42 protein-coding genes and 1 other annotated feature (1 of these 43 cut by a window edge) are annotated in these 45,719 nt (G+C 48.9%); of the genes, 39 read left to right on the forward strand and 3 right to left on the reverse strand.

Annotated elements, in window-relative coordinates:
• The 31 genes from SOI44_RS01055 to SOI44_RS01200 form a co-directional block, all read left to right on the forward strand.
• Window positions 1–223 carry the 3' end of a hypothetical protein gene (locus SOI44_RS01055; protein ID WP_331347399.1) on the forward strand. Its footprint begins 1,328 nt before the window's first position, so only the last 223 of its 1,551 coding nucleotides appear in the window; the start codon falls outside the window, past its left edge; its stop codon occupies window positions 221–223.
• A 389-nt stretch (window positions 224–612) separates the two neighbouring features.
• Window positions 613–936 (forward strand): hypothetical protein, encoded by a 324-nt coding sequence (locus SOI44_RS01060; protein WP_331347400.1) that lies wholly within the window; start codon window positions 613–615, stop codon window positions 934–936.
• A 330-nt stretch (window positions 937–1,266) separates the two neighbouring features.
• Complete coding sequence (locus tag SOI44_RS01065) at window positions 1,267–2,247, forward strand: PfkB family carbohydrate kinase (protein ID WP_331347401.1); 981 nt, start codon at window positions 1,267–1,269, stop codon at window positions 2,245–2,247.
• Window positions 2,248–2,249: 2 nt separating this feature from the next.
• Complete coding sequence (locus SOI44_RS01070; RefSeq protein WP_331347402.1) at window positions 2,250–4,100, forward strand: PTS beta-glucoside transporter subunit IIBCA; 1,851 nt, start codon at window positions 2,250–2,252, stop codon at window positions 4,098–4,100.
• Between the two features lie 199 nt (window positions 4,101–4,299).
• Window positions 4,300–5,640 (forward strand): ATP-binding protein, encoded by a 1,341-nt coding sequence (locus SOI44_RS01075; protein WP_331347403.1) that lies wholly within the window; start codon window positions 4,300–4,302, stop codon window positions 5,638–5,640.
• A gap of 99 nt (window positions 5,641–5,739) precedes the next feature.
• The gene (gene mutS, locus SOI44_RS01080; protein ID WP_331347404.1) at window positions 5,740–8,274 is read left to right on the forward strand and encodes a DNA mismatch repair protein MutS; all 2,535 of its coding nucleotides are present in this window, start codon (window positions 5,740–5,742) and stop codon (window positions 8,272–8,274) included.
• Window positions 8,264–11,119: an excinuclease ABC subunit UvrA gene (gene uvrA / locus SOI44_RS01085; protein WP_331347405.1), complete on the forward strand. Its 2,856-nt coding sequence runs from the start codon at window positions 8,264–8,266 to the stop codon at window positions 11,117–11,119. The genes mutS and uvrA overlap by 11 nt, the downstream gene beginning before the upstream one ends.
• A gap of 102 nt (window positions 11,120–11,221) precedes the next feature.
• Window positions 11,222–11,440 carry a hypothetical protein gene (locus tag SOI44_RS01090; RefSeq protein ID WP_331347406.1) on the forward strand — a complete coding sequence of 73 codons (219 nt, stop codon included), beginning with the start codon at window positions 11,222–11,224 and terminating at the stop codon, window positions 11,438–11,440.
• A gap of 53 nt (window positions 11,441–11,493) precedes the next feature.
• Window positions 11,494–12,444: an HPr(Ser) kinase/phosphatase gene (hprK, locus tag SOI44_RS01095; protein ID WP_331347407.1), complete on the forward strand. Its 951-nt coding sequence runs from the start codon at window positions 11,494–11,496 to the stop codon at window positions 12,442–12,444.
• Between the two features lie 3 nt (window positions 12,445–12,447).
• On the forward strand, window positions 12,448–13,764 hold the full coding sequence (locus SOI44_RS01100) for a prolipoprotein diacylglyceryl transferase family protein (RefSeq protein WP_331347408.1): 1,317 nt from the start codon (window positions 12,448–12,450) through the stop codon (window positions 13,762–13,764).
• 96 nt (window positions 13,765–13,860) lie between these two features.
• Window positions 13,861–14,142: a hypothetical protein gene (locus SOI44_RS01105; protein WP_331347409.1), complete on the forward strand. Its 282-nt coding sequence runs from the start codon at window positions 13,861–13,863 to the stop codon at window positions 14,140–14,142.
• 96 nt (window positions 14,143–14,238) lie between these two features.
• The gene (rapZ, locus tag SOI44_RS01110) at window positions 14,239–15,117 is read left to right on the forward strand and encodes an RNase adapter RapZ (RefSeq protein ID WP_331347410.1); all 879 of its coding nucleotides are present in this window, start codon (window positions 14,239–14,241) and stop codon (window positions 15,115–15,117) included.
• Window positions 15,110–16,057, forward strand: coding sequence for a gluconeogenesis factor YvcK family protein (locus SOI44_RS01115; protein WP_331347438.1), 948 nt, complete (start codon window positions 15,110–15,112; stop codon window positions 16,055–16,057). The genes rapZ and SOI44_RS01115 overlap by 8 nt, the downstream gene beginning before the upstream one ends.
• Window positions 16,057–16,995 (forward strand): DNA-binding protein WhiA, encoded by a 939-nt coding sequence (gene whiA / locus SOI44_RS01120; protein ID WP_331347411.1) that lies wholly within the window; start codon window positions 16,057–16,059, stop codon window positions 16,993–16,995. The genes SOI44_RS01115 and whiA overlap by 1 nt, the downstream gene beginning before the upstream one ends.
• The gene (locus SOI44_RS01125; protein ID WP_331347412.1) at window positions 16,992–17,174 is read left to right on the forward strand and encodes a hypothetical protein; all 183 of its coding nucleotides are present in this window, start codon (window positions 16,992–16,994) and stop codon (window positions 17,172–17,174) included. The genes whiA and SOI44_RS01125 overlap by 4 nt, the downstream gene beginning before the upstream one ends.
• Complete coding sequence (locus tag SOI44_RS01130) at window positions 17,171–18,085, forward strand: GNAT family N-acetyltransferase (RefSeq protein WP_331347413.1); 915 nt, start codon at window positions 17,171–17,173, stop codon at window positions 18,083–18,085. Before SOI44_RS01125 ends, SOI44_RS01130 begins: the two co-directional genes overlap by 4 nt.
• Window positions 18,086–18,166: 81 nt before the next feature.
• Window positions 18,167–19,186: a type I glyceraldehyde-3-phosphate dehydrogenase gene (gene gap / locus SOI44_RS01135; protein WP_108774527.1), complete on the forward strand. Its 1,020-nt coding sequence runs from the start codon at window positions 18,167–18,169 to the stop codon at window positions 19,184–19,186.
• 123 nt (window positions 19,187–19,309) lie between these two features.
• The gene (locus tag SOI44_RS01140; protein WP_331347414.1) at window positions 19,310–21,490 is read left to right on the forward strand and encodes a fibronectin type III domain-containing protein; all 2,181 of its coding nucleotides are present in this window, start codon (window positions 19,310–19,312) and stop codon (window positions 21,488–21,490) included.
• Window positions 21,491–21,493: 3 nt separating this feature from the next.
• Entirely contained in the window at window positions 21,494–21,724 is a 231-nt protein-coding gene (locus SOI44_RS01145; protein WP_331347415.1) for a DUF4339 domain-containing protein, read from the forward strand.
• Between the two features lie 235 nt (window positions 21,725–21,959).
• Window positions 21,960–23,303, forward strand: a complete 1,344-nt coding sequence (gene cysS, locus SOI44_RS01150; RefSeq protein WP_442914574.1) for a cysteine--tRNA ligase — start codon at window positions 21,960–21,962, stop codon at window positions 23,301–23,303.
• Entirely contained in the window at window positions 23,303–23,689 is a 387-nt protein-coding gene (locus tag SOI44_RS01155) for a Mini-ribonuclease 3 (RefSeq protein ID WP_331347416.1), read from the forward strand. Before cysS ends, SOI44_RS01155 begins: the two co-directional genes overlap by 1 nt.
• Window positions 23,686–24,399: a 23S rRNA (guanosine(2251)-2'-O)-methyltransferase RlmB gene (gene rlmB / locus SOI44_RS01160; RefSeq protein ID WP_331347417.1), complete on the forward strand. Its 714-nt coding sequence runs from the start codon at window positions 23,686–23,688 to the stop codon at window positions 24,397–24,399. The genes SOI44_RS01155 and rlmB overlap by 4 nt, the downstream gene beginning before the upstream one ends.
• A 116-nt stretch (window positions 24,400–24,515) precedes the next feature.
• The gene (locus SOI44_RS01165) at window positions 24,516–25,100 is read left to right on the forward strand and encodes a hypothetical protein (RefSeq protein ID WP_331347418.1); all 585 of its coding nucleotides are present in this window, start codon (window positions 24,516–24,518) and stop codon (window positions 25,098–25,100) included.
• Between the two features lie 62 nt (window positions 25,101–25,162).
• Window positions 25,163–25,318: a 50S ribosomal protein L33 gene (gene rpmG / locus SOI44_RS01170; RefSeq protein WP_331347419.1), complete on the forward strand. Its 156-nt coding sequence runs from the start codon at window positions 25,163–25,165 to the stop codon at window positions 25,316–25,318.
• Between the two features lie 10 nt (window positions 25,319–25,328).
• On the forward strand, window positions 25,329–25,619 hold the full coding sequence (locus tag SOI44_RS01175) for a preprotein translocase subunit SecE (protein ID WP_331347420.1): 291 nt from the start codon (window positions 25,329–25,331) through the stop codon (window positions 25,617–25,619).
• Window positions 25,620–25,621: 2 nt separating this feature from the next.
• Window positions 25,622–26,215, forward strand: coding sequence for a transcription termination/antitermination protein NusG (gene nusG / locus SOI44_RS01180; protein ID WP_331347421.1), 594 nt, complete (start codon window positions 25,622–25,624; stop codon window positions 26,213–26,215).
• Window positions 26,216–26,381: 166 nt separating this feature from the next.
• Entirely contained in the window at window positions 26,382–26,804 is a 423-nt protein-coding gene (gene rplK, locus SOI44_RS01185) for a 50S ribosomal protein L11 (RefSeq protein ID WP_108774518.1), read from the forward strand.
• A 5-nt stretch (window positions 26,805–26,809) separates the two neighbouring features.
• Window positions 26,810–27,487 (forward strand): 50S ribosomal protein L1, encoded by a 678-nt coding sequence (gene rplA / locus SOI44_RS01190; RefSeq protein WP_331347422.1) that lies wholly within the window; start codon window positions 26,810–26,812, stop codon window positions 27,485–27,487.
• Between the two features lie 88 nt (window positions 27,488–27,575).
• Window positions 27,576–28,649, forward strand: a complete 1,074-nt coding sequence (locus SOI44_RS01195) for a M24 family metallopeptidase (RefSeq protein WP_331347423.1) — start codon at window positions 27,576–27,578, stop codon at window positions 28,647–28,649.
• A gap of 174 nt (window positions 28,650–28,823) precedes the next feature.
• Window positions 28,824–29,096, forward strand: coding sequence for a type II toxin-antitoxin system RelB/DinJ family antitoxin (locus SOI44_RS10390; RefSeq protein WP_442914575.1), 273 nt, complete (start codon window positions 28,824–28,826; stop codon window positions 29,094–29,096).
• Entirely contained in the window at window positions 29,097–29,375 is a 279-nt protein-coding gene (locus tag SOI44_RS01200; RefSeq protein ID WP_331347424.1) for a type II toxin-antitoxin system YafQ family toxin, read from the forward strand.
• Window positions 29,376–29,416: 41 nt separating this feature from the next.
• On the opposite strand, the gene pepI is transcribed toward SOI44_RS01200, so the two are convergent.
• Both pepI and SOI44_RS01210 read right to left on the reverse strand, forming a co-directional pair.
• On the reverse strand, window positions 29,417–30,328 hold the full coding sequence (gene pepI / locus SOI44_RS01205) for a proline iminopeptidase (protein ID WP_331347425.1): 912 nt from the start codon (window positions 30,326–30,328) through the stop codon (window positions 29,417–29,419).
• The gene (locus SOI44_RS01210; RefSeq protein ID WP_331347426.1) at window positions 30,321–30,995 is read right to left on the reverse strand and encodes a TetR family transcriptional regulator; all 675 of its coding nucleotides are present in this window, start codon (window positions 30,993–30,995) and stop codon (window positions 30,321–30,323) included. Before SOI44_RS01210 ends, pepI begins: the two co-directional genes overlap by 8 nt.
• 105 nt (window positions 30,996–31,100) lie before the next feature.
• Between SOI44_RS01210 and SOI44_RS01215 the strand changes: the two genes are divergently transcribed.
• The 8 genes from SOI44_RS01215 (at window position 31,101) to glmS (ending at window position 44,505) form a co-directional block, all read left to right on the forward strand.
• Window positions 31,101–31,979, forward strand: a complete 879-nt coding sequence (locus SOI44_RS01215) for an NAD(P)-dependent oxidoreductase (RefSeq protein ID WP_331347427.1) — start codon at window positions 31,101–31,103, stop codon at window positions 31,977–31,979.
• A 5-nt stretch (window positions 31,980–31,984) separates the two neighbouring features.
• The gene (locus SOI44_RS01220) at window positions 31,985–32,602 is read left to right on the forward strand and encodes a flavodoxin family protein (protein WP_331347428.1); all 618 of its coding nucleotides are present in this window, start codon (window positions 31,985–31,987) and stop codon (window positions 32,600–32,602) included.
• 75 nt (window positions 32,603–32,677) lie between these two features.
• Window positions 32,678–32,792 (forward strand) — a sequence feature (ribosomal protein L10 leader region).
• A gap of 30 nt (window positions 32,793–32,822) precedes the next feature.
• Window positions 32,823–33,371: a 50S ribosomal protein L10 gene (gene rplJ / locus SOI44_RS01225; protein ID WP_331347429.1), complete on the forward strand. Its 549-nt coding sequence runs from the start codon at window positions 32,823–32,825 to the stop codon at window positions 33,369–33,371.
• 21 nt (window positions 33,372–33,392) lie between these two features.
• Window positions 33,393–33,767: a 50S ribosomal protein L7/L12 gene (rplL, locus tag SOI44_RS01230; RefSeq protein WP_331347430.1), complete on the forward strand. Its 375-nt coding sequence runs from the start codon at window positions 33,393–33,395 to the stop codon at window positions 33,765–33,767.
• Window positions 33,768–33,823: 56 nt separating this feature from the next.
• The gene (locus SOI44_RS01235) at window positions 33,824–34,417 is read left to right on the forward strand and encodes a class I SAM-dependent methyltransferase (RefSeq protein ID WP_331347431.1); all 594 of its coding nucleotides are present in this window, start codon (window positions 33,824–33,826) and stop codon (window positions 34,415–34,417) included.
• A 110-nt stretch (window positions 34,418–34,527) separates the two neighbouring features.
• Window positions 34,528–38,709, forward strand: coding sequence for a DNA-directed RNA polymerase subunit beta (gene rpoB, locus SOI44_RS01240; protein WP_331347432.1), 4,182 nt, complete (start codon window positions 34,528–34,530; stop codon window positions 38,707–38,709).
• Window positions 38,709–42,530 carry a DNA-directed RNA polymerase subunit beta' gene (gene rpoC, locus SOI44_RS01245; protein WP_331347433.1) on the forward strand — a complete coding sequence of 1,274 codons (3,822 nt, stop codon included), beginning with the start codon at window positions 38,709–38,711 and terminating at the stop codon, window positions 42,528–42,530. Before rpoB ends, rpoC begins: the two co-directional genes overlap by 1 nt.
• A 133-nt stretch (window positions 42,531–42,663) precedes the next feature.
• Window positions 42,664–44,505, forward strand: coding sequence for a glutamine--fructose-6-phosphate transaminase (isomerizing) (gene glmS / locus SOI44_RS01250; RefSeq protein ID WP_331347434.1), 1,842 nt, complete (start codon window positions 42,664–42,666; stop codon window positions 44,503–44,505).
• Between the two features lie 112 nt (window positions 44,506–44,617).
• Here the strand turns inward: glmS and SOI44_RS01255 are convergent, their stop codons facing one another.
• On the reverse strand, window positions 44,618–45,214 hold the full coding sequence (locus SOI44_RS01255) for a hypothetical protein (RefSeq protein ID WP_331347435.1): 597 nt from the start codon (window positions 45,212–45,214) through the stop codon (window positions 44,618–44,620).
• Window positions 45,215–45,719 lie beyond the last annotated feature (505 nt).

Genomic DNA, 45,719 nt, shown 5'->3' on the forward strand with positions numbered 1-45,719 from the left:
CGGCGGCCTGTCCAACATCTCCAGGGTGGAAAGCTCCTATGATACCTTGTATATCAGCATCTATGACCACAGCATCATTGATACAGAAAGACTGATCCGACTGGGTGGTGTCAGAGTGCTGGAAACACCGGATGGTGTAGCAGTGACATGTGGTCCGATCAGTACGATGGTGGCCAAAGGCATCAGGGATGGAATCCGCAGCGGTGTCAGAGACACAATATAAATAAGAACTAAGTCAAAATAAGACGATCTTCGGATGGGGCGGAACACCAGCCCGCCCATGGAGATCGTTTTTGTTTGTTCTCACATGGGACATATGTGCTGAAAATTTCCAAAATGTTGATGCAGCATACATTATGGAATTCCAGAATGTTGATCTGAAATACATTTTCGAATATGACCGCATCAGCTATTGCTGGTATTGTGCTTTTATAGCAGCAGACAATATAAATAAATTTAAATAAAATTAAATAAAAAATCATATGCAGAAGGAATACAACCATGGAAAATCCATTCACTCTCATTTTTGGCAAAAAGCCGTAGGAATATATTGACAGAGCAGGAAAATCTGATTATTCAGACTTTTGATTCTTAGCGATTGGAGTGAGAGACATGGTGGTCGGAGTTTTAGTTCTAGTGATTGCGTGCATCCTTCTGTATGACATTCATACAGGCCTGTTCATGGCAGAAAAGCACAAAGAAGAAACAGCAGAGGAGAAAAAGGAAAGAATACTGAGAATCAAGGTAGTGGCATTTGACAGTGTATCCGTTGTGTTTGTGTTGTACCTTGTTTACAACATTGTTGCAGGTCTCTTGTTTCCTGCCCAGGCTGCAGAATATCAGGTATCTGTATCCAATGCCGGCCTCCTGATGTGCCTGGCCTGCGGGGTGTATGCCTTGCTGTGGTATCGTCAGAGAAGAAAAGGGTCCTTTTGATTTCGGAAGTAAAACAGCAGTTTCTTCCTTGATTGGAAAGACTGCTGTTTTGATTTGGTTCATATTTTTCTGCTGCCTGGCTGACAGTGTCATTGAGATCTCAGTTGCCTGCATTGCCCAGCAGAATCCAACGGGCAGATATCGTTTTTATGTGGTTATCTGATGATTGGTGAAGTGCGGTTCATTGCCTTAAGATGTTTTGTAATTGTGCTGCACCTTGGCCTTGCGTTTTGTGGTTCATCAAATATTGTCATTCAGCCATTCCAGATATAGCGGAGAGGCTCTTTTTATGCTAGTGTTGATCTGCATAAGTGTATAGGAGTTACAGACATGAGTGAGGAAAAGAAAGCTTTTGATGTGGCTGCACTGGGAGAGCTTCTGATCGATTTTACGCAGAATGGTAAATCTGAGCAGGGCAATCCTCTTCTGGAGGCGAATCCTGGCGGTGCACCATGCAATGTTTTGAGTATGCTGTCCCGTCTTCATCGCAAAACTGTCTTCATTGGCAAAGTGGGCATGGATGGCTTTGGTCAGATGCTTGCCCGCCGGATTGTAGAACAGGGGATTTCTGATCTGGGCCTTCGCTATGATGACAAGGTTCATACAACCCTGGCTCTGGTATTGAAGCTGCCCAATGGTGACCGTGACTTTGCGTTCTATCGCAATCCAGGTGCTGATGTGGATCTGCAGGCAGATGAGATTGATGAAAATCTCATTGCCAGTTCCCGTCTGTTCCACTTTGGATCGCTGTCACTGACCGATGAGCCGGCCCGCAGTGCAACAAGACTGGCAGTGCGCTTTGCCAAGGCCCATCATCTTCTGATTTCCTTTGATCCAAACCTGCGTGAACCTCTGTGGGATACATTGGATGATGCAAAGAAACAGATTGACTGGGGTATGCAGCAGGCTGATATCCTGAAGATCTCAGATAACGAGATTCAGTGGTTCACCGGCTATGATAACTTTGACCAGGGTGTTGCTTATCTGCAGAAGAAATATCCGAATCTGAAACTGATTTCCCTTTCGAAAGGAAAGAATGGCAGCAGTGCCTATGCCAATGGTGTGCGTGCAGATGCGCCTGCCTTCCTGCAGAAAGGTACGATTGAAACAACCGGTGCCGGTGATACGTTCTGTGCATGCGTATTGGATACCGTATTGACAGAAGGCATTGACGGTCTGGATGAAGAGAAGCTTCATGCGATGCTGGTGCGTGCCAACGCAGCGGCATCCATTGTAACGACGCGAAAAGGGGCTTTGCGTGTCATGCCAAGTGAAAAAGAAATCAATGCATTGATAAAGGGGGAGAACTGAAAATGGCATTGGATTACAGAAAGTGTGCAGAGGAGATCTTTTCCCATCTGGGTGGAAAAGACAACATCGCCAGTGCAGCACACTGCGCAACAAGACTGCGTCTGGCAATCGTCGACAACAGCAAGGTAGATGTCAAGGCAATTGAAAACACAGAGGGTGTACAGGGTGTCTTCAATTCCAATGGACAGCTGCAGATCATCATCGGTACCGGTACAGTAAACAAAGTCTATGATGAGTTTATTGCCGTATCTGGTGTATCCGCTGGTTCCAAGGAGGATGTCAAGGCCGCAGCCGCAGCCAACATGCCCTGGTGGAAACGTCTGATCAAGACACTGGGTGATGTCTTCGTACCGATTCTGCCGGCCATCGTCGCTGCTGGTCTGATGATGGGTCTGGTCGAGGCTCTCGGCCATGCCATTCCGAACTTCGCTTCCACTGACTGGTATGGCTTCCTGGATATGGCAGCCAATACCGCCTTCACCTTCCTGCCGGTACTGGTAGCCATCAGTTCTGCCAAGGTATTTGGCGGCAACGTCTATCTGGGTGCTGTCATTGGTCTGATGATGGTCCATCCAAGCCTGACCAACGGCTGGAATGCCGCTGATGGCTACAAGGTATGGTACCTGTTTGGACATGCTCTCAAGATCGGTGGATATACACTTGGCCAGGTCAACCAGTTAGGCTACCAGGGCCATGTCATTCCGATTGTCATTTCCGTCTTCGTCATGAGCAATCTCGAGAAGTGGCTGCACAAGCATGTTCCGGAAATGATCGATTTGTTCGTCACGCCGCTGACCACGGTTATTGTCACTGCTCTGGCAACCTTCATGGTCATCGGACCGATCTTCTCTGCTCTGGAAACACTTGTTCTTAATGGTGCTACATGGCTGGTTGCCAACCCGATTGGCGCTGCCGTCATGGGTGCTGTGTATCCTGTTACCGTTGTCATGGGTCTTCACCATATGTACAACACCATCGAGCTTGGCATGCTTGCCCAAGGGCATTTGAACACCTGGATGCCGATTGCTTCGGCTGCCAACTTTGCCCAGTTCGGTGCCTGCCTTGCCGTTGGTCTTAAGACAAGAGACAGACATACCAAGGCGCTGGCTGTACCGGCTTCCATGTCTGCATCTCTTGGTATCACCGAACCGGCTATCTTCGGTGTCAACCTGCGTTTCTTCAAGCCGTTTGTCGCTGCTATGATCGGCGGTGCTGCCGGTTCTCTGGTCGGTGCGATCACAGGTCTTGGCGCAACGGCCAATGGTGTTACCGGCCTGCCAGGCTATCTGATTGCGTCCAACCCGCTGACCTATACAATCCTGCTGGCTGTATCCTTCGCGGTTGCCTTCGGCATTACGTTTGTTACCTTCCGTGATAACAAGGAAGTTGAAGAAGAAGGCGGCGAGGAGCCGGAGATGGAGACAAAGGATGTCTTCACAACCGAAAAGGGCAATGTTGCGCAGCCGGTTGCCGGCAAGGTCATTCCTGCTTCTGAAATTGCAGATCCGATGTTTGCCCAGGAAACCATGGGCCCGTCTGTTGGTATTGAGCCGACTGGCAGCACGGTTGTGGCACCGTTTGATGGCAAAGTCACAATGCTGTTCCCGACCAAGCATGCGGTTGGCGTCACATCCAAGGATGGCATTGAAGTACTGATCCACATCGGTATTGATACCGTTGCGATGAATGGTGATGGCTTTGAGGCCTTTGTCAAACAGGATGATGAAATCACCAAGGGACAGAAGCTCATCCACTTTGACAGAAAGAAGATCAAGGATGCCGGCCATCCGGATACGGTCATTGTAGTCGTTACCAATGGCGCCCAGTTCAAGGATCTCAAGAAAGCTGCATAAATACAGAGCACAAATCACAAAAACAAAGAACTTTCTGATGGAGAATCATGTGATTTCCCATACAGGAAGTTCTTTTTCGCTCTAAAAATATGGTATATATATGCGATATTCGCTCTAAAAATATTGACAAGTGTTATAATATTCGCTCTAAAAATATTCTGAATGTTATAATGACATCAGAAAGATACAGGATTAGAGTATGTATTTAACACGTAAAATTGATCAGTTCCTGAAGGATTGGAAAGCAGATCCACAACATAAGCCTTTGATTGTCAAAGGGGCAAGACAGACGGGGAAAAGATGGGCAATCCGTCATTTTGCCAGGGAAAATTATGAGAGTTTCATTGAGATTAACTTTGTCAGAGAATCCAGTTATAAGGTCATCACGGAAGAGGGATATAGTGCCGACAGTATTATTAAGGTCATTTCCCGTATTGATCCGTTTAAACGGTTTATTCCAGGCAAGACTTTGATCTTTTTTGATGAGTTGCAGGATTTTCCGGATATTGCGACATCTTTGAAATTCTTCAATGAAGATAAACGTTTTGATGTAATATGCAGCGGATCGATGCTTGGCATCAATTATCACAAGATTGAGAGTAATTCTGTTGGCAATAAGACAGATTATGAAATGAAATCCATGGACTTTGAAGAGTTCCTGTGGGCAAAGGGATATAGGCAGGACTTTGTGAATGAACTGCTTGATCATTTAGAGAATCATATACCTTTTGCCAATGGGCTTCATGAGCACTATTTGTCTTTGTTCCTGGATTATTGCGTACTGGGAGGTATGCCGGCTGTTGTCAGTGAATATATTGAAAGAGGAACTTTTGAAAAGACCCTGACAACACAGAGACAGATTCTTCTGGATTACGAAGAAGATATCCGCAAGTATGCAAGCGGGCTGGAGCAGACAAGGATCATGAACGTATTCCGCTCTGTGCCTTCACAGCTTGCCAAGGAAAACAAGAAATTTCAGATCAGCAAGGTTGCAAAGGGCGCGACACTTGAAGATTATGACGGTGTTTTTGACTGGCTGAAAGATGCCGGTGCTGTCAATATCTGTTACTGCATGCGTTTTCCAGAGCTGCCAATCAAAGGAAATATTGACCGCAGTAAATTCAAAGTCTATTTTGCGGATACAGGACTGCTCGTCGCAGAACTGGATGATGAAGCGCAGCAGGATCTGCGGGTGAACCGCAATCTTGGCGTATATAAAGGGGCTTTGTATGAGAACATCGTAGCAGAGTGCCTGGCAAAACAGGGGTATGAACTTTGTTACTATAAGCGGCAGGACGGTACGCTGGAAGAAGATTTCTTTGTACGTGACATGTCCTCATTGATTCCGGTAGAAGTAAAAGCCAGAAAAGGACATTCAAAATCACTGCGCACTCTCATCGATAATATTGATAAGTATCCTGATGTACATTATGGATTAAAAATCACATCTGGGAATATTGGGGCGGCGGATAATATCGTCACTGTTCCATATTATTGTGCGTTTCTGTTGAAACAGGCGATGCCGCATCTGTTCAAATAACATTTTTACATGTTCAATCTTTTTGCAGGGCAGCATTCATCCTGCTTTTTGAACTTGCCGCAGATGCTATAATAGCGGGGCAAATTATGGGGAGGCACTATGGCAGAAAAGTATTCACCAATGATTGAGCAGTATCTGAAGGTCAAGGAGCAGTATCCGGATACGATTGTGTTCTACCGCATTGGTGATTTTTATGAAATGTTTTTTGATGATGCCCAGCTTGCCTCCAAAGAGCTGGATCTTGTATTGACAGGCAAGAATGCCGGCGTGCCGGAGCGGATTCCGATGTGCGGGGTTCCCCACCATGCCGTCTCTTCTTATGTGCAGCGGCTTGTGTCACGTGGGTATAAGGTTGCCATTGTCGAACAGATGGAAGATCCTAAAAAAGCCGTAGGCTTAGTCAAGCGTGATGTGATCCGCATCATCACCCCTGGCACGATCATGGATGAGATCACTGATGACAAGAGCTCGGTCTATCTGGGTGCCATTTGTGACTATGGCTATGGCTACAGCTTTGCTGTGGTGGAAGCCAGCACCGGCGAAAACTTTGTGGAAGATGTGGCACACAAAGATACCGTGCTTGTACAGACGGTCATGAAAAACAACATCCGTGAGGTTGTTGTCAAAGAAGGTTTCCCACAGAGATTGATCAAGTCACTGCGGCAGATGCAGGTCGTCATCTCCTATTGTGAAGAAGATGCCATCAAGAGTGAATATGAGCCTTTATGTGAGAATCTGAAAAAAGACTATGAGCGCTCTGCCTATGGCCTGATGCTCAATTATCTCGAACAGACCCAGAAACATATGCTCTCCCATCTGGAGACATGCCAGATTGAGAATGAAGATGACTTCCTGGATATGGACTATGATACCCAGCGCAATCTGGAACTGACAGAATCCCTGCATCCCAATGGCAAGAACATCACCCTGTGGTCCTTCCTCGACAAGTGCAAAAGTGCGATGGGATCCCGTCTGCTGCGCCGCTGGATTGAAAAACCGCTGGTGGATCAAAGACGCATCAATGCCCGCTATGACTGTGTACAGTATCTGTGTGACAACTTCATGGCCAGACAGAACCTGCGGGATGCTTTGGATGGGGTATATGACCTGTCCCGTCTGATTGCCCGCTGTGCGATGATGTCTGCCAATCCGATTGATCTTGTGCGGCTGACCAAGACCCTGGCGGCGGTCCCATCCGTACTTGCCTGCATCCAGGATGATGCCTTTGGCAGACTGAAAGATGTGGATCCATTAACATCTCTCTATGATCAGCTCAAGGATGCCTTTGTGGAAAATCCACCTGCCATCCTAAGCAATGGCGGTGTGTTTAAAGACGGCTATAATACCAGCCTGGATGAAGCACGGCAGATGGCACGTTCGGGCCAGGACTTCATTGCCAACATGGAAGCCCAGGAGAAAGAGCGTACTGGCATCAAGACGCTGAAGATCGGCTACAACAAGATCTTCGGCTATTATATTGAGATATCCAAGGCTGCGGCTGCCCAGGTAAAGCCGGAATGGGGCTATGTACGCAAACAGACATTAACAGGCTGTGAGCGTTTTATCTCACCGGTACTAAAAGAAAAGGAAGACATGATCCTGCATGCTCAGGAGAATGCGGTTAATCTGGAGAAAGAGCTGTTTAACAATCTTCTGCAATTAATCCAGGGCTATCTGCCCCGTCTGCAGAAACTGGCTTCGGTACTGAGTGAGATTGATGTGCTGCAGGCACTGGCGGAAAGCACATCATCCTATGGCTATGTACGACCGGTCTTTGATGATGACGAGCTCGATATTGTCAGCGGCCGCCATCCGATCCTGGATGAGCTGATGAAGGATCCCCGCTATATAGCGAATTCCGTGCACATGGATGCCAAAGAGAGTATTCTTCTCATTACCGGTCCGAACATGGGAGGTAAATCCACCTATATGCGCCAGACTGCTTTACTTGTGGTCATGGCCCAGATGGGCTGCTATGTGCCTGCTAAATCATGTAAGATGCCGGTGTTTGACAAAATCTTTACCCGCATCGGGGCATCGGATGATATCCTTTCCGGCCAGTCTACATTTATGGTGGAGATGAGTGAAGCCAACCGGGCCCTGCAGAATGCCACACCGCGTTCATTGATTCTGTTTGATGAGATCGGCCGTGGTACCAGTACGTATGATGGTATGGCATTAGCCCAGGCAATGATTGAATATATCGCGGCCTGCGTGCATGCCAAGACGATGTTTTCGACCCACTATCACGAGTTGACGACACTTGTAGACTCAATCGGCTGTGTGCGCAATATGCATGTGGCTGTCAAGGAAGACAATGACAAGGTGACATTCCTGTACCGGATGAAGGATGGGCCGGCCGGCCACTCCTATGGTATCAATGTCGCCCGTCTTGCCGGTCTGCCTGACAGTGTGCTGGAGCGTGCCAAAGATTTGCAGAAACAGCTGGAGAGCAAGAAGCGGGTTGTCCAGCAGAGCTATCAGCTCATTGAAATGAAGAAGGAAGATACAGAAGCAGAAACGATCATTGCCCAGCTGAAAGAAGCCGATGTGGACAATATGAGTCCGCGGCAGGCATGGGTGATGTTATCCGATCTTGTACAGGAGGCGAAGAAGGATTCCAATGGCAAATGATAAGTTGATTATCCGGGGAGCTAAGGAGAACAACCTGAAGAATATTTCCCTGGAAATTCCAAAGAACAAACTGGTCGTTATGACCGGACTTTCCGGCTCCGGCAAGACATCTCTTGCTTTTGATACGATTTATGCCGAAGGACAGAGAAGATATGTAGAGTCATTGTCTGCTTATGCCAGACAGTTTCTCGGTGGTGTGGAAAAGCCGAATGTGGAGATGATTGAAGGACTGTCTCCGGCCATTTCCATTGACCAGAAGACAACCTCCAACAACCCGCGTTCTACCGTTGGTACCGTCACTGAGATTTATGACTATCTGCGTCTGTTATATGCAAGATGCGGTGTACCTTACTGTCCGCATCATCATATTCCGATCACCGGTCAGACGATTACGGAAATGGTGGATGCCGTCATGGCGCTGCCTGAGCGCACCCGGCTGACCATCATGGCACCGATCGTCAAGGAAAAGAAGGGCACCTTCAAGGATACCTTTGCCAAGCTGCTGAAGGATGGCTATGTGCGTGTGCGGGTGGATGGTGAAATCCGCATGCTGGAAGAAGATATTGAGCTGGAAAAGAACAAGCGCCACCGCATTGATGTCATTGTGGACCGCATCATCAAGAATGATGATTCCAAGAGCCGGATTCATGACTCTATTGAAACAGCTCTGTCTTTGGCAGATGGTATGGCAACCGTATTAGCAGGTGATAAGGAAATGCTGTTTTCCAGCAACTATGCCTGCAAGATCTGCGGCTTTTCCGTACCGCATCTGGAGCCAAGACTGTTCTCCTTCAATGCGCCATTAGGTGCCTGCCCGGTATGCCATGGCCTTGGCATCACCGAGGAAGTCGACATCAGTAATCTGATGCCGGATATGTCTCTTTCCATCCGCAAGGGCGGCATCCGCTACTATAAGAATCTGGTCGATACGGACAACATTGAGTGGCAGACATTCTGTGTGCTGTGCAAAGCCTATGATATTGATCTGGATGCACCGCTGTCCTCTTTGAGTGACTATCAGATGCAGCGCATCCTGCATGGCTCTGACAAACCGATCCAGTATCGTATTACCTCCTCCGGGGGCAATACATATTCCCGCAATGACTACATTGAGGGTGTCAAGGATCTGATTGAAAGAAGATATGTCGAGACAACCTCTTCCTGGAACAAGGACTACTATCATTCCTACATGGCAGAAACACCATGCCGGCTGTGCCATGGCGACCGTCTCAATGAACAGGCTTTAAGTGTCATGGTCGGCGACAAGAATATCGCTGACTTTACCAAGATGAGTGTCAAGCAGGCTCTTGTCTGGCTGGACGATTTGAAACTGGATGAAGAAAAGGCCAAGATTGCCGATCTTGTCATCAAAGAGATCCGCAGCCGCCTGCAGTTTCTTTCCAATGTCGGTCTGGACTATCTGACTCTGGACAGACTGGCTGGAACACTGAGCGGCGGCGAGAGCCAGCGTATCCGTCTGGCCACCCAGATCGGCTCTCAGCTTTCCGGCGTATTATATGTCATGGATGAGCCGAGCATCGGCCTGCACCAGAGAGACAATGCCAAGCTCATTGCGACCATGAAGAGCATGCGTGATCTTGGCAACAGTCTGATTGTCGTTGAACATGATGAAGAGACGATGATGGCTTCTGACTGGATCGTGGATATCGGTCCGGGGGCAGGCATCCATGGCGGTCAGGTCATGGCCAACGGCACACCAGAACAGGTCATGAACACACCTGGTTCCATTACCGGTGACTACCTGGCTGGCAGAAAGATCATTCCGCTGCCTAAAGAAAGAAGAAAGGGCAATGGCAAGTTCATCGAACTGCGCGGTGTACAGGAACATAACCTGAAGAAGATCAATGTGAAGTTCCCGCTTGGTGAGCTTGTGCTGGTCACGGGTGTTTCCGGTTCGGGCAAGAGTACGCTGGTCAATGATGTGCTGATGCAGGCAGTGCTGCAGAGTCTGGGCAGACAGAAAGTACATCCGGGCAAGTTCAAGTCCATCAAGGGACTGGAGAATATCGACAAGCTTGTGCAGATTGACCAGGCACCGATCGGCAGAACGCCGCGTTCCAATCCGGCTACTTATACCGGTGTGTTCGATGATATCCGTGATGTGTTTGCCCATACACCGGAGGCCAGATTAAGAGGTTATGACAAGGGACGCTTCTCCTTCAATACCAAGGGAGGCCGCTGTGAGGCCTGCCAGGGTGATGGCGTCAAGGTCATCCGCATGAACTTCCTGCCGGATGTCTATGTGCCATGTGAAGTATGCCATGGCAAGCGTTATAACGAAGAAACCCTGCAGTGTACCTACAAGGGCAAAAATATCTATGATGTCCTGGAGATGTCCGTAGAGGAAGCTCTGCAGTTCTTTGGCAATCATCCCAAGATCAAACGCAAGCTGCAGACACTGTATGATGTGGGTCTTGGCTATATCAAGCTTGGCCAGGCCAGTACAACCCTTTCCGGTGGTGAGGCACAGCGTGTCAAGCTGGCCACAGAGCTGCAGAAAGTCGCAACCGGCAGAACTGTCTATATTCTTGATGAGCCGACCACCGGTCTGCATACCGATGATGTCAAACGTCTGATTGCGGTGCTGGAAAGAATCGTCGATGGCGGAGATACGGTCATTGTCATTGAGCATAATCTGGATGTCATCAAGTGTGCTGACTGGATCATTGATCTTGGCCCGGAAGGCGGCGATGGCGGCGGCCAGGTTGTCTGCACGGGTACCCCAGAGCAGGTTGCGGCCTGCAAAGAAAGCTGGACAGGACAGTATCTGATCAAGGCACTGAAGTGGACAAAAGAGCATGAAAATGGTGAAAAGGCTGCGTGAAGGCGCAGTTTTTTCATGTGATGAAAGGATGAAACTGTCAGCAAATTTCTTGCAATCTGTTTTCAGACGTATTAGTATACCCGCCATGAAAGGAGGAATTGCATGATACGGTTTTTCCAACAGGAGAAAAATGAATTGGGCTATTTTGCCAGACAGACCTGGCAGGTGATGCAGGGCCGCTATGCCCTGACAAAGATCCGTTCCCTGCAGTATGAAGTGATTATTTCACCGGAGAAAGTCACGATTATTGATGACAATGGTGAGAAGTCATCCATGGGTACGGTGCAGTTTAAAGCATTTACAGAAATGTTCAGATCATGAATGTTTTCACATAACCGCCACAGAGTTGTGCTAGAATCACGCTGAGGGTTAGTATGGAAAACAAAGAGAATAAATATACGAAGAAAGTTACAGTCAGGGAAATTGTCAGCTTTTTCAAGTTTGAACGCCTGACTGGTGATGATAAGTCGCTGGACCGCTGGACGGTTGTGCCGGACGTCAACCGGCCTGGCTTTGAGCTGTGCGGCTTCTACAAGCAGTCGGATCCCCGCCGTATTATCATTATCGGCAACAAGGAATCTGAGTTTATCAAAACAATGACCCCGGAGGAGCAGCGGGCCCGTTTTCCGATGTTAACGGATGGCTATACGCCATGCATTATCATTACCAAAAACAATGTTCTGCCGCCGATTCTCAAGGAAATTGCGGATCACCTCAATTTCCCGATCATGCGCACCGACATGGAAACGTTCCGTCTTGTCACGGAGCTGATTTCCTTCCTGGATGAGCGCCTTGCCCCGGAGGATACTATCTCTGGTACATTGATGAGTGTCTATGGCAAAGGTGTGCTGATTGCCGGTGAAAGCGGCATGGGTAAGTCAGAAACTGCTCTGGAACTGATCCGCAACGGTCAAGTGCTGGTAGCAGATGACCGTGTCGATGTGCAGCATATTCATAACAGCATCATCGGCCACTCGCCGGCCATCATCAAAGGCCTGCTGGAGATCAGAGGCATCGGCATCATTGATGTGGAGAAGATGTTCGGTGCCAGTGCTTTGATTTCACGCTCACCGGTGGATATGGTCATTGACCTTGTCAAGTTCAATGCGGCGGATGAATACAACCGCATTGGCGATGAGACCATGCACTATACCAAGATTCTGGATGTACTGATTCCGACTATTGTGCTGCCGGTCAGTGCCGGCCGCAACATGCGCATTCTGATTGAGTCTGCCGTTACCAATTTCCGCCTGCAGCAGGATGGCTTCTCCGCCAGCAAGGAAATCAAGGAACGGTTCAATACGTATGCCGGAAAGGATATCTAAGCCATGTTTGAACATGTAACGATCCGCTGGGCAGGCCTTGCGACCCTGTTCGGCGCCTTTGTGGCGTACCTGTTTTTCCGGCGTGACATGAAGGAAAACGGCTACGTCCGTGCCATCTCACAGGAAGTCTTTCTCGGCATCGTTGTTTCCGGACTGCTGGGCGGCAGAATCGGCTGGTACATTGCCAATGGCTTCACCCACATCTCACGATTCTTCCTGTTCTTTGATGACGGGTTTGAACCTCTGATGGCAATCTACTTCGTCATGGGCTTTGTCTTCCTGTATGTCCGCAAGAACTTCATGTCCTTCCGGCGCACCCTTGACTGCATCATCCCGCACTTCCTGCTGGCCGCAGCCATTTCCCGCATTCCGTATATGTTCTCTGACTGGCGCAATATCCTGATTGTCGGTGTGGATATGCTCGGCTATATTCTGCTGGAAGTGCTCTACCGCAACTATTTCTATGACAAGCACAGAGGTGACCGTGCTGCCCTGGCACTGCTGTGGATCGGTTTAAGCCGCTTCTTCATCAATATTGCAACCTATGGCCGTGCCAAAGCAACATTGATGATGTTACTGCCGGGACTGGCAACAGCAGTCGGTGCATTGGTCTTCTACGTGTTCAACCGCCGCAAGAAGATGGACCAGAAACCGCTTGTCCTGTTTGACTTTGACGGCACTTTGATGGATACCCAGGCGATGGTCAATGAATCCTACCGTTACCTTTTCAACAAATACCGCACTGTGGATGACTTTGATGACCGCACCCAGCTGGAAGTATTCGGTGCTGATGACCGCAAGGAAATCAAGCGTCTGTTCAAGGGGGAAGATCCCAATGAGCTCACCCATGAATTCCGTACTTTCCAGGCCAATCTGCCTGCCTTAGGACTGGTCAATACCATGCCTCATGCCCTGGAAGTACTGATGTGGCTGAAGAAGAATGGCTATACGGTTGGTGTTGTTACCTCAAGACCAACCGACAACTGCCGTTATTGGATCGAGGAATTTGATCTGGAAGACTATGTGGACATGGTCATGGGCAAAGAGATTTACAAGAAGGCAAAGCCGGCGCCGGATGCCCTGCGGCGGATCTGCCATGCCCTTGGCCTTGGCCATGATAACTGTGTCTATATCGGCGACCATGCCAGAGATGTGCGCATGGCCAGAAGGGCCTGTGTCTATGCCATCGGCTATGTCACCAGCAAGCAGAATTTCAACAGAATCACCAAAGCCATGCCCAACCGCATGATCCGTGATCTGCGCGAACTGGAAGACATTCTGCAGGAAACGGACCACAACTGGACATACAATCTGCTCTGATGTCAATAGAAATTTCTTGGAAACGCACGTCCAATTTTGAGTATCTGGTCATGCTTTCAGAATTTCATGCTATACTGTTCCCTGTGAGCGGGGTGTATGAAGAGCAGAGAAGAGTTTGAAAAGATTATCCTGTTTAAGAAGCAGGAGTTTTCCATCAATGGATGGAATGCACTGGAAATCAATGCGAAGGATCTGATGACGTCCGCCGGCGGTGAGGATGAGGATCTGGAAGCAGCAGTAGCGGCAATGGAAGAGTGTATGCTGGAGGGTGACTGCTTTGTCAATGATCCTGGCAGTGAGCACCGTCTGAGTCCGCACCTGACGGTCCGCTATTATTGTGACAATCTGTCACCGGAGCGCCGTAAATATTCTGAATGAGCAGCCATGTGCTGCTTTTTCTTTTCCTATGGTCTGGCACGCCGGTATCCGTTGTAGTAGGGAATGGGGAATGCTACAATACCATCGGTGATGCATATGGAAACACAGAAGAAGAAAAAAGTGATTCTCATCAGTGGCATGTCAGGTGCCGGTAAGTCAACGGCGGCCCGCATTCTGGAGGATATGGGATATCACGTCATTGATAACTTTCCGGTTCAACTGATCAGCCTGCTGGTCGATATGATCGAAACCAGTACGGATCCCCGCTATTCGTATGTTGCCTTGAGTACAAGTGCCCAGGACTTCCCGGCCTTCCTGCGTGGATTGAAGGGACAGAACATGATGATCAGTGTTCTGTTCCTGGATGCCAGTGATGCCGTGATCCTGCACCGCTATAAGAGTACAAGACGCATGCACCCCCTGCTTTTGAGCAACACCTGCAATACGCTGGATGAAGCCATCTCGGTGGAACGGCAGATGCTGGCCCGCAATGTAAACAATTCGTTTGTGACCATTGATACAAGCTTCCTGCAGGAAAAGGAATTCAAGCGCAAACTCGAAAAGTATTTCAGCAAGAGTGCTGTACCGGCCTTCTCCATCTCCTTTGTCTCGTTTGGCTATAAGTACGGCGTACCAATGGATGCCGATCTGATGATCGATGTGCGTTTTCTGCCCAACCCTTTCTGGGAAGTCAAGCTGCGGCCATACTCCGGCAATGATGCCTGTGTGTACAACTATGTCATGGACAAGCCGGAAACCCAGGAGTTTATCAAACGTCTGCTGTCTTTTCTGGACTATGCCTTTGCCCAGTATGAGAAGGAAGGCAAGAATCACTTTACGGTGGCCATTGGCTGCACCGGCGGCCAGCATCGTTCGGTGACGATTACCAACTTCCTGTATGAGCACTATCGTAAGACCTATAACTGCTATAAGGAACACCGAGACCAGAAGGAGTGGATTCGTGAAGATGCGTAAAGTTGTTGTGATTGGCGGCGGCCATGGCCAGGCCCAGATCTGCCGCGGCATCAAGAATATTTCCGATACCCACATTTCTGCCATTGTGACAGTGGCGGATGATGGCGGCTCTACCGGAAGACTGCGCCGTCAGTTCAATATTCCGGCAATGGGCGATATCCGCAATGTCATGCTTGCTTTGGCCGATCATGAATCCATCATGAGCAGCCTGATGAATTACCGCTTTGATGATCCCAATGGCACCGAAACAGATGTGGCCGGTCATAACCTTGGCAATCTGATCCTGACCGCTTTGACCCAGCAGTCCGGTTCCTTCTTTGATGCCGTCAAGATCATCGATGATGTCCTGAATGTCAGAGGTGAAATCATCCCGAGTACAACCCAGGTCATCACCCTGTATGCCCGCATGGAGGATGGCGTCATTGTGGCGGGTGAAGCCAACATTCCTCACATGGATAACCACATTGAACGGGTATTCTATACCGAGGATGTCCATGCCACTCCGGAAGCAGTTGAAGCGATTGAGGATGCCGATCTGATTATCTTTGGCATTGGCTCTTTGTATACCAGCATCATGCCCAATGTCATCATTCCGGAAATCGGCGATGCCCTGCACCATACCCATGGCCGCAAGGTGTATTTCTGCAATGCCATGACCCAGCCGGGCGAGACGGATGGCTACAGTGTGGAGGATCATGTGGATGCTTTGAAGCGCCATGGTGTCAGTGTGGATGCCGTGGTGGTGGCGGATGATCATATCCCGGAGGAGAACCGGCAGCGGTACAGCCGCCAGCATTCCTATCCGGTATGCATTCGGGAGCGCAAACATGACTACGATATCATCTGCCGGCATCTGCTCAGCTTTGATGATGGGCTGATCCGCCATGATGTCAAAGGCATTCATGATGTGACGAAGGATCTTCTGAAGGGGAAAGTGTGATGTCATTTTCTTCAGAAGTAAAAAATGAGACGGCATCGCTTGTGTTCTCACAGAACGATGCCCGGGCAGAATTATCTGCTTTGATCCAGATGTGTTCTTCACTGTCTTTTTCCTCACGGGGTATGGCAATTGTAGTCAGTGTGGAAAATGCGGCTGTGGCCAGAACGATCTACCGGCTGATCAAGGAGCGCTATCATGCGGCCATTGATCTGTCGGTCAAACGGAAGATGAACCTGCATAAGAACCTGATCTATGGCCTGCGGATTACCGCGGATGTACCGATGATTCTGCAGGATCTTGGCATCTACAGTGCCCGCGGCCTGCTGGAAAAGCCGCTGGCAAAGATTGTGTCAGCCGATACCAATGCCAGAGCCTATCTGGCTGGTGCTTTCATGGCCTCGGGCAGTGTCAATCCACCGGAGAAGACAAGCTATCATCTGGAGATCACAGCCAACAATGAGGAACATGGAAAGTTCCTGGTTTCTCTGCTGAAACGTTTTGAAATTCAGGGCCGCACAATTCAGCGGCGCGGGCGTACAATTGTCTATATCAAGGCTGCCGAGAAGATTGCAGACTTCCTGCGCATCATTGGTGCCAATGATGCTGTCATGAAGTTTGAGAATGTCCGCATTTCCCGTGACTTTACCAACTCTTTGACCCGGCTGAACAACTGTGATGTGGCCAATGAAGTCAAGTCACAGGCAGCGGCGAAGAAGCAGCTGGAGGATATTGCTGTGTTAGAGCAGATGGACCGTCTGCGGCATGTGGATCAGAAACTGCAGGATGTGGCACTGCTGCGGAAAGAGAATCCGGAGGCAAGCCTGAATGAGCTGTGCACATTGTATGAGCAGAAAACAGGTACGCCGGTATCCAAGTCGGGCATGAAGCATCGTTTTGTCCGGATTCATGAACTGGCTGAGAAAGGCAGAGGCGTGTGATCTGGCTGTATCTGATCGTAACAGCAGCCGGTCTGCTGGTGCTGTATGTACTGGCACCGCAGCTATGGCCCTTATATGTGCTTGCATTGCTGATGTCTGTGATCGGTCTGCTCCGTACCAGAAGACTGCTGAAAGCAGACAATGATATCAAGAAAGAGAACAAGGAGGATCGCATATGATCGTACTGGCTGAAGAAAAGGACCGCCAGCAGGTCCGTGAGATGTGGAAAATCTGTTTTCCACAGGAAGATCCCGGATATATTGATTACTACTTCAAGTCGGTATGGGATCCGGCTTCCTGCTATGTTGTGAAGGAAGATGGCCGCATCGTATCTTCTTTGTGCCGCCATACCCATCCAGTGATGTTTCATGGCAGGGTACTTGCAGCCAGCATGATTTCCGGTGTGTGCACGCTGCCTTCGTATCAGGGCAAAGGCTATATGCACCAGCTGATGAATGTGACGGTGGATGCCTGTGCCCATTCGGAGCTGATGACATTCATCCGGGCCAAGGATCCGGCCTTGTATGAGCCGTTTGGATTCCGGGCCGGGATGTATCGGACAGGCTGGATGGTACAGAGGCAGGATGTCAAACGGGTGCCTTCCTTTGGCTGTGCCTATGATGTACAGGCATTGGATATGCTTAAGGTGTATTCGGCCTATATCCGCCGGTTTTCGGGTTTCTACTGCCGGGATCTGAAGGACTTTGTGCGCTATCGCAATGAGATTGCAGCCCAGGGCGGCAAGATCATCGGCTATTACAATGGTCAGGACAGGATTGACGGCTATGCCACACTGACGATGCAGGGGTCGGATCTTTATATTGATGAGCTTGTGTATCTGGACAGCGTGGCTCTGGCCAAGCTGCTGAATGCCTGCCTGCAGGAAAGACCGCGGGTGCACTTCAACGTATCAAAAGCAGAGAACTTTGCGCCGGTGTTTCCCAATGCGAAGCATCATGATTATATTGGCACGATGGTGCGGATCAATGACTATGAATTATTCAACAAGCTGTATCAGTCGCAGGCTTCCAATGTGAAGGAGGCATTGGCGGTATCGAGAAGGCCATTAAATCAGAACGAAGCGTTCTAGGATTTGACCTTGTCAATTGACGAACAAACAGTGAGACTTTATAATTTAAGCGCAACATTAAGGAGGTCTAGATTAGACAATATGACAGATGTAAGAGTTGCAATTAATGGTTTCGGCCGCATCGGACGTCTTGCTTTCAGACAGATGTTTGTATCAGAGGGCTATGAGGTCGTTGCGATCAATGATCTGACAAAGCCTTCCATGCTTGCTTACCTGCTGAAGCATGACACAACACATGGTAAGTGGGATCATGCAATTTCCTGCGATGATGAGAAGGGCACACTGACAGTTGACGGCAAGGAAATCAGAATTTACTCTGAGAAGGATGCTAAGGATCTGCCTTGGGGTGAGCTGAATGTTGACGTTGTTCTGGAGTGCACAGGCTTCTATACAAGCAAGGCCAAGGCTCAGGCTCATATCGATGCTGGTGCCAAGAAGGTTGTTATTTCCGCTCCTGCTGGAAATGATCTGCCGACTATCGTTTACAGCGTAAACGAGAAGACACTGAAGCCGGAAGACAAGATTATCTCTGCTGCTTCCTGCACAACAAACTGCCTGGCTCCGATGGCTAAGACACTGAATGATCTGTATCCGATTCAGTCTGGTATTATGTGCACAGTTCATGCTTACACAGGTGACCAGATGATCCTCGATGGACCTCAGAGAAAGGGCAACCTGCGTCGTTCCAGAGCTGGTGCCTGCAACATCGTACCGGCTTCTTCCGGTGCTGCTAAGGCTATCGGTCTGGTTCTGCCTGAACTGAATGGCAAGCTGATCGGCGCTGCTCAGCGTGTTCCGGTTCCTACAGGATCCACAACACTGCTGTTCTCCGTTGTCAAGGGCAAGGATGTTACTGTTGATGCCATCAACGCTGCTATGAAGGCTGCTCAGTCTGATTCCTTCGCATACAACGATGAGGACATTGTCTCCAGCGATATCATTGATGAGACACATGGTTCCATCTTCGATGCTACTCAGACAATGGTAAACAAGATTGACGACGACACATACGAAGTACAGACAGTTTCCTGGTATGATAACGAGAACTCCTATACTTCTCAGATGGTTCGTACAATCAAGTACTTCGCTAACGTTAAGTAAGCTTTGTACAATCAAGACTCTGGCTTGTCCAGGGTCTTTTTTTATATGGATAGGCGGACAATCGCGGCATTTCGTTGAAAAGAAAAAAGAGTGCACATAAAATATAGGGCAGGGAGGATCGCTATGAACAAGCTTCCAGAGAAACTCAACCTGCTGCGGAAAAACAGTGGACTGCCGCAGTCGGAAATTGCCAGACGGCTGTTTGTGCCGGTGGCAGAATATATGAATTGGGAAAATGGCAACAGTATCCCGGACATCATGCATCTGAAGGCACTGGCATCCCTTTACCATGTTGATGTGACGGCACTGCTTGACAATACCATGACCTTTGTGACGCCAAACATCGATAATCTGGAAAAGAGTGCCACCATTCCTTTCCAGAAGAATAATGGCATGGCTGCGACCCAGCAGCTCGATACGGTCGATGACAGCCCGACCACCGTTCTGGATCAGAATCAGGATGAAGATCTTGGTGCTACCAAGGTCATGAATCCGGATGATCTGGCCAAAGAGAGTGACGCCAAAGATACAGATAATGAAGAAGACGAGGATGAAGATGAGGACGAGGAGGATGAAAAGGAAGTAAAACGCACTTCCCGCCCGAAGAAGACTGTCAAGAAGAAGCAGCCTCTGAAAAAGCGCAAAACGGTATTTGTACTGGCTGGCTGTATTGCTGCCGTGGCAGTGCTGGCGGTATTGCTGATTGCCCTTAAAGGGCGTGGATCCTCTTCCACATTGTCCGTTGGCTCCACCAATCGTCTGGTGCTTGGCAGTAAGTATTCCCTGTATCTGGACAGTGATGGTAAGATCACCAGCCATGGCACGATAGATACAAGCAAGCTGAGCAGTGCTGTACAGATCAGCGGCTATGATGAAACTGCAGCTGCTCTGAAGAAAGACGGTACCGTTGTCACAACCAACAGTTCTCTGGATACTTCTGACTGGTCCAATATCACCAACATTGCCATGGGTGAAAAACATGTCGCCGCTGTGCGCAAGGACGGCGCGGTGGAATGCACCGGCTCTGATACCGCATGCAAGGTATCTGACTGGCAGAATGTCGCATCCGTGTATGCCGGCAAGGATGTCACCGTTGCTTTGACCAAGAGCGGCACCCTGTTATCTTCCGGCGGCATCAAGATTCCGTCTGATGACAATATCAAGCTTGTGGCCCTGAGCGACAATGCTCTGTACTATGTCATTGCCAATGGGGCTGTGCAGAGTGTTGCCATCAATGGCGGCTCTGCCCTGGATGCCTCTTCCATTTCCAACATCACGGCATTGGCAGCTGGCAATGATGTTGTTGCAGGATTGAAGAAAGACGGTACGGTTGTGGCGGTCAGCTCAGACAGCGCAATCACCGATGCCGTCAAGAACTGGAAGAATGTCAGCTTCATTGCCGCCCATGGCAATACCCTGATTGCCATTACCAAAGATGGCAAGATGTATGGTGCCGGCGACAATACTTACAACCAGTATGAAAACACAGCTGATGCCAGTGCAACAGCCAGTGCTTCGGCATCTGCAGACACAAGCAAACTTTCCGCTGTCTCCAATATCACCTTTACCGAAACAACCGAAACTGTGCAGATCAAGTGGGATGCCGTTTCAAATGCAGACTACTATGAAGTTACTGTTTCACCTTCGGTTGGTACATTGGCCAAGAGTGCAAGCAATTCTGCTTCCATTCCGGCTTCTTCTCTGGAAAGCGGCACAACATATACGGTATCGATCGTTGCCAAGTCCAATGATGCCAAGAAACATCCGGACAGTGATGCCAGCACTGTGAATTACACATACAATGCCAAGACCATCCAGCTGGATGCGCCGTCAGGACTGAGCACGAATGTTGATTCTACCGGTGCTCTGACGATCAGCTGGAGCGCTGTATCCAATGCCAGCTATTATGATCTGACCATCAATGGTGAATCCGCCGGCCAGGTATCACAGACCTTCTATACGATCAGCGGTGCCAACCTGCAGGATGGCACAAACTATACAATCGGTGTCGCTGCCGGCTCCAATGACAGCAAGTATGGTGAAAGTTCCACCAGCCAGATCAATGTGACGTACAATGCACCGAAGCAGACTTCTGATGTTGATGTGACTGTTACATATATTGACAAAGATAGTCAGAATACAGTTGGTACGCAAACGATCAAGAAGGTTTCATCTGGTAAATATACTGCCAGCAGTCTTGGCCTGAATGCACCAGCTGGATATAAGATTCATGATGAATCTGGTGAAATTGATATTAGTTCCTCAAATAATAAGATTACTGTAGAGGTGGAGGAAGATAACTAAGCTATGGACACAGGCAGTGAGAAGATCTGGTATTACATGAAGAATGATGGGTCCAAGGATAAGTATGGGCCGTATTCTGACAAGGAGCTTTCCAATCTGATTTCCAAGGGGATCCTGGATGGGAATGACTGGATCTGGATGCCGGATTTGTCGCAGTGGATGAAGATCGGCAATACGATTTATTCGTTCTATCTGACGGAAAGCAGTGAGTTTGAAAACGATTTTAATATCTGATATCATCAAGGAAACCGTTGAACGGAACGGGTACCTGCATGTTTGACATGGAAGCGAAGGCGGTATGGTGGAAGCGCCGCATGTCTGTGTGACGGGGAGTGCATCCGTGAGGGCAGATCTGAATGCAGTAGGGTCTGACGTATGCCGCGTTAGGGCACAAGAGCAGAATAGAAAAGTGGAACCACGCAAGGCGTCTTTTTGATAAAAGACGCTTTTTTTAGAAAGAGAGGATAGTATGATTCGACTGTATAATACGCGCACATTGCAGATAGAGGATTTCAAACCGATTCATGAAGGTCATGTGGATATGTATGTCTGCGGGCCGACGGTGTATAACTATGCCCACATTGGCAATGCCAGACCAATGATTGTGTTTGATGTTCTGAAACGGCTGTTTGAAGCAGAGGGATACACGGTGACCTATGTTTCCAATTTTACGGATGTGGATGACAAGATCATCAATAAGGCTGCCCAGGAAGGCACAACGGAGGCAGTCATTGCCCAGCGCTATATTGATGCCTATCAGGATGTCAGAAAGCAGCTGAATACAGAACTTCCTGATATTACGCCTCGTGTGACCCAGACCATGGATCAGATCATTGCCTTCATTGACGGTCTGGTCAAGAGCGGCCATGCCTATGAGGTCAATGGCGATGTGTATTTCAGTGTGGATTCAGATCCCAAGTATGGTGAGATTTCCCACCAGAAGCTGGATCAGCTGGAGGCCGGTGCATCTGAGCGTGTGGACCAGACTGGCGATGGCAAGCGTAATCCTTATGACTTTGCTTTGTGGAAAAAGACAGACAAGGGCATCCAGTGGGATTCCCCATGGGGCAAGGGCAGACCTGGCTGGCATACAGAATGTGTTGTCATGATCAATAATAATCTTGGTGAGAAGATTGATATTCATGGCGGCGGCATGGACCTGAAGTTCCCGCACCATGAAAATGAAGCAGCCCAGCAGGAAGCCATCCATCATAACTGCCTGGCCAATTACTGGATTCACAATGCCATGGTCAACATCAATGGTGAAAAGATGTCCAAGTCCCTTGGCAATACGCTGTGGGCAAAGGATGTGGTGAATCAGCTTGGCACCAATCTGACCAGATGGCTGGTATCCAGTGTGCATTACCGCAAGGAGCTCAACTTCTCGGATGAAACGGTTGAGACAGCCAGAAAAGAGCTGGAGAAGGTCATGAAGCCATTGCGTCAGGCGGATATCAAGGCACAGCTGGCAGGCTATGCAGGTACAGATGAATATGATCAGGAATCTTACCGTGCCTTCCTTGACTGCATGGATGATGACATGAATACACCAAATGCCTATGCCGTGATCTTTGATACCATCAAGAAGATCAACCAGCTGCTGCGCACAAAGGATGTTAACTGGGAAGAGGTCAGCAAATACCGCAACAGTGTTGTCAAGATGCTGGATGTGCTTGGCATTGTCGTGGAAAAACCTGTTGTGACTGATGCAGACCGTGCTTTGTTTGACAGCTGGAACAAGGCCAAGGCAGAAAAAAACTGGGACGCAGCCGATGCGGCCAGAAAGCAGCTGATGGAAAAGGGACTGCTTTGATGAATCCGGAGCTTTGTTCAGGCCGTACACTTGCCTTTCTTGGTGATGCGGTATGGTCATTGTATGTACGCCGCTATCTGATTGAAAAAGGTGAAGGCAGGGGCAAGACACTGCAGAGACTGAGTGTTTCCTATGTCTCGGCCAAGGCACAGTGCCGCTTCTATGAAGCACTGCACGAGAATAACTTCTTTGATGAAGAAGAGGAAGGCTGGTTCCGGCGGGGCCGCAATGGCTTTACCGGCAGCGTGCCCAAACATACCGATGTACAGATCTATAAAATATCCACTGGCTTTGAGGCACTGCTTGGCGGTCTGGAACTGGCGGGAAAAGAAGAACGCATCAAAGAAATCTTTGATACCGTAATCACGATGGAGGAAGCGCAATGACACAGTATATATATGGAAGAAACACCGTCCATCAGATTCTGGAAGATGGCGGCCGGGCCAGAGTCATCTATCTGTCTTCACCAGATGACAAGGCTGAAAAGCTGGCAGCCATGCGCCACATTCCTGTAAAACATATCGATAAAAAGACCATGGGTAAAATGGTTCACAGCGATCACCATCAGGGCATCTGTGCAGAGATCATTCCTTATGAGACTTACAGTGTGGATAACCTGATTGAAAATGTGGAAGATGGCAAGGGACTTTTAATCATGCTGGATGAGCTGGAAGATCCTCATAATCTGGGTGCCATTCTGCGTACAGCGGATGCGGTTGGTGCCACCGGTGTTATCTTCAAGAAGAATAATGCGGTCGGCCTGACTCCGGCAGCTGCCAAAGTATCCGCCGGTGCCATTGATACGGTGAAGTGTGCCTGTGTGACAAATCTTTCCCGCACCTGTGAGGATCTCAAGAAAAAGGGCTGGTGGATTGTCGGCGCTGACATGGACGGTCAGGATTACCGTGCCTTGAACTATGATGTCAATACGGTGCTGGTGATCGGCAATGAGGGCAAAGGCATTTCCCGCCTGCTGTCAAAGCAGTGTGACTACATTGTGTCACTGCCGATGGTGGGAAAGATTACATCTTTGAATGCCAGTGTCTCTGCCGGCATTCTGATGTATGAAATCTTCAACAAGCGCCATCCTCTGTAGTTATCCCCGGCCTGTGGAAAAACACTGGTCTTTTCAGGAAACAATCTGACGACAAGACAAGAACGCTTCTTTCTGGAACCTGTGACACAATACAGGAAACAGGGGGAAGTGTTTTTATGAGAGACAATCCATATGAGCTGATGTATATGAACCGGATGGGAGACGGCTATGCCCAGCGTGCTTTATATGAACAGTTTCACAGCCTGATTGGTTTCTGTATCAATCGGTTTGGGCACTGGTATGTCCAGCGCTATGAGGATGAGATGTTTGCATTAGGCCTGCGGGCAATGGAAGAAGCTGTCAATACCTATCGGTATGATCGGCATGCCTCACTGGCGACATATGCGGTGCGGGTGATTACCCACCGGCTGAGCAAGTTTGTCAAGACACTGCAGAATGCCCATCTGGAAACGATCAGTCTGGATGCCATTTTCAACGGACGTGAAAGTTTCAGCGGCCATGAGTGTATCGGCGAACCTTCGGGCATGAAGGAGCCGGAGTATGCCCTGCATTATGAGCAGGCGCTGGCAAGTCTGGCGGAGAGTGTTCGAAAGATGAGTGTGCGGGAGAAGCGGGTGATGGCCTGCTGGCAGAAGAGTCTGAGCTATGCCCAGGGGGCGCAGCTGCTTGGCATGACGGGCAAGGAATATGACTGTACACTGCAGAGGGTGCGCTCAAAAGTCAGAAACGCCGTTAAATAAAGGCCATTGACGCCAAAAAAAACAGCGTATAGAATAATAAGGCATTTGAAGGAGTTTTTGTTATGGCTAAAGATGACAAGATCATCCTGGCATGTGAGGTCTGTCTGTCCCGCAATTATACGACGAATAAGTCGCACAAGGGCAATGGCAAGCGGCTGGAGCTGATGAAGTACTGTCCGAAGTGTGGGAAGAAGACATTGCATAAGGAAACAAAGTAGGAGGTTTCCAATGACAAAAGAAGAAAAGAAAGCCAAGGCACAGGCAAAGGCAGAAGAGAAGGCTAAGCGCAAGGCTGAGAAGAAGAATAAAGCACCGAAGGACCATTGGTTTACGATCCGCGGCATCCGCAAGGAGGCCAAGCGTGTTGTCTGGCCGCACTGGCGTTCTTCTGACCGTGGTGAGGGTATCTGGCAGAATACAGGTGAGGTTGTGATTTTCACAGCATTCTTTGCACTGTTCTTTGTTTTGTGCAACTATGTAATTACGCTTCTGCTGAAACTGATTGGAATTGGAGCATAAACATGACTGAGAAGAAGATTGACAAAAAAGATGTAAGTGCTGCTGTAGATGATGAGCATCAGAAGCGCTGGTATGTAGTCAATACATATTCCGGCCATGAGAACAGAGTCAAGGAGAATCTGGAGAAGCGTGTGGAATCCATGGGTATTCAGGATTCTCTGTTCCGGATCGTTGTGGCCGAAGAGCCTGAGATTGAGATTAAGAACGGCAAGCAGGTTGAGAAAATGCACAACATGTTTCCGGGCTATGTGTTTGTCGAGATGAAGATGACAGATGAAGCCTGGTATGTTGTCCGTAATACACCGGGTGTTACCGGATTTATCGGATCTTCCGGCGGAGGTGCCAAGCCGTTCCCGGTTGCACCGGATGAGATGGAGTCCATTCTGAGAAGAATGGGTAAGTCTGACAAGAAGGTGGATGTTGACTTTGCGGTTGGTGACAGAGTCAGAATCCTGACTGGTCCGTTCTCCGGCATGGAGGGCAAGGTTTCTTCCATGAATGATCAGACACAGGTTGCCAATGTGCTGACGATGCTGTTTGGCCGTGAGACGCCGACGGACATCAACTACACGGATCTGCAGAAGATTGATGACTGATCAATAAGACTGAACAAAGAGGGTGCGCAAGCACTCTTTTTATTGACGTTGAGGATAAACAAGGGTAATATATTTCAGCACATGTTTTTCGTGTGTGCATGCGTGGGAGGGTGAAGCAATACATCCGATAACCACTGCATGTGGAAAAATACAGGAGGAAAACCACATGGCAAAGAAAATTGCAAAGATTTCAAAGCTGCAGTTCCCTGCCGGCGGTGCTAAACCGGGTCCAGCTCTGGCTGCTGCCGGTATTAACATGCCGAAGTTCTGCACAGAATTCAATGACAAGACAAAGGACAGAAAGGGCGATATCGTTCCTGTCATCATTACTGCATATGAGGACAAGAGCTTTGATTTCGTTCTGAAGACAACTCCGGCTGCTGTTCTGCTGCTGAAGGCTGCTGGTGTCAAGAAGGGCTCCGGTACACCGAAGACCGTCAAGGCTGGCAAGATCACAAAGGATCAGCTGAAGGAGATTGCGGAGTATAAGATGCCGGATCTCAACGCCAATGATGTTGAGGCTGCGATGAAGATCGTAGCTGGCACAGCCCGCAACATGGGTATTGAAGTAGAAGGAATGGAGGACTGACTCAGATGGCAGGCAAGAAGTATAAGGCAGCTAAAGAGCTGGTAGATTCCAACAAGCAGTACCCGTATGCTGAGGCAGTTGCCCTGGCTAAGAAGACAAACACAGCCAAGTTTGATGCAACGGTAGAAGTCAGCTTCTCTTTGAATGTTGATCCGCGTCAGGCAGATCAGAACATCAGAGGTGCTATGGTTCTGCCGAATGGCACTGGCAGAAGCCAGAGAGTTCTGGTTGTTACCCAGGGTGCCAAGGCTGAAGAGGCTAAGAATGCTGGTGCTGACATTGTCGGTGCAGCAGATGTTCTTGAGAAGATCAAGGGCGGCTGGATGGACTTTGATGTCATCGTTGCTACCCCGGATATGATGGGCCAGCTGGGCCGTTTAGGTAAGATCCTTGGTCCGCGCGGCCTGATGCCGAACCCGAAGACAGGTACTGTGACAATGAACATTGCCAGTGCTGTTGAAGAGATCAAGAAAGGTAAGGTTACATACCGTGTTGATAAGGACGGCAATGTGAACTGCCTGATCGGCAAGTGCAGCTTCTCTGAGGATGCACTGGCTGCCAACTACAAGGCTCTCTATGATCAGATCGTCAAGGTTAAGCCGACATCTGTCAAGGGTGCTTATATCAAGGGCATCACTATTTCTACAACAATGGGCCCTGGTATCAAGGTAGCTGCTGAATAAGTAAGCACACAGGAAGTCAGTCTGATGGCTGGCTTCTTTTTTTGTGCCTGTGATGGTCTGCTATAATGGAGGCAAGAGGTGAATAATCATGTTGAATACGGATAGAGTCAGACGTGTTTTGGATAAGCTGCAGCAGGATGCTCTGCTGGTGATGGATCCCTATGCCATCGATTACCTGTGTGGAAAGCATTTTGAGCCAGGTGAGAGATTTCTCGGCCTGCTGTTGAGAAAGGACAAGGAACCGGTGCTGTATGTCAACGCCCTGTTCCGCTTTGATGATGATCTCGGTCTGCGCAAAGTCTATTATGATGATACGGATGATGTGACAGCGATGCTGAGAAAGGATCTGGATCCCAGCCAGAGTCTTGGCGTGGATAAGATCATGCCGGCCAGATTCCTGCTGCCTTTGATGGAGCAGAAAGCGGCATCCAGTTTTGCCTTAGGTTCACTGGCAGTAGATGAAACACGTGCTGTCAAGGACAGACATGAGATTGAGCTGATGAGGGCATCTTCCCATGTCAATGATCTGGCCATGGAACAGTTCAAGAAGCTCATTCATGAAGGCGTGACAGAGGTAGAAGTAGCTGACCAGATGCTGGCTATCTATAAGAAGCTGGGAGCTTCCGGCTATTCCTTTGATCCGATTGTGGCTTTTGGCGACAATGCTGCAGATCCACATCATATGCCGGATGATACCGTGCTGGAAGAGGGCGATATTGTCCTGTTTGATGTCGGCTGTGTGGTCAATGGCTACTGCTCTGACATGACAAGAACATTCTTCTTCAAGCAGTATCCTGACAAGGAAGCAGAGAAGGTCTACAACCTGGTCAGAGAAGCCAATGAACAGAGTGAGGAGATGTTAAAGCCGGGTGTGGAGATTGCCTCGGTTGACAAGAAGGCAAGAGATATTATCACCAATGGCGGCTATGGTGAAGACTTCACCCATAGACTGGGCCACTTCATCGGCCTGCAGGACCATGAATACGGTGATGTTTCCAGCACCAACCACAATCTGGAAGAACCTGGCATGATTCATTCCATTGAACCGGGTATCTATCATCCGGGCATTGCCGGGGTCAGAATTGAAGATCTTGTTCTGATTACAGAAGACGGCCATGAAGTGCTGAATCATTATCCACATGATATTGAAGTGATTGGCTGATCCTGGTGACAAATTGAAAAATATTGAGAAACTGTGCTTTCCAGTGGGAATACTTGTGAAAGCACGGTTTCTCCTTTTATTTGTGCAATTGTTATGTATGATGTTTATGCGTTCATAAAATGATTTACAATGTAATGCAAACGTATTATATTATAAGAGAAAGGCGGTGATTCGATGTCTACTGTTCCAACCCAGATCAGGATTGATGAGAATGTAAAAAAGCAGGCAAATGAACTTTTCAACGAGCTTGGAATGGATATGTCCAGTGCAGTGAATATTTTTCTCAGACAGTGTGTTTTAAGAGGCGGAATTCCATTCAATATTGTGATTCCTCAGTATTCTCAGAAGGTCCTGGACGCTGCCTCTGAGGCAAAGCGTATATCCCGTGATCCTGGCGTCCCCGGATATACAAGTATGGATGAGCTTAAGAAAGCTCTTGAAAAATAAGTGCTGATCGTCAAGTTTACATCAGCTTATAAGAGAAGTTATAAGCTGATGAAAAAGCGTGGCTTGGATCTTTCTCTTCTCGATGAAGTCATCAATGACCTGCGCCAGGGTAAGACGCTGCAAGAGAAATATCGCGATCATGAGCTGAAGGGAAAACTGAAAGGATTCCGCGAATGCCATATTCAACCTGATTGGCTGCTGATCTATTTGATTGAAGATGATATTCTGACATTGACATTAGTCGATACAGGCAGCCACTCTGATCTTTTGAATATGTAAGAAATAGCTGGTCATTCATTCGAATGGCCAGCTATATTTAGCTATTGTACTGATTCGTTTCTGATCATACCTGTATCTGTTTCATGATACCAGTCAGATAACAGCTGCAGGTATTTTTCTGTGTATTCTGCAAAGACCATGTGCCGGGCATTGGCAAACAGTTCCCATCTGGCATAAGGCAGATGGTCATACATCGTCTTGGCAATCAACGGTGTACAAAGATCATCGGTGCCGCTGATGATCAGACATGGCACCTGTATTTCTGCCAGTCTGTCTGTCACATCAAAATCTTTCAGAGTGCCCTGTGGCGTCAGTTCATTGGGGCCCCAGGCAGTCAGATAGGACTCTGTGCCGCTTCTTTTTTCTCTCCGTAAACACTCCGGATCACTGTCTTTGATATCCGCGCAGTGCAGTTTCATATAATGGGCAATAGCGTTCTGTGCTCTTTCATCCTGCCAGTTTCCTGTTTCTTCGGCTGTTCTGATGGCATCCTGCTCTTCTTGACTCATGTATTTCAGCATGCGACGCTGCTCTTTGCCCCACAGCTGTGAGCTGGAAAGGGTAGAAGAGAGAATTAATGATGTTAAACCTTCAGGTTTTTTATTCAATGCATATGCCAGAGCAAGCATACCGCCCCATGACTGGCCTAACAGATGAAACTTCTTCAGATGCAGTGATTGGATGACATTGTCCAGCTCTTCCATCCATGTGTTCAGATTCCATAATTCGGGATGATGATCGACATAGCTGTTTCCACAGCCAAGCTGGTCATAGCTGATCACAGGCCTTTGTTTTGCAAGAGGGTCAAGTACTTCAAAATAATTGTGGGTGCTGCCAGGACCGCCGTGCAATAAAAGAACAGGAATCGCTTTTTTATTTTGATTTTCATCTGCTTTAGCGATGCGGACATAGGTCTGATATTCGTGAAACGGAACGTACTTTTCTTCAATCATGCACTTTCTCCTCGTTATGGAATGGCTTGTAATGCTCAATGCACATCGTGATAAACTCCGCCATCATATTCTGAAAGGAATCTTTCTGATAGCCCTGATAGCCGGCAGCTTTCATGGCTTTCTGGGTCAAAGTACCTGGCATGGTATGGGCATACAGGCCGGCACCTTCATATAAGAAAGTGAGATAGAGCTGCTGGATCTGTCTGGGAGATAGAGATGGACACTGTTTTGTCAGAATGGCATAGATCGGCGTACGGTCTTCTCTGACCTGCTTTTTGAATCTGGTCAGTGCTTCCAGAGAGACATTCTGTTCAATGATTTCAGCCAGGATGCTTTGATAGTGCAGAAAGTCAAGATGGTGGGAAAAGACTTCTGCCAGCTGTGCACCAAAGATTTCCGGATCACAGGGAACATTTTTTATTTTCTTTTTGAAGTCTTCTATCAAAGCTGTCTGTTTCTGCAGATACAGCTGCAGGAAGATTTCTTCCTTGGTCCTGACATAGCGGTACAGGTTTGCCCGTGAGGAGCCAAGATCCCTGGCAATTGTGGATAATGTGATCGATTGATACGGCATCTTCTGAAACTGTGCATCGGTCACTTCCATGACGACGCTCATCCGGATTTCTTTCTGTTCTTTTGTACGTGCTCTTTGAAATTCTTCTGACATGATTTTCTCCCTGTGTATTGTAACATGAATTCATATAAATAACATGATGTCACTTATTGACAAGTGACACGATGTCGCCTATATTAATGGTGCAAGGTGATCAAGATGAAAACAGGTATGATCGGACTGGGTAATATGGGAATGCCCATGGCAGAAAGACTGCTGGAAAAGTTCCCTGACATGATGGTTTACAACCGTACATTATCCAAGTGTGATCCACTGTGTGAGAAAGGTGCAGTAAAGGCAGAAAATGCTGGTGAGCTGGCAGAAAAGAGTGATGTGGTTGTAATGTCGCTGGCTGGACCGGCTGCTGTATCGGCTGTGATGGAAGAGATTCTGGCTCATGGAAAAGAGGGTCTCTGTGCGCTGGATACGTCAACCATTTCCCCGGAACTTTCCCGGGAAATGGCAGCGGCTGCACAGGAGAAAAACATGCACTATATCGACTGTCCGGTATCCGGCGGTCCGGCAGGGACAGCAAAAGGCACATTGTCTATCATGATTGGCTGTGATGAAGAAAGCTTTGTAAACAGCGGCTGGAAAGATGTGACAGATACCTTTGCAAAGACTTACTTCTTCATGAAGAAACCGGGTATGGGCAGTGCCATCAAGCTGATCAATAACTTCATGGCTTTCTCTGCCCAGGTGATCAACGGAGAAGCACTTGCCATGGCGGATGCTTTAGGTGTTTCAGCAGAAGATTTCTATGCTGTGACCACGGCTTCTTCTGGCAATAACATGATTCTGAAAGGTAAGATGAACAAGGTTCTCTCCGGGGATACAAAGCCTGGCTTTGCCACGGATCTTGTGGTGAAAGACCTGGAACTGGCGGATGATCTGTGCCATGATGCAAAGGTACCTGCGATCATGTTGAACAATGCACTGCAGATGTACCGCCTTTCTCAGGCGAAAGGTCAGGGAAGTCTTGATTCTTCCAGTGTGATTGGCATGATCCGCGGGTTAAGGAAACAGGAGAATAAATAAAAGATATGAAAGTACTGATGATCAATGGTTCACCCCACCAGCATGGCTGTGTGGACAGAGCACTGCAGGAAGTGGGCATGGCTTTGAAACAGGATGGTGTCGACAGTGAGATCTTCTGGATTGGGAATAAAGATATCCGGGGCTGCATTGCCTGCAATCAGTGTGAAAAACTGGGACACTGTGTCTTTGATGATGCAGTGAATGAGGCTGCCAAGAAGTTTGAAGCGGCGGATGGATTGATCATTGGTACACCGGTGTACTATGCCTCGGCCAATGGCACGGCGGTATCCTTCATGGATCGGCTGTTTTACAGTTCCCACTTTGATAAACGCTTCAAGGTTGGTGCAGCGGTTGTTTCAGCACGCCGTGCGGGTACCACTGCCACCTTTGATCAGATGAACAAGTACTTTACGATTGCCGAGATGCCGATTGTGTCATCCAGCTATTGGAACATGGTCCATGGTTTTACGGCAGAAGATGTCGAGAAGGATCTTGAGGGTCTGCAGGTGATGCGTGTTCTGGGTCATAACATGGCATTCATGATCAAAGCCATTGCGGATGCGAAGGAAAAGTACGGCCTGCCGGCAGAGGAAGAGCACGTATTTACCAATTTCATTGATTGATTTGAAAAATGCGCGTTTTCTGCGTGCATTTTCTGTTTTTTTGCATTGACACAATTTGTGTAACAAAGTAATATTTACAGGCGTTATCAAATACCATAGACAGTAACTGCGGAAGCTTAATTTGTTACCGAGGTAAAAAGGATATGTACTTTTTGGCCCTCGCTTTCGCGTGGGCTTTATTTATGAGTAGGCGATAACACGGAAATATGGAGGTGAAGAGATGAATCAGGATGTATTGAAGTCCAAGCAGAGCGTTGTCAGCGAAATCGAAGACAAGTTCAAGAATTCCTCTTCTGCCGTCGTTGCGGAGTATCGCGGACTCAGTGTTGCTGAGGTTACCGAACTGCGCAGAGCCCTGCGTGCTGAGGGTGCTGAGATGAAAGTCTATAAGAACACTCTGGCTGCCAAGGCTGCTGAAAACGTCGGTTATGGAGATCTCAAGGATTCTCTGACTGGTCCGAATGCGCTGGCATTTGGTTCTGATGAGACTGCTGCTGCGCGTGTCATGGCAAAGTTTGCCAAGAAACACAAGGCTCTGGTTCTCAAAGGAGGCGTTGTAGAGGGCAAGGTCGTTGATGATAAGACAATTGCTGCGCTGTCTGCACTGCCGAACCGCGAAGGCATGCTGTCTATGCTGCTTTCCGTACTGAATGCGCCGGTTTCTTCATTCGCTCGTGTCGTCAAGGCTGTTGCGGATAAGAAGAGTGAAGGTGCTCCTGCAGAAGAAGCAGGATCTAATGAAAAGGCTGCTGAAGAGGCAGCTGCCTAAGGAAGAGGAGGAAAATAATCCATGGCAAAGTTAACACAGGAAGATATTCTTGCATATCTTGATGAAGCTACTATTCTCGAGCTCAATGATCTGATTAAGGCAATCGAAGACAAGTATGGCGTAACTGCTGCTGCTCCTGTTGCTGCAGCTGCTGCTCCGGCTGAGGACGCTGCTGATGCTGCTCCGAAGAACGTTACAATCGTTCTGACAAGCTTCGGCGACAAGAAGGTTGCTGTTATCAAGGCAGTCCGTGAGATCACAGGTCTGGGTCTGGTTGATGCCAAGAAGCTGGTCGATGCTGTACCGTCTGAGCTGAAGAAGGATGTTCCGGCTGAAGAGGCTGAGAAGATCAAGGCTACTCTGACAGACGCCGGCGCTACTGTCGAACTGAAGTAAGAGCTTTACAATTTTTGAAAAGCGTTACGCTTTTTGGCCCAGAGGTATCGATATAAGTGACACACTATTTCACTGACAACCGAAATCTGAAAGAAAACCGGAAGGAGCACTCTTTCCGGTTTTCGGGCCATTTATACACATTTGTCACTGACAACGGCGTCTTTTCCAAGACCGGCGTTGATTATGGCACACTCGTCCTGCTTGAAAGCTGTGAAAAGGAAAACCTTCACGGCGAGATCCTTGACATGGGATGCGGGTACGGCGCAATCGGAATCGTCCTGAAGGGACTGGTTCCCTCTGCGCATGTCACCTGTGCCGATGTCAATCCGCGGGCATGCGAGCTAACTGCCATCAATGCTGAAAAGAATGAACTGCCGGTAGAAGTGCTTGTTTCCGATGGCTATGCTGCCGTAGAAGGCTCTTTTGATGCCATCGTGACCAATCCGCCCATCCGGGCAGGCAAGAAAGTGATTTATCCCATGTTTGAGGATGCCTTTGCACATCTTCATGCAGGCGGCATCTTTCTGGCTGTGATCCGGCGGGCCCAGGGTGCAGAAAGTGCGCAGAAAAAGCTTCTGGAAGTGTTCGGCAATTGTGAGATCATCAGCCGTGACCGGGGCTACTGGGTGCTGAAGTGTGTGAAAAATTGACAAGTTGAATGTGTAATGTTACTATAGTAAACTGCAAAAGAATCCAAATTGGGTAAGGGGTAAAACCGCCCTTTTTGGCGTTACGAGATGCGTGTGAAAGGATGGCGTACATGGAGAATAAGCAAACATACCACGTTGTGCAGTACGGCAAGAAAGCATCCCGCAGGGATTATTCAAAAGTAAGCAGCGGTCTGGATCTTCCGGATTTAACGGAAATTCAGACAAAGTCTTTTGACTGGTTTCTGAAGGAAGGCATCAGGGAGGTATTTGACGATATCTACCCCATCAGCAACTATGCCGGCAACATCCGTCTGAAGTTCCTGGACTATGAGTTCGGTGAACCGAAATATTCGATCAGCGAGTGCAAATACCGTGAGGTGAATTACAGTGCTCAGCTGAAGGCCAAGATGGAACTGGAGATCATGGACAATGATACCGGTGAAGTCATGACCAAGTGGGAGGAAGTCTTCCTCGGTGATTTCCCGATGATGACTCCGACCGGCACTTTTATCATCAACGGCGCAGAACGTGTTATCGTTTCGCAGATTGTCCGTTCCCCGGGTGCTTATTTTGACATTGTTTCAGAAGAAAGAACCGGCCGTGATACGTATACATGCGAGCTGATCCCGAGCCGCGGCACCTGGCTGGAGTTCATGTCCGATGACAAGAAGGCTGCCCTGGGCAGAATCATGAATGTGTCCATTGACCGCCGCCGTAAGATTCTCAGCACCATCCTGTTCAAGGCCATCGGTATGGCCCTGGATCCGGAAAAGGGCGAGGATACCCATGATACAACTGCCATGGAGAAGTTCTTGCAGGCCATGAACTTTGAGGTGCACAAGGACGTTGTTGTACCGGAAGAGCCGCGTGATCTGCAGAATGACTATATGCTGCTGTATACTTCCGTCTTCGGTGATTATGAAGAAGTGAAGAATACCCTGGCCGCAGATAAGACCAATACAAGAAATGAAGCTCTGCTTTCTGTCTATGAAAACCAGCGTGCGGATGAAATTGCCACCATCGATGGTTCCTTGAACCTGATGGATGCCAAGTTCTTTGACTACCGCCGCTATGATCTGACCAAGGCAGGCCGCTATAAGGTAAGAAAGAAGCTGAACATTCTTGACCGTATGGAAGGCCATGAGCTTGTGGAAGATCTGATCGGCGCCGATGGCACACTGCTGTGGCCGAAGGACAAGCTGATTGACAAGGAAGCACGCAATGCTCTGCGCGATGAGATCAACAAGGGCATCAACTGCCGTGCACTGCCTTTCACCCACAGATTCTCTCATCCGGTGACGGCTGTGATGAGCACCGAGTGGAAGAATGCACTTGTTGGCAGAATCCTTGCTGTTGACTTGGATGGCAGCAGCGAAGAGACACAGCTGGATGCCGGCACGGTTCTCACGGAAAAGAACGTGGCTGATCTGGCGAAGGAATTCAAGGAAGTTACGGTCTGGACAGGTATTTATGGGCAGGAGGCTAAGCTGACCAATGCCAATGTCAATGCCGTGCTGGATCTTGGCTCCCGTATGTATGTCATTGGCCGTCTGACTGAGAATGGTACAGATGTGCTGGATAAGGATGGCGATCTTGTCGCTGACCGCTATGTACCGGATGAAGCTCCTTTGAAGCTCACAACAGCTCAGAAGGATTACATCCAGAAGAAGGTCATGGCTGGTGAAGACATTTCTGTATGGCTGGTTGGTGCCTGCGTACAGGAAGTTGAGGTCAAGGCTGATGACGGCCATGCTGTCAAGCTGATTGGTATTGATCCGCTCAACCAGAAGCATACGATCACCATGAGTGATATGTATGCCCTGTACAACTATGAGCTGACGATGCTTGATGGCATCGGCACCCAGGATGATATTGATATGCTTTCCAACCGTCGTATCCGTACTGTCGGCGAATTGATCCAGAACCAGTTCCGGATTGGTCTGTCCCGTATGGAAAGAGTCGTCAAGGAAAGAATGTCCATTGCCGAGACCGGCAGCCTGACACCGAAGCAGCTGACCAATATCCGTCCGCTGACTGCTGCGATCAAGGAGTTCTTCTCCTCTTCCCAGCTGTCTCAGTTCATGGATCAGGAAAATCCGCTGGCTATGCTGTCCAACAAGCGCCGTATTTCCGCTCTTGGTCCTGGCGGACTCACCCGTGAAAGAGCCGGCTTCGAAGTCCGTGATATTCACAACTCCCACTATGGCCGTATCTGCCCGATTGAGACACCTGAAGGACCGAACATTGGTCTGATTTCCTACCTGACATCCTATGCCAAGGTAAATGAATATGGCTTTATCGAGACACCTTACCGTAAGGTCATTGATGGCAAGGTGACGGATGATATCAAGTACATGGCCGTGGATGAAGAGTATGACCACATCATTGCCCAGGCCAACGAGATCAAGGACGGCCACCTGGCTGGTGACAAGGTTGTTGCCAGAATCAAGGGTGAAACTGTGATGGTGGATGCTTCCACAGTTGACTACGCCGACGTTTCGCCGCGCCAGATTGTATCTGTTGCGACGGCCTGCGTACCTTTCCTTGAAAACGATGACTGCACACGTGCCCTGATGGGTGCCAACATGCAGCGTCAGGCCGTTCCGCTGCTGAATCCGCACAGTGCCTATGTCGGCACGGGTATGGAATATGCCATTGCCCATGACTCCGGTGCAGCCTGTGTTGCCACAGCACCTGGTGTTGTTTCCTTTGTGGATGCCACCAAGGTTGTTGTCACTGAGGAAGATGGCAGAGAACATACCTATGAACTGGTCAAGTACCAGCGTTCCAACTCTTCTACCTGCCTGAACCAGAAGCCGATTGTCTGGGATGGTGAAAAGGTAGACAAGGGCGATATCCTGGCCGATGGTCCGTCCATGTACAATGGCGAGCTTGCCCTTGGCCAGAACGTACTGGTTGCCTTCATGACATGGCATGGCTACAACTATGAGGATGCCATCATCATGTCTGAAAGAATGCAGTACGATGATGTCTATACATCCGTTCATATCGAGGAATACGACATTGAATGCCGTGAGACAAAGCTTGGTCCGGAAGAGATTACACGTGATATCCCGAACGTTGCCGAAGCTGCCTGCCGCAATCTGGATGGCAGAGGCATTGTCATGGTTGGCGCCGACGTCAAGGAAGGCGACATCCTGGTTGGCAAGGTAACCCCGAAGGGACAGTCCGAAGTATCGCCGGAAGAGAAGCTGCTGCTTGCCATCTTTGGTGAGAAGTCACGTGAAGTGCGTGATAACTCCCTGAAGGTACCGCATGGCGGTGCTGGTACGGTTCACAGTGTCCGGGTGTTCAAGCGCAAGGACAACCATGAACTGCCGCCGGGAGTCAATGAGGTCGTCAAGGTTTACATCGTACAGAAACGTAAGATTTCTGAAGGTGATAAGATGGCCGGCCGTCATGGCAACAAGGGTGTCATTTCCCGCATCAATCCGGTTGAAGATATGCCGTACATGGAGGATGGTACCCCGATCGATATCATGCTGAACCCGTTCGGTGTGCCTTCCCGTATGAATATCGGACAGGTGCTCGAGCTGCATCTTGGCATGGCAGCCAGAAAGCTGAACGTCAAGTTTGCCACACCGGTCTTCGATGGTGTTTCCAATGAAGATCTGCGCGAAATTATGAAAGAAGCCAATGTTTCCCCGGATGGTAAGTACGTTCTGTACGATGGCCAGACTGGTGAGGCATTTGATGAAAGAATCGCGGTCGGCGTGATGTACATGATCAAGCTGGCCCACATGGTCGATGATAAGCTCCATGCCCGTGCAACCGGACCTTATTCTCTGGTTACACAGCAGCCGTTGGGCGGCAAGGCCCAGAACGGCGGCCAGAGATTTGGTGAAATGGAAGTCTGGGCTCTGGAAGCATATGGTGCTGCCCATGTTCTGCAGGAAATCCTGACGGTGAAGTCCGATGATATCATGGGCCGTACAAAGACCTATGAGGCAATCGTCAAGGGACAGGATCTGCCTGAGCCGGGTATTCCGGAATCCTTCCGTGTCATGGTTCATGAACTGCAGGCTCTGGCTCTGGATGTCAGAATGCTGGATGACGATGGCAATGAGATGGATCTGAAGCAGATGGAGCAGGAAGAGCTGCGTGAAGAGACAACCCTCGACATGAGCCGCCAGAACATCGTCAACGATGCGGCGGAGAATGGCGATCTGACCATCCGTGACCACATTGATGAAGAGGACGCTCCGGAAGCTGCCATTGTCGGCTTTGGCGATGATGAGGATGAATCCGGAGACGATAAGGAGGGCGAGTAATGAATATCAACAATTTCACAGCCTTTAAAGTAGGACTCGCATCACCTGAGAAGATTCGTGAATGGTCTTATGGCGAAGTCAAGAAGCCTGAGACAATCAACTACCGTTCCCAGAAGCCGGAGCGTGACGGCTTGTTCTGTGAGCGCATCTTCGGCCCGACCAAGGACTGGGAGTGTGCCTGCGGCAAGTACAAGAAGATCCGCTATCAGGGTGTGGTCTGCGACCGCTGTGGTGTTGAGGTTACCAAGTCCAGTGTGCGCCGTGAACGTATGGGCCATATTGAACTGGCTGCCCCGGTTGCCCACATCTGGTATCTGCGCGGCATCCCGAGCCGTATGTCACTGCTGCTGAATGTTCCGCCCAAGCAGTTGGAAGAAGTTGTTTACTTTGTGTCCTGGATCGTCACTGATCCGGGTGATACAGGCCTGGCTTACAAGCAGATTCTCTCTGAGAAGGAATTCCGTGAGAATACAGCTATCTATGGACCGGGCAGCTTCACAGCTGCTACGGGTGCTGAGGCTGTCAAGACACTGCTGGAGCAGGTAGATCTGCAGGCTGAATATGATTCCATCATGAAGGAAATGGAAGGTGCCAAGGGTGACAAGCGCAAGAAGCTGATCAAGCGTCTGGAAACCGTGGAAGCTTTCATGACCTCTGGCAATAAGCCGGAGTGGATGGTGCTGACTGTTCTGCCGGTCATTCCGCCTGATCTGCGTCCTATGCTGCAGCTGGACGGCGGCCGCTTTGCGACCAGTGATCTTAACGATCTCTACCGCCGTGTCATCACCCGTAACAACCGTTTGAAGAAGCTGCTGGAACTTGGCACACCTGCCATCATTGTCCAGAACGAAAAGAGAATGCTGCAGGAGTCTGTCGATGCTCTGATTGATAACGGCAGACGTTCCAAGCCGGTCACTGGTGCCGGCGGACGTGCCCTGAAGTCTTTGTCCCATGCCCTCAAGGGTAAGCAGGGACGTTTCCGTCAGAACCTGCTCGGTAAGCGTGTTGACTTCTCCGGCCGTTCTGTTATCGCCATTGGTCCGTACCTGAAGATGTGGCAGTGCGGCCTGCCGAAGGAAATGGCAATCAATCTGTACAAGCCGTTCGTGATCAACGAACTGGTTAACCAGAACATTGCCTCCAACCCGAAGACTGCTGAAAAGCTCATTGCCAGACAGGATCCGCGTGTCTGGGATGTTGTGGAAAAGGTCATTGCTGACCACCCGGTATTCCTGAACCGTGCCCCGACTCTGCACAGACTCGGCATTCAGGCATTCTTCCCGATTCTGGTCGAAGGACGTGCAATCCGTGTCCATCCGCTGGTCTGCCCGGCATTCAACGCCGACTTTGATGGCGACCAGATGGCTGTCCATCTCCCGCTTGGTGAGATGGCAAGAGCTGAGACCGAAGTCCTTATGCTTGGTTCCAATAACATTCTGGGCCCGAAGGATGGCAAACCGATCGTTACCCCTGGACAGGACCTCGTGCTTGGCAACTTCTATCTGAACATGGAAGAAACTGCACAGGAGTTCTATAACAAGGCAGATGCCCTGGAGAACCTTGGCGAAAAGAGCGAGGCTGCCAGATGGAGAAGATATGGCGACAATGAAGGCCATGTCTTCAAGGATCCGAATGAAGTTCTGATGGCATATCAGACTGGTGTTGTGCATCTGCACAGCCGCATTGCCCTGCCTGCAAAGACCGTTGGCAAAACATGCTTCACAGAGCATCAGAATGAGTGCTATCTGCTGACATCTGTCGGCAAGATCATCTTCAACAGTGTCTTCCCGCCGGATTTCCCGTATCTCAATGAGACCAATGCGGCAAATCTGAAGGTGACACCGGATGATGACTTTGTGCCGATGGGAACAGATATCACCAAGGAGATCGCTTCCCGCAGAATTCATGGTGAGTTCAAGAAGAAGGATCTTGGCAATCTGATCGCTGCTGTGTTCGATAAATACAAGACACATGGCACATCTGATATCCTCGACTCTCTGAAGGATATGGGCTATCTGTACTCTACGGTTGCCGGTATGACCGTTGCCCTGAGTGACATCAAGGTTGCACCGCACAAGGAAGAGATGGTTGCCGAAGGCCGTAAGAAGGCTGATGAGCTCAACAGTCTGAGAGACAGAGGTCTGCTGACAATGCAGGAGTGGGACCGTGCTTATCAGGAACTGTGGGCTGCTGTCAAGGATAAAGTCGGTGATACGCTGATGGCTTCTCTGCCGCGTATGAACCCGATCAACATGATGGCTGTCTCCGGTGCCCGTGGTAACAAGAACCACTTCACTCAGCTGGCTGGTATGCGTGGTCTGATGGCCCGTCCTACCCAGTCCAAGAGTAAGAAGGAATATCAGCCTTCCATCATTGAAGTCCCGATTACATCGTGCTTCCGTGAAGGCATGAGTGTATCCGAATTCTTCATTTCCACCCATGGTGTCCGTAAGGGATTGACCGATACCGCTCTGAAGACAGCTGAATCTGGTTATCTGACAAGACGTCTGGTCGATGTTGCCCAGGAAGTCATCATCTCTGAGGATGACTGCGGCACAGACAAGGCATACCTGGTTGAAGATATCATCGATCAGAAGAACAACTCTGTGATTGAGAAGTTCTACGATCGTATTGTCGGCCGTTATACACAGCAGCCGATCACCGATCCAAAGACTGGTGAGGTGATTGTGGATGCGGACCAGTACATCACTGATGAGCTGGCCCAGAAGTGTGTGGATGCCGGTGTCAAGCAGGCATACATCCGCAATGTATTCACATGTGAAGCTGCCAATGGTATCTGCCGTAAGTGCTATGGCAAGAACATGGCAACCGGCAACCTGGTCGAAGAGGGCGAGGCTGTTGGTGTCATGGCTGCCCAGGCGATTGGTGAACCTGGTACGCAGCTGACGATGCGTAACTTCCATACCGGTGGTGTTGCTACCCAGAATGGTGATATCACACAGGGTCTTCCGCGTGTCGAGGAATTGTTCGAAGCACGTACACCGAAAGGTGTTGCGGTCATCTCCAAGATTGACGGTGTCGTTTCCGATATCCGTGAGCAGGAGAACCACACTGGCATGATCGTTACGGTCACTGGTGAAAAGGAAAGCATCGAGCATAAGTGCGATCTGACCCAGGTCATTCGTCCGTGGATCAAGGTTGGCACCAAGGTCAAGGCTGGTGAAAAGCTGACAGAAGGCCAGATTGCCCCGAAGGAACTGCTCGAGGTTGCTGGTGTCAGAGCTGTTCAGGAATACATCCTCAAGGAAGTCAAGAAGGTTTATTCCGCACAGTCCATCGATATTTCCGATAAGCATCTGGAAGTCATGATCCGTCAGATGCTCAAGAAGGTCATTGTGCTTGAAGGCAATGATTCCGGTCTGTCTGCAGGCCAGACACTGTCTCTTGCCCATATGAATGCCATCAATGAGCAGCTGCTGGATGAAGGTAAGACACCGGCGAAGTTCGGTCCGATTCTGCTTGGTATTTCCAAGTCTGCTGTCGAGACGGATTCCTTCCTGTCCGCCGCATCCTTCCAGGAGACAACAAGAGTGCTGACCGATGCGGCTGTACGCGGCAAGGTCGACCATCTGCAGGGCCTGAAGGAGAATGTCATCATTGGCAAGCTCATTCCGGCTGGCACAGGCCGTGACTTTGACCGTGAGACAACACGCCGTATCAAGGCACGTGCTGCCCAGCTCAAGGCTGCCCGTGAGGAAAGAAATGCCGAAGTTGCTGCAAACAATGTGCAGAAACTGCCGGATGATATCCTCAGTACAGGTACAGAAGAAGACGACAACAAGGCTTCCGAAGCAGAATAAGCAACAGAAGGATCTCTGGATGAAAGAGATTTCATCCCGTGATCCTTTTTTCGTCTGCATACATTGTCGAAAAATACAAATTTTGTGTTCAAACTTAACCTGTATTATAATTGGCAGGAAAAGGGGTACAGATATGTGTGGAATTGTAGGCTACATTGGGAATCAGCAGGCAGCACCGATTCTGCTGGATGGATTGTCCCGGCTGGAATACCGCGGCTATGACTCAGCAGGTCTGGCTGTACGCGATGGTGATAAGGATATTGAGATTGTCAAAGCCAAGGGCAGACTGAAGGTTCTGGCAGAGAAGACAAATGATGGCAAGGCACTGGTAGGCACGTGCGGCATCGGCCATACCAGATGGGCAACGCATGGTGAGCCAAGTGAGATCAATGCCCATCCGCACTGCTCGGATGACCACAATGTTGTTGGTGTACATAATGGCATCATTGAGAACTACCAGGAACTCAAGGAAAAGCTGATGCGCCATGACTACAGATTCTATTCCGATACAGATACAGAAGTAGCGATCAAGCTGATTGACTACTATATCAAGAAGTACAAGGAAGGCCCTGTGGATGCACTGGCACGGGCAATGATCCGGATCCGGGGAACCTATGCCCTGGCTGTGATGTTTCATGATTATCCGGGTGAGATCTATTGTGCAAGAAAAGATGCGCCGCTGATCATCGGCACGGTTGGGGATGAAAGCTTCCTGGCATCTGATGTGACGGCCATCATCAGTCATACCCGTAAGGTGTATTACATTGGCAACCAGCAGATTGCCAAACTTGGCAGGGGTACCGTTACCTTCTATGACATTGACCGTGAAGAGACAGAAGTGGAACCGTCTGAGGTGAAGTGGGATGCCCAGGCTGCGGAAAGAGGCGGCTTTGAGCACTTCATGATCAAGGAAATCCATGAACAGCCCAAAGCGGTCAGAGATACACTGAATTCTTTGATCAAGGATGGAAAGATTGATCTGAGTGAACAGGGACTGGATGAAAAGACACTGGCTAAATACAAGCATATTGAGATTGTGGCCTGCGGTTCTGCCTATCATGTCGGCGCTGCCAGTCAGTATGTCATTGAAGATCTGGCCAGAATCCCGGTCAGAATTGAACTGGCATCGGAGTTCCGCTACCGCAATCCGATCCTGGATCCGGACAATACACTTGTCATTATTGTTTCCCAGTCTGGAGAGACGGCAGATTCTCTGGCGGCACTGCGCGAGGCCAAGCAGCTTGGTGCCGACACACTGGGCATTGTCAATGTCGTTGGCTCAACCATTGCCAGAGAAGCTGACCATGTGCTGTATACACTGGCGGGTCCGGAGATTGCCGTGGCAACAACAAAGGCATACAGTTCTCAGCTGGCCGCAATGTATGTCATTGCCATTGCTTTGGCTAAAGTAAACGGAAAGATTGATGAGGAAAAGGAAGCAGAACTGATTGGTGAGCTGCAGCAGCTGCCGGAAAAGATTGAGAAGATTCTGGAAGATAAGGAACGAATCCAGTGGTTTGCGGCAAAGTATGCCAATGCCCATGATGTGTTCTTTATTGGAAGAGGTCTCGATTATGCGATCTGTATGGAGGGTTCTCTCAAGCTCAAGGAGATCAGCTATATTCATTCCGAGGCATATGCGGCTGGTGAACTGAAACATGGCACGATTTCTCTGATTGAAGATGGAACGCTTGTCATTGGTGTCTGCACACAGCAGAAACTGTTTGAAAAGACAGTTTCCAACATGGTGGAAGTCAAGTCCAGAGGCGCCTATCTGATGGGTGTGACAACCTATGGTAACTATGCCATTGAGGATACAGCTGACTTTACAGTCTATATTCCAAGGACAGATGAACACTTAACTACATCCCTGGCCATTGTGCCGTTACAGCTGCTGGCATACTACCTCAGTGTGGCAAAGGGCCTGAATGTGGATAAGCCAAGAAACCTGGCCAAGAGTGTCACCGTTGAGTAAGCAGCAATCCAATTGATGCAATAAGAGAAAGGCACACCATCCCGCAGGACAGTGTGTCTTTTTTTGTAAAAAGATGAATGCGTACCCTCACCATATCAAGGATAGAGGCAGCTCAGGATTGCAGCACAGCATTCTGATGATCATAGAAATAATGGGCAATACTGCTGTTTGTATTCGTAACTGTACCATTAAAATCAATCATTTCATCAATGGCATATTCCCCGGCAATATAGGGAGGCCTCACCTGTTTGGCACCGGAGTAGAAATCTCCAACGATGGCATATTCAATTTCATACGGACTGCGCAGCCAGGCAGAAATATTCCCATTAAACTGCTTCTCTCTTCCAGCAGCATCATCACAGGATAATTCAACGCTGGAGATCGAAGTGATGCCCCAGTAATTTCCGCCATGTTCAATATTGCAATGGAAGATCAGATAGGGTGTATAGGTATCCGTAACATGCAGCATAATGGAAATCGATCTTGTGTCTGAAGTATCCGCAGACTCACCTGCCGTATGGGATTGCAGAGTGGCATCATCCACTGGATCTGAAGAAACAGCATTAGGAATACTGACACGAGAAACAAATATATCAGGCAGGTCATGGCAATCTGCATTGCTATTGCCAGATGGGACAACAGAAGCTGAATAGGATGCAGAGATTACCGCAGAGAGCATCAAGGAAATCAAATGAAGTGGTTTGTACATAAACAAATCCTCCTGAACATAAATGAAAAAATGTGAGATAAGTTAGAATGCCAGCAGTCAGCAGGGAAGCTGATGCAAAAGTGATTTACACAAATAGTATGCGAGAGTTGAAATCTCGATGTCAATGGATAGAAATCCAGTCGAAAGCTGATAAGAAATGGAAGCTATGAAATAAGATCAATTACAGAAAAAACTCTAAGTGTGACGGAGCGCAGCAGGAGTCGGCGATCTAACAGAAACCATGCATCAACCATGCATAAAAGCTATGTTTTTCTTTACATTTGAATGAATTAGTGCTATGGTACAGATGCTCACAGAAGAAGTACCTCTGACAAAGATCATGAGTTTTCAATAACTTCTGAATAAATCAGTTGACACTTCTTGTGCGCTGCAGTATTATTAACAAGCTGTTTCCGAGAAGGGAAGAGCGCAGATCTTTGAAAACTGAACAGAAAGATTAGAACACAAACAACGTCAATGAGTTTATAAGAAATCCTGATTGTAA

The organism is Lactimicrobium sp., from assembly GCF_036453465.1.
Lineage (GTDB): Bacteria > Bacillota_I > Bacilli_A > Erysipelotrichales > Erysipelotrichaceae > Bulleidia.

Bases quoted from the DNA above. Each gene is read 5' to 3' on its own strand.
- SOI44_RS01060 (WP_331347400.1), top strand. From the start codon at position 613: ATGGTGGTCGGAGTTTTAGTTCTAGTGATTGCGTGCATCCTTCTGTAT.
- SOI44_RS01065 (WP_331347401.1), top strand. From the start codon at position 1,267: ATGAGTGAGGAAAAGAAAGCTTTTGATGTGGCTGCACTGGGAGAGCTT.
- SOI44_RS01070 (WP_331347402.1), top strand. From the start codon at position 2,250: ATGGCATTGGATTACAGAAAGTGTGCAGAGGAGATCTTTTCCCATCTG.
- SOI44_RS01075 (WP_331347403.1), top strand. From the start codon at position 4,300: ATGTATTTAACACGTAAAATTGATCAGTTCCTGAAGGATTGGAAAGCA.
- mutS (WP_331347404.1), top strand. From the start codon at position 5,740: ATGGCAGAAAAGTATTCACCAATGATTGAGCAGTATCTGAAGGTCAAG.
- uvrA (WP_331347405.1), top strand. From the start codon at position 8,264: ATGGCAAATGATAAGTTGATTATCCGGGGAGCTAAGGAGAACAACCTG.
- SOI44_RS01090 (WP_331347406.1), top strand. From the start codon at position 11,222: ATGATACGGTTTTTCCAACAGGAGAAAAATGAATTGGGCTATTTTGCC.
- hprK (WP_331347407.1), top strand. From the start codon at position 11,494: ATGGAAAACAAAGAGAATAAATATACGAAGAAAGTTACAGTCAGGGAA.
- SOI44_RS01100 (WP_331347408.1), top strand. From the start codon at position 12,448: ATGTTTGAACATGTAACGATCCGCTGGGCAGGCCTTGCGACCCTGTTC.
- SOI44_RS01105 (WP_331347409.1), top strand. From the start codon at position 13,861: ATGAAGAGCAGAGAAGAGTTTGAAAAGATTATCCTGTTTAAGAAGCAG.
- rapZ (WP_331347410.1), top strand. From the start codon at position 14,239: ATGGAAACACAGAAGAAGAAAAAAGTGATTCTCATCAGTGGCATGTCA.
- SOI44_RS01115 (WP_331347438.1), top strand. From the start codon at position 15,110: ATGCGTAAAGTTGTTGTGATTGGCGGCGGCCATGGCCAGGCCCAGATC.
- whiA (WP_331347411.1), top strand. From the start codon at position 16,057: ATGTCATTTTCTTCAGAAGTAAAAAATGAGACGGCATCGCTTGTGTTC.
- SOI44_RS01130 (WP_331347413.1), top strand. From the start codon at position 17,171: ATGATCGTACTGGCTGAAGAAAAGGACCGCCAGCAGGTCCGTGAGATG.
- gap (WP_108774527.1), top strand. From the start codon at position 18,167: ATGACAGATGTAAGAGTTGCAATTAATGGTTTCGGCCGCATCGGACGT.
- SOI44_RS01140 (WP_331347414.1), top strand. From the start codon at position 19,310: ATGAACAAGCTTCCAGAGAAACTCAACCTGCTGCGGAAAAACAGTGGA.
- SOI44_RS01145 (WP_331347415.1), top strand. From the start codon at position 21,494: ATGGACACAGGCAGTGAGAAGATCTGGTATTACATGAAGAATGATGGG.
- cysS (WP_442914574.1), top strand. From the start codon at position 21,960: ATGATTCGACTGTATAATACGCGCACATTGCAGATAGAGGATTTCAAA.
- SOI44_RS01155 (WP_331347416.1), top strand. From the start codon at position 23,303: ATGAATCCGGAGCTTTGTTCAGGCCGTACACTTGCCTTTCTTGGTGAT.
- rlmB (WP_331347417.1), top strand. From the start codon at position 23,686: ATGACACAGTATATATATGGAAGAAACACCGTCCATCAGATTCTGGAA.
- SOI44_RS01165 (WP_331347418.1), top strand. From the start codon at position 24,516: ATGAGAGACAATCCATATGAGCTGATGTATATGAACCGGATGGGAGAC.
- rpmG (WP_331347419.1), top strand. From the start codon at position 25,163: ATGGCTAAAGATGACAAGATCATCCTGGCATGTGAGGTCTGTCTGTCC.
- SOI44_RS01175 (WP_331347420.1), top strand. From the start codon at position 25,329: ATGACAAAAGAAGAAAAGAAAGCCAAGGCACAGGCAAAGGCAGAAGAG.
- nusG (WP_331347421.1), top strand. From the start codon at position 25,622: ATGACTGAGAAGAAGATTGACAAAAAAGATGTAAGTGCTGCTGTAGAT.
- rplK (WP_108774518.1), top strand. From the start codon at position 26,382: ATGGCAAAGAAAATTGCAAAGATTTCAAAGCTGCAGTTCCCTGCCGGC.
- rplA (WP_331347422.1), top strand. From the start codon at position 26,810: ATGGCAGGCAAGAAGTATAAGGCAGCTAAAGAGCTGGTAGATTCCAAC.
- SOI44_RS01195 (WP_331347423.1), top strand. From the start codon at position 27,576: ATGTTGAATACGGATAGAGTCAGACGTGTTTTGGATAAGCTGCAGCAG.
- SOI44_RS10390 (WP_442914575.1), top strand. From the start codon at position 28,824: ATGTCTACTGTTCCAACCCAGATCAGGATTGATGAGAATGTAAAAAAG.
- pepI (WP_331347425.1), bottom strand. From the start codon at position 30,328: ATGATTGAAGAAAAGTACGTTCCGTTTCACGAATATCAGACCTATGTC.
- SOI44_RS01210 (WP_331347426.1), bottom strand. From the start codon at position 30,995: ATGTCAGAAGAATTTCAAAGAGCACGTACAAAAGAACAGAAAGAAATC.
- SOI44_RS01215 (WP_331347427.1), top strand. From the start codon at position 31,101: ATGAAAACAGGTATGATCGGACTGGGTAATATGGGAATGCCCATGGCA.
- SOI44_RS01220 (WP_331347428.1), top strand. From the start codon at position 31,985: ATGAAAGTACTGATGATCAATGGTTCACCCCACCAGCATGGCTGTGTG.
- rplJ (WP_331347429.1), top strand. From the start codon at position 32,823: ATGAATCAGGATGTATTGAAGTCCAAGCAGAGCGTTGTCAGCGAAATC.
- rplL (WP_331347430.1), top strand. From the start codon at position 33,393: ATGGCAAAGTTAACACAGGAAGATATTCTTGCATATCTTGATGAAGCT.
- rpoB (WP_331347432.1), top strand. From the start codon at position 34,528: ATGGAGAATAAGCAAACATACCACGTTGTGCAGTACGGCAAGAAAGCA.
- rpoC (WP_331347433.1), top strand. From the start codon at position 38,709: ATGAATATCAACAATTTCACAGCCTTTAAAGTAGGACTCGCATCACCT.
- glmS (WP_331347434.1), top strand. From the start codon at position 42,664: ATGTGTGGAATTGTAGGCTACATTGGGAATCAGCAGGCAGCACCGATT.
- SOI44_RS01255 (WP_331347435.1), bottom strand. From the start codon at position 45,214: ATGTACAAACCACTTCATTTGATTTCCTTGATGCTCTCTGCGGTAATC.